The organism is Polaromonas sp. CT11-55, from assembly GCF_047303325.1.
GTDB lineage: Bacteria > Pseudomonadota > Gammaproteobacteria > Burkholderiales > Burkholderiaceae_C > Polaromonas.
The window spans coordinates 1-55,314 of sequence record NZ_JBKBEX010000027.1; the positions used below are offsets into that span (position 1 = coordinate 1).

Consider the following 55,314-nt stretch of genomic DNA (forward strand, 5'->3'; position numbering starts at 1 on the left):
CTCCCAACCCGCCCCACCTTCCCGCTTTCCCCGCGCCGCCCGCCTGGCCGGCTACCTGGCGCGCCACCAGCTCTACCTGCTGTGGTCCGTGGTCGGCCTGCTGGCCCTGCTGCTGGCGATCAGCTTTTCCTCGCCGCTGCGCCACCCGGCCCGCAAGCTGACCCAGGAAGACATCAACGCGGCCGTGCTCAAGACCCTGGAGACCACGGTGCTGCCCTCGCCCGGCACCAAGGCTTACGACACCATCATCCCCTCGGTGGTGCGCATCACCGGCCTGGGCAAGGACAAGGACGGCAAGGAAGACGCCGAGCGCAGCGTGGGCACCGGCGTGGTCATTGTCGACAAGGGCATCATCCTGACCAACCTGCACGTGGTGCAGAACGCCCAGACCATCAAGGTCACCTTTGCCGACGGGCTGGAGTCCACCGCCAGCATCACCGGCGTGCAGCCCGAGAACGACCTGGCCGTGCTGCAGGCCCACAAAATCCCCGACGACCTGATCGCCGCCACCATGCGCTCCACCGCCGACCTGGCGCCCGGCGACCAGGTCATGGCCGTGGGCTACCCCTTCGGCATAGGGCCCTCTGCCTCGCAAGGCGTGGTCTCCGGCCTCAAGCGCAACTTCCGTTCGCCCGAAGGCAAGCAGATGATGAGCAACCTGATCCAGTTCGACGCCGCCGCCAACCCCGGCAACTCCGGCGGCCCGCTGGTCACCATGGACGGCGAGGTGGTAGGCATCGTCACCGCCATCTTCAACCCCAACCAGCAGCGCACCTTTGTCGGTATAGGCTTTGCGGTGCCGATTGAAAACGCCGCCTCGGCCGCCGGCATGCCGCCGTTCTGACGACGGCTTCACCGACTGACCTGACCTCACCCCTCCCAAGGACTGACGCATGGACCACCTGACCCCTGAAAACGCCAACCACGACACCGCCCAGCTCATGGAGCAGATTCTTTACGAGGTCAAGCGCGTGGTCGTCGGGCAGGACCGCTTCCTCGAGCGCGTCATGGTCGCCATCCTGGCCCAGGGGCATCTGCTGGTCGAGGGTGTGCCGGGCCTGGCCAAGACCCTGACCATCAAGACCCTGGCCAACACCGTGCAGGGCCAATTCAAGCGCATACAGTTCACGCCCGACCTGGTGCCCGCCGACCTGGTGGGCACCCGCATCTACAACCAGAAAACCGGCGAGTTCAGCACCTCGCTGGGCCCGGTCTTCACCAACCTGCTGCTGGCCGACGAAATCAACCGCGCGCCCGCCAAGGTGCAAAGCGCGCTGCTCGAAGTCATGCAGGAGCGCCAGGTCACGATTGCCGGCACCACCCACAAGGTGCCCGAGCCCTTCCTGGTCATGGCCACGCAAAACCCGATAGAAACCGAAGGCACCTACCCGCTGCCCGAGGCCCAGGTGGACCGCTTCATGATGAAGGTGCTGGTCGACTACCCCACCGACGAAGAAGAATTTGTCATCGTCCAGCGCGTCACCGGCCCCGCCGTGGCCGTGAGCGCCGTCGCCACCACCGAGCAGCTCGCCGCCCTGCAGGCCGAATGCCGCCGCATTTATGTGGACCCCTCACTCGTGCAGTACGCGGTGCGCCTGGTCTCGGCCACGCGCACGCCCGTCAAGCATGGGCTCAAAGACTTGCAGCGCTTTATCACCTTCGGCGCCAGCCCGCGCGCCACCATCAACCTGACCGAAGGCGCGCGCGCCCTGGCCCTGCTGCGCGGCCGCAGCTATGCCCTGCCCGAGGACATGACGGACCTGGTGCCCGATGTGTTCCGGCACCGGCTGGTGTTGTCGTATGAGGCGCTGTCGGAAGGCTTGTCCGCCGACGGCCTGATTGCAAAAATCATGGCAAAAATCCCTCCTCCAGCAAAACCGTTGGAACATGAAAAACTCGCCGCCTGAACCCGCCCACGCGCGCCCCCCCTCCGTTCGGGCTGAGCCTGTCGAAGCCCACCCTTCGACAAGCTCAGGGCGAACGGGGAGTGCAGGCGCCGACCAGCTGCTGCGCCGGCTCGAGTGGACCGTGCTGCGCCGCCTCGACGGCCTGCTGCAGGGCGACTACCGCACCCTGCTGCGCGGCACCGGCATGGACCTGGCCGACCTGCGCGAATACCAGCACCATGACGACGTGCGCCACATCGACTGGAACGTCACCGCGCGGCTCGAACAACCCCATGTGCGCGTCTTCACCGAAGACCGCGAGATGAGCGCCTGGTTTCTGCTGGACCTGAGCCCCTCCATGGACTTCGGCTCCAGCGAGCAGCGCAAGCGCAATGTCTCGGCCGAATTTGTCGCCGTGCTGGCCCGCATGCTCACCCGCCACGGCAACCGCGTGGGCGCCATGCTGTATGGATCGGGCGTCGACGCCGTGCTCCCCGCGCGCGGCGGCCGCCACCATGTGCTGCATTTGCTGCACACCCTGCAAACCCGCCCTGAAATCACCGAACTGCGCACCACGCGCCTGCACGAACTGCTCGAATCCGCCGCCAACCTGCTGCGCCGGCGCTCCACCGTATTCGTCGTGTCCGACTTCATCAGCGAACCCGGCTGGGAAAAACCCCTGGCCCAGCTGGCCCGCCGCCACGAAGTCGTGGCCGTGCGCCTGCTGGACCCGCTGGAGCTGGACCTGCCCGACCTGGGCCTGATCCCGATACGCGACGCCGAAACCGGCGAACAACTGCTGGTCGACACCCATGACGCGGGTTTCCGAAAACGCTTTGCGCGCATAGCGGCCCAGCGCGAGGCCGAGTTAAGGCAAGCCCTGGCGCGCGCCGGCGTCGACGCGCTGGAGCTGTCCACCGACGACAACCTGGTCGACGCCATCATGCGCTTCACCGAACTGCGCAAGCGCCGCAGCCGCACTACCGGCGCGGGAGGCAATGCATTGCCCGCCCACCTCAAGCGCGCTGCCTGAAGCCGACCCAAGGACATCCCATCATGAACTTCAGCGGGTTCACTTCCTTTTTGGCCAAACTGCCTTGGCCGAACTTTTTGTGGCCGGAATTTCTGTGGCTGCTGCTCGTGATTCCGCTGCTGGTGCTGGTCTATATCTGGCTGCTGCGCCGCAAGAAAAAAATCGCGCTGCGTTATGCCAGCCTCTCCATCGTGCGCGAAGCCATGGGCCGCGGCCAGGGCTTCAGGCGCCATGTGCCGCCGCTGCTCTTCCTGCTCTCCATCGCCGCCATGCTGGTCGCGGCATCGCGCCCCTTTGCTGTCATCAGCCTGCCCTCGCAGCGCGAAACCATCATCCTGGCCATGGACGTCTCGGGCAGCATGCGCGCCGCCGACGTGTTACCGAACCGCCTGGTCGCCGCGCAAAACGCCGCCAAGGCTTTCCTGGCCGATCTGCCGCGTAATGTGCGCGTGGGCATAGTCGCTTTTGCCGGCACGGCCTCTGTGGTGCAACAACCCACGCTCAGCCGCGAAGATCTGGTCGTCGCGATCGACAAATTCCAGTTGCAGCGCGGCACCGCCATCGGCAACGGCATCGTCGTCTCGCTGGCCGAACTGTTTCCCGATGCCGGCATTGATTTAGCCTCCATGCAATACGGCCGCGAAAAACCGCGCGGCACCTCCATAGACCAGGCCCTGAACCCCGACAAAAACGCCGCCGCCAAAAAAGAATTTGTCCCCGTCGCCCCCGGCTCCTACACCTCAGGCGCCATCATCCTGCTGACCGACGGCCAGCGCACCACCGGCGTCGACTCACTGGACGCAGCCAAAGCCGCCGCCGACCGCGGCGTGCGTGTCTACACCGTGGGGGTGGGCACGGTTGACGGCGAGACGATTGGCTTTGAAGGCTGGTCCATGCGCGTCAAGCTGGACGAGGAAACTCTCAAAGGCATCGCGCGCACCACGCAGGCGGAGTACTTCTACGCCGGCACCGCGGCTGACTTGAAGAAGGTCTATGAGACGCTGAGTTCGCGGTTGGCGATTGAGAAGAAAGAGACTGAGATTTCCGGTTTGCTGGCGCTGGTGGCAGCTGCGCTGGCGCTGGTGTCGGCTAGCTTGTCGCTGCTTTGGTTTAACCGGATTCTTTGAGGGCTGTGCCGGCGCTTCAGGTGATCCTCACCTTCCGCTGCATCCATCTCGCAGCTGCTGGTGAAGGGATTAGGCCTTGGAATCAATGAACAAAGACAGCGAGACAGAAGAAAGCCCCATCCGCAGCGTTCTGCGCAGCAGCATGGCGTGGCTGTTCCTGGTTTTCTGCCTCGGCTTTTTGATACGGGAGGCCTACCTGCGCTACACCGGAGAAAGGTCTTCGCTGGAGCCGCTCTACTGGTACCTGTTCGTCGAACACCGTGCGATCTCGATGCCCATCGTCGTCCTGGTCCTAATCACCGCACTGCTTGTCGAGCACATCCGGGCCAACCGCAATCCAGGGACCAGACTGGGGCTCCTTTCAAAGATCGTGGCGCTTTGTGCCATCGCGCTGGCGGGGTATATTTCCATCAACGGCATCTGACGGGTCGCGCGACCCGGTCAGCGACTTGCTTGTTCCAAACCCTCTCCACAGGTAGATCCCATGCCAATCTCCGGTCGCGATTACATGAAACAGCGAGCGATCCGGTTCCAGCAGTTGCGTGCGAAATTGCTCGCTCGTTACTTCATCCCCGGCATGGCTTTGGAGCTTGCGTTCATTGTTGCAGTGGTGATGGATGCGCCCCTGTGGCTTCAACTTTCAGTCTTCGGTGTGGCCTTTGCGTTTCTGTCCATCGGCGGAGCACAGTACAAGTGTCCCGTGTGCCGTCGAACGCCAGGTGAAGGCGACGGCCCGGACTGCAACCCAAGATCTTGCGGCCATTGCGGAACCATACTGCGGTGGCCCGATACGGCTTGAGCGCATGAAGAACCGCCTTTCCTTCTGGATCTACCTGGCGGGGCTGTTGCCGCTGGCCATTTGGGGCCCACCGGCTCGTGCGCTGCTGGGTGACTGGACGTCGTTTGCCGCAGCTATCGCCTACCTGGCGGCGCTCCGACTTGTTGGTGCGTTCGCCGCCCGGTGGCTGGAATCACGCAAATACAAAGCGATCGAACAGCACAATCGCCGTGTCGAAAGTCGAAGAGCAAAGAATCGGTGAGAAGAATGGCATGTCGTTTCGAAATGAATTTCCCATGAACATCCTGCGGTGGATCACAAGGCTGGCCCTGCTTTCGGCAATCACCCTCATCTCAACCCTTGCTTCGGCGGACTCCTGGCGCTATCCCGCCACCATCAGCAGCAAGACGGACACTTATGGCGATGTTTCCGTTCGACGCATCATTGACGCTAGAAAGGACCAGCAGTATCCCGACTTTGTTGTCGAGGTTTCACGGGGAAAAGATCTGCTGGCGCGATTTCCGGGCGTCTATTTTGAGCAAATCTTTCCAGCGCCCGACGGATCTTTCTTCGTTGCACTGTCAAACAACGGGCTCCCCGGAACGGCGGTGCTTATTTTTGACCGCGAAGGAAATCTTCGCCTGGAAGCAAAACACGATGTGGCCCTCTTCGACTACTGCGGCTACTCAGTCACACGGCAGAGGCTGTGGTTCGACGCTGAAACGCCCGCCGTCAAGTTCGTGAAGCATAAAGACGTCGATTCCTACCGGGTCACGCTGAGGAATTGCCACGGCAAGGAGGTTGACCTGCTGGCAACCGTGCAGGAAGCCTACAAAAGAACGGTCGAACGGAGAGCCGCGGGTATTCGCTGACCGCGGATGCACAAGCGGTGCTAAAGGCCCACGTCTCAACATGACAGCAATCACTCACAAAGGAATCCATGAACCAGGACAGTAAGCCTGTAGAGGATAGCTTCGGGAGCGTTCTGCGCAGCGGTCTGACGTGGTTCTTTCTCGTTTCCAGCCTCGGCCTTATGGCGTGGGAGATCTACCTGCGCTACACCGAAGGGAGCTCTTCGCTGTATCCGGTCTATGGGTATTTTTTCGTCGAACATCGTGCGATCTCGATGCCAGTCATCGTCGTGGCCATGATCACCGCGCTGCTTGTCGACCATATTCGAGGAAAACGCGATCCGGGGCGAAAATTGACCCTCCTCTCGAAGGTTGTCGCGCTTTTTGCCATCGCACTGGCTGGGTATATTTCCATCCAGGGCATCTGACGGGTCGCACTGCCCCTTCAGCAAGCCATCCTGATGCAAGCGGTGTAGCCGGCGTATGGGATGAGACACCCGACGTCAAGGCCTTCTCTTCAATCTGCGGAAATCTGCGTAATCTGCGGATTCATTTGAATTAATGTATGATGCACATCATGCGAAACGCAAAACACCCCAAAATCAACGCCAGAACCGCCGCCAAGGAGGCCTCACACGAGCGCATCGTCTCCGTGGCCGCGCGGGCGATACGCCGCAGCGGCTATGGCGGCACGGGCGTGGCCGACATCATGAAAGAGGCTGGCCTGACCCATGGCGGGTTTTACGCCCACTTCGCCTCGCGCGAGGCCATGCTGGCCGAAGCCGCGACCCGGGCCTGTGCCGAGGCTGCCGCCCTGGTGGCGGGTGTGGCGGCCGCCACGCCGCCCGATGAGGCTTTGGCGACCATGGTGAGTGCTTACCTTTCGCCCGAACATGTGGCCCAGGTGGAAATGGGCTGCCCACTGGCCGCGCTGGGCTCCGAGACGCCGCGCCAGGCGCCCGAGGTGCGCCGCGCCACCACACGCCACATCAAGGAAATGATTGACCTGGTCGCGCGCCAGTCGCCCGATTGGGGCCAACCCGGCGCCCATGAGCGCGCGCTGGTGACGGTGTCCACCATGGTCGGCACCCTGCTGCTGGCCCGCGCGGTCGACGAACCCGCTCTGGCGGACAGCCTGCGCGAGGCTGCGATCAAGCAGCTGACGCCCGCCCCCGTTTGATTCCCCCTGAAGTACGTCCTCTTTTTTTTCATCCTTATATATGACAACCATCATGTCAAACACGCTTCACGCCCCTAAAGGAACCCCATGAACACCCACAACAAGATTGCCCTGGTAACGGGCGCCTCCTCGGGCATAGGCGAAGCGACCGCGCTGCGGCTAGTGAAAGCCGGCTACAAGGTCTACGGCACCAGCCGGCGCGGCGCGCAGGCGGGCCAGGCCAAACCGTTTGAGATGCTGGCCCTGGATGTGACCCAGGATGAATCGGCTGAGGCCGCGGTACGGACGCTGATCGCGCGCGAAGGCCGCATAGACCTGCTGGTCAACAACGCGGGGTTTGGGGTCGCGCCGGCCGGGGCGGAAGAAAGCTCCATCGCGCAGGCCCAGGCGATTTTTGACACCAATTTTTTCGGGCTGGTTCGCATGACCCGGGCCGTGCTGCCGCATATGCGGCGCCAGGGCAGCGGGCGCATTATCAACATGGGCTCGGTGTTTGGTTTTTTGCCCATGCCCTATATGGCGCTGTATGCCGCGACCAAACATGCGGTGGAAGGCTATTCCGAATCGCTGGACCATGAGCTGCGCACCCGCGGCATACGCGTCTCGGTGATAGAGCCGGCAAACACCAACACCCAGTTCGACGCCAATCTGCTGGAGCCCGACGAAAAACTCGAGGCCTACCGCGAGGCCCGCGCGGCCGTGACGCAAAAGATGAGCGAATTTGTCGAGCAAGGCGACAAGCCTTCCGTGGTCGCCGACACCGTGCTGAAGGCCGCCCTTGCGGTGAATCCCAAGCTGCGCTACACCGCCGGCCCGCGCGCGGGTGGCCTGCAATGGCTGCGCCGCTTTATGCCTGCCGGGCTGGTCGATACCGGCATACGCAAGAACCTGCAGCTGGATGCGCGGGCGCTGTCGCCGTCTCGCGCCACCGTGCTTGAAAAGTAATTACCAAGGAAAAGAATGAAAGCACTGACCTTCCAACGCTATGGCAAATCGCCTGATATCGGTTTCGCCGAAGTTCCCCGCCCAACGCTCAAGCCCGACGAACTACTGGTTCAAGTCCACGCTGCGGGCGTGAACCCGATCGACAACATGATCCCGACCGGGCTCTTCAAAGCTGTGGTGAAGTTCCAGCTGCCCGCCACGCTGGGCAGCGACCTGGCCGGTGTGGTGACGGAGGTCGGTAGCCGCGTGACCCGCTTCAAGCCGGGTGATGCCGTTTTCGCGAGCATCTTCGACACGGGCAAGGGCGCTATCGCCGAGTTCGCGGTGGTACCCGAAAGCGTGGCCGCGCTGAAACCGGACAACCTGGACTTTGTGCAGGCGGCGTCAATCCCGATGGTCGGGCTCACCTCGTGGCAGGCGCTGAAGGAACGCGTGAATCTCCGCGCCGGTCAGAAAGTCTTCATCCCCGCCGGCTCCGGTGGCATAGGCACGTTTGCGATCCAGCTGGCCAAGCAGCTGGGCGCCAAGGTGGGCACGACCACCAGCACGGGCAATGTGGACTTCGTGCGCGGCCTGGGCGCGGACGAGGTGGTCGACTACAAAAAGCAGGAATTCGAGAACGTGCTGCGCGGCTACGACGCGGTGCTGGGCACCGTCAGGGGTGATGCGCTGGAGAAAGCCGTCGGCATCCTCAAGCCGCGGGGCACCATGGTCTCCCTGGTCGGGCCGCTGGACGCGGCATTCGCCCGCGCCCGGGGGCTGAACTTCGTCCTGACCTTTGTGTTCGGGATGATGAGCCGCAAGATCAAGCGCCTCGCGAAAAAGCAGGACGTCACCTATTCATTTCTCTTTGCGCACCCCGATGGCGGCCAGCTCGCCCAAATCGGTGAACTCCTGAAGGCGGAGCGCATCCGGCCGGTGATCGACAAGGTGTTTCCCTTCGAGCAGGCCAAGGAGGCGCTGGTCTACCTGGCCCAGGGGCGCGCCAAAGGCAAGGTGGTCGTCAAGCTTCGCTGAGTTTTTTGTTCGTGCCGGTTCGGGTGGAAGCCGGCAGCCGGATTGTGTGTTCCCCACTTGTTATTTTTTTCTGGAGAAGTTTATGAAGATCAAAGATTCCGTCGTCCTCGTCACCGGTGCCAATCGCGGCATAGGCCTGGCTTTTGCGCGCGAGCTGCTGGCGCGCGGCGCGCGCAAGGTGTATGCGGCGGCGCGCGACCCGGCCACCATCACCCTGCCCGGTGTGCAGGCGCTGAAGCTCGACGTGACCAAACCTGAAGAGGTGGCGGCCGCCGCGGCACTGGCATCGGATGTGACGCTGGTGATCAACAATGCCGGCGTAGGCAAGCCCGGCGGTTTCCTGGCGGCCGACAGCGAGGAGACCTCCCACCGCATGCTGGAGACCAACTTCTTTGGTGTGCTGCGCATGAGCAAGGCTTTTGCGCCCGTGCTCAAGGCCAACGGCGGCGGCGGTTTGCTCAATGTGCTGTCGATTGTTTCGTGGGTCAACGGCGGTGAGCTCGCGGCCTATGCGGCCAGCAAGTCCGCAGCCTGGTCGCTCACCAATTCGCTGCGCCATGAACTCGCCGCGCAAAAGACCCAGGTGCTGGGCCTGCACATGGGTTATGTGGACACCGATTTGATTCGTGATTTCGACGTGCCCAAGAGCAGCCCCGAGGACATCGTCAAGCGCGCGCTGGACGGCCTGGAGGCCGGCGCCGATGAGGTGCTGGGCGATGAAATGACCCAGCAGGTCAAGCGCGGGCTGACGGCGCCCCGGCCCAGCTACCTGCCGCAGGCGGCCTGACGCTGGGGCAGCGCGGGGTCAGCCGGCCTGGCACTCTTTTGCGAAAGAGGTTATGGCCCGCGTAAAGGCCTCGGGCACCTCCAGCGGCGCAAATTCGCCGCTGCCGCGCAGTACCTCGCCCTTGAGGTGTTTTGCGCCCATGGCCTTGAGGCTCGGGAGGTAGTCTTCGGGCGAACGGCCGTCGGCGTCGCCGCGCAGATAAAGCATGGGCGTTTCGATCGCCTTGTGCCGGCTGTTGTGCCTGGCATCGGCCTGCAGCGCGCGGTACCAGTCGAAGCCCGCCTTGAGCGCCTCGGGGCGCTCATAGGCGCGCGCGAAGGCAGCGCGGTAGTCGTCGGTCACCGCCTCTTTTTTACCGGCCAGGAAGTTGGTGAAGAAATCAAAGTAGGCGCGCTGGTGGCCCGCGACCAGCAGCTCGGGCAATTCGGGCAGGGCATGGAAGGCGAAGTGCCAGATGCGCGGGTCGGCCAGCACGGTGTCCCAAGGGTCTATGGCGGGGACCACGGTATTCATGACCACGGCACCCGCGATGCGCTGGCCGTGGTCGCGCGCCGCCGCATAGGCGATCATGCCGCCCACGTCGAGGCCAGCCACGACCATGGCGCGCGCGCCGGCGCGTTCCGCCGCACCAATCAGGATATCGGCCAGCACGGCTTTTTCGGCCGAGGGCGGCGCGCCGCGTGAATCGCCTATGGCCGGCAAGTCAAAGGCCAGCACCCAATGCCCGGCGGCGGCGAGTGTGTCGACCACGGGGGCATAGAGTTGTTTGTCATGGGGCCAGCCGTGCAGCAGCACGATGGCGGGCCGGGCGGGGTCGCCGGCCGTGAGCAGGCCCAAAGTCAGGCCCTCATGCTCCAGGATGTCGGTTCGCATGCGGCGTCAAGGCCCGCCCGCACGAAGCGCCTGTGCGGCGCCTCATGGAAGAGCGGCCCTGCCTGTCAGCGATGTTGCTTTACTTTTTCGGGCTGACTTCGTGCCCGATCACACCGCCGACCGCGGCGCCGCCCACGGTGCCCAGGGCACTGCCGCCGGTCAGGGCCGCACCGGCCACACCGCCGACGCCTGCGCCTATGGCGGTATTCCTGTCCTGTGTCGTCATGCCGCTGCAGCCCGTGAGGGCAGCCAGTGCAACCGTTGCCGCGCCGAGTACGCTTTGTTTGAGGGTGATCATTTTCAATCTCCTTGAGAAGTTGATGAGAGTGGTTTCATGCTAGAACGCGGCGGCTTCGCGGCTGTAGGACGATGGCCCGTATCCCTGAGAACCGCGTCCGATCATCAGCAGGGCGAATTTCCACGCCGCCCGACAGACTGACGCCAGGGGTAGGGATATGAGGCGCCAGGATGTAAGACACTCCCCCTAGAATCTCTTGCAGCTTTTGATCAACGCTGGCGTTCTTGGGGAAACTTGTGCGAATCTCTGTCTTTATCATCGCGTGCCTGTTCTCCGCTGCGGCAAGAGCCGACTGGCCCCTGACTTTTGTCCGCGTGACCTGCATACCTGAAGCTAGGTACTTCTATTTTGAATACAAACCTGTCAGCGGGCCGGCGGCGCTCACTGACGCGCAGTTCGATGACAGAAAGCTCGCAGCGCGAATGCGCGCCTGGCAACGCCACGGGTATTTTGATCCACGCAAGCTGGACCGGAACTGCAGCCTGCCTGAATCGACCTACAGCTTACGGACATCGCAGGAAGATGCCCGTGAAAGCGGCGAGTGCGGTGGCGCCCCTTCGATCAAGCTGAATCTCTTGAGAAACGGAAGCCCGGTATTGCAGGATGTCGTCTTGGGCGATGCCTGCCTTGGCGGAGCCAGCGTCGCCAGTGTGGAGATCACGGATGGCCTGGACGGATGGGGTTCGCGCAAGATGACCCTGTGCGTCACGCCGGCACCCGGTGAAACGCCCCACTGCAAGTACTTGAGCGAAGACTACAAGCAGATCACACAGGCAGTTCCCATCACTTCCGAGGCCATAGAGCGCTATGCCAAGGAACGCTAGACCCGCGCGCCCATGTCGGGGTCAATGAATCCACTCACCATGACGGGAAGATATGCGGATTTACATCGTTCAAATTCTGGCCAGTTTCGGCCTCGCGCTTTTTGCACCGGCCAAAGCGCAGGGCCTTTCAACACCGTTCACCGGAACATGGTCCATCGACCTCAGGACACCGGCTGAAAAGAAAGACAAAGTCGAGTGCGGCACGGCGGTTTTTAAACTGTCGCAAACAGGCGCCAAAATCGTTGGGGATCACTCCATGGCAACGCCTGGCTGCGGACGCATGAATGAGGGAGGCGAAGGCACCGTCAAAGGCCTTGTGGTTGGCGGTACTGCTGTACTCACAGTGACAAGCGCAAGAAATGGCCAGATCGTGTTCGGATCGGCGAAGGTCCGCGGCGATTCCTTGCATTGGCAAGTGAGTGAAGAAATCAAGGCGGGTGAGCCGGAGGGAGACTCCGGTTTGATTCTTCAGAGTGGAGTTTTACGTAGAGAACGTTTGTGAGAACCCCACGCAAATTGACGAGTCAACTGCCGCAAATAGCTAGCGCCTGAGCTGGACGTCGAGAACGCCGGCCGGCTGCTGGCCCAGCTCCCGCCTGGCACAGAATGGTGCATGCCATCTTCCTGTGGGAAACTGGCCGGGGCAGGAAGGGAACACACGAGGCTTGCCCCATGCGGCCCAATGACCGGCTGGCCCCATTGCAAGCGCCGGTAAGATGAGGGATTGGGCCAGAATCAGCCATTGCGATCCTCAGGAGCTGTCATTGAAAGTTCAAGGTCAATGCCATTGCGGCGCGATTGAGTACGAAGCGCAAGTCCAGCCGGGCACCATCACGGTCTGCCATTGCACCGACTGCCAGACGCAGTCCGGCTCGGTATTTCGGGCCAACATCCCCGCGCCCGCGAGTACCTTCCGGCTGGTGAAGGGCACACCCCGGACCTACATCAAGACGGCGGCCAGCGGCTCCAAGCGCATTCTCGCGTTTTGCGAGGTCTGCGGCAGTCCCCTGTATGCCTGCGCCGCGGAGAACCCGCAGGCCTACTCGCTGCGCATCGGCACGCTGAAACAGCGGCATGAATTGGGCGCCCCGCAGCGGCAAATCTGGACGCAGCGTTGTCTTTCATGGGTGACGTTTCCGGCGGAACTGGAAGCTTTTGACGGCCAGCCGTGATGGGGGAAGTCTCCAGGCAACCCATGTCTTTTGAGCTGCAGTCCATTGTGAGTCGCGGCGGAATCAACCACGGCAGCACACATTTCAATGCAGCATCAACAGGTCGTTCAGCATGGCACGCATGATTCCACCCCTGGTCCTCGAGATGGTCGAGGAAGCCTCCAGCTCCGCCGGTTCCGACATTTCCCCCTTCTGGCAATCAGACAGCGAGGGCACGCCGGAAGAAGGCATGTACCAGCTGGCGTCCGAGCTGGACGTCGAAAACGCCGACCAGCTGCTGGCCCAGCTCCCGCCCGGCTACAGGATGGTGTATTCCATCTTCTTATGGGAGGCTAGCCGCGCCGGCGAGGGATTCAAGACGGGTACCGACAACTCGGGGCTGGCGCTGGTGCAGGCTGCGGCGAAAGCTTATGCCGAAGCGGGCATGCCCGAAGAAGCCACGGCGCTGGAGCGCATGCTCGCGCAGTATGTTCAAACACCGCTGGACTACGGCAGCATCGAGGCCGCGTATGAGGCCGTGGACAACCCCTGGAAGGACGACTGGGAGCGGATTCCCTTTTTGGTCAGGCATCTTTGCGAACACGCGGATCGTTATTTTTATATTGAGGCTTGAACGGTGGCTTGCCACCGATCATCGTCAACACGGGGAAGCGCGCATGACATCAGCAGAAATTTTTCGACGGCGCAGACGCATCGTGGGCTGGCTAGCGCTACCCTGGCTTGCTCTCGGGCTGGCCGGCGCTCTGTTTGCCGCCTTTGCAGGGGAAGAGCATGCCGCGAAAGAAATGATTGTTGCCGCAGCTTTTGCATTGATGACGGTCGGCGCCCTTATTGCAGTCGCGTTATATCGTTGCCCCGCATGCAACAAGGTTCCGAATGAAGAGAGCATTATCTTTAATCCAACAACATGCCCTGAATGCGGAGTGCGGCTAAAGTGAGCCGTTGTCTGGCAAGTTGGCCAACACCGGCGAGTTGAGGCCTCCCCGCTTCGCCGCCGCCGTTGTATCCGCACCGTTTATCTCTACGTTAGACCTTATGCCACTCTCCGGTCGCGACTACATGAAACAGCGGGCAATCGGCTTCCAGCAGCTCCGCGCAAGAGTGATCCGCACTTACTTCGTACCGGGTATGGCTTTCCTGCTTGCGTTCATTGTTGCTTCAGTGATGGATGCGCCTGCCTGGTTGCAATTCTCGATCTCCGGTGTGGGTTTTGTGCTTTTGTGCATTGGCGACTACAAATACAAATGCCCCGTTTGCAAGCGAACACCCGCTGAAGGCGATGGGCCGGATTTCAACCCGAAGTCTTGCGGCCGTTGCGGAGCAATCCTGCTGTGGCGCGAGGATTCGGGGGCAAAAGACAATCAACCCGTTTGACGGCGAACATCAAAAAGATGGATTTGCCTTGTGGTAACTTCACTCGACCTGAACCAGCCGTGCTCAACCCATGAATGAAGATCCTGTCTACGACCCGGACTCCGCGCCGTACGAGCCAAGCGATGAAGAGATCGCCCAGATGCGCGCGGCCTCGCCTGCGGAAGCAGCCGCGGTAGACGCGTTGATCCTTCGGGAGTGCTCGGATCGCTGGCAGAAGGTTGCCAAGATCGTCGGAGATCTGATAAAGGAATTCGACCAGTCTTATCCTCACCTGCCATTCGCCTATATTCAGGCACGCATGGATGAACTGGAGGACATGGGCAAAGTAGAGATCGTCGGCCACGTATGGTCAATGCGCTACTCCGAGATCCGGCTTGCACCGTCTCCCTCGGACGCGACCTGAACCATGGGCCGCACAGAATTCGTCTTCGCGTTGGCTGGCATCGCCATAGGCCTGCTGGTTGCTCCGGCCGGGCTTCCGGTATTTTTTGAGAAGATGTTTTTTGCAGGTGTACTTGTGCTCATGGTGCTCGGCTTTGTATCCATCCACGGTGCTCTTCATCGTTTGAGGACTGCTCATCCCAAGATATACAGCGAGATTGGAGCGATAAGTGAAGACTTGTCGTGGGGGATTGGCGATGCCTTCCACAGGTTCATGAAATTCATCCGCAGTTCTCACCATTGGGAGCTTGATGACAATTTGCTGAGTACAGCCGTGGTTGTTGGGTGGGCGATCTGGCGCCTGAGCTTTGCTCTGGCCGGATTCATCCTGGTCTTTGCAGTGAGGAGCCTCACTGGATGAGCGCGTCACTGCAAAGCCGGCGCCAGGCCGTCGGTAATTACCTTGGGAATAGCGGGCGATGAATCCATCCACCACAGGCAACAAGTCAAAGATTTCGCGGCTGGCTTTTCTGCTTCGATTTGTGCTTGCATACGCAGCGCTTTCGGTGCTATGGATCACGGCAAACGTGAGTCAAATCTTGGCCGCTCGAGACAACGCCTACCTGGCCTTGTTCCTTGTGCTTGTGCTTGTGATGCTCATCCTGCTCTTGCCAACGGTCTATTTTTTCTTCTCGCGTGCCATTCTTCCCAGGTTGCGCGATATAGGCCTGTATGGCCCGTTCTGCACAGGCATAGCCTTGCTATGGTTCGTACCGCCGCTGAATCCGCTGCTCATCCTCGCTTTACTCCTCGTGCCTGGCAACTTCATTCCAGGCGAGTACGCCGAGCCCTGATCACTGCTGCGGGAACCTGCAAAGTATGAAACTCAATGCCTGGAATGAAAGAATGTCCCAATTGCGCATCAGGCAAAGATGTTCGCGAGAAAGCGCTGTTAGTCGACAAACTTAATGCAGACCGGTATTTTTATGTTGAGGATTGACTGTAGGCTCGAGTCACGAACAGTCCCCTCATACAAGCCCCTCCATTGAGCGAACCTTTCGAAAACTCACACACCCCCCGGCGTAAAACCTTATGGCACGTTCACGCAACGACTACGTCAAAAAACGGGCCATCCGCTTTCAGAAATTGCGTGCCAGGCTGCTTGCCTGCTACCTTGTGCCCGGCATGGTTGCCTTGCTTGCGGCAATTGTTTCCGTTGTCATGGCCGCCTCTGCATGGCTGCAGCTTGCGATGTTCGGTATTGCCTTCACGCTTTTAGCCATTGGTGAAACAAAGTACCGATGCCCCGTCTGCAACCGCACTCCACCTGGAAATTTCAATCCGAAGTCTTGTGGCTATTGCAAAACCGTCCTGCGGTGGCGGAGATGATCGAGTGGTACAGGTCCCTCGCGGCCCTGCTGTGTAAGCCTCGTCCTACATCCAAAGATGACATCCATGGATGTCTTTTGACATAGCGGCGAATATGCTGGCGCATGGCTCCCAAAGACAAGCGTGAAAAAGGCAGCACCGCGCTCGACCAGATTCGCGCTTCGCTCAGGAATTTTTTGCGAGTCAGGGACTTGCAGGAAAAGCTGGCCCCGCACGGCACGGAAGAACCCGGCCGGCCGCTCGCGAGTGATGAGCTGAAGCACTGGCGGGATTCACTCGGCGAGGACAGCCGCACACGGTCGCGGGCCAAGCCACGTGGCGGCAAGAAGGATTAAATCCCGCCGGGCCTCAAGCCCACTCCGACACGCACAGCGCGCAGCCCCGAGGTTGGTAGCCAATCTTCTAGCTGGGGCGAACCTTTTGGGCTCTTTTGATGGAAGGCCCGACCAACAGCAATAACAGGATCGGCGGGAAGATACACACGGCGAGAATCCGCGCGAAACTCACGTTGCTGAACCAACAGCGCAATGCCACAGCCATCCAGCCTATCGCGCCCATCAGGACAAACACAATCGTGATCTTGAAGAAAAAGAACGCGAAAAGAAGCCCTAGGCCCAGCGCCAGCACAGCAACACCGACGTACACATCGGTATCCTTGCGCTCGACGGGTCCCCGTCGTTCAGACGCGCTCAAGCCCACTCCGATAGCCTCCCCGACACCAGCCTGAACCGCCGCCCGCAGCGCGAGGCCAGCGCCTCATCATGCGTGACCAGCACAAAGGTCGTGCCGAAATCACGCGCAAGTTTCAGCATCAGTTCAAACACACCGTCGGCCGTGGAACGGTCCAGGTTGCCGGTGGGTTCGTCGGCCAGCACGCAGGCTGGTTGTGTGACCAGGGCGCGCGCAATCGCCACGCGTTGGCGTTCGCCGCCTGAGAGTTCGGCGGGGCGGTGGTGGATTCGGTCCTTGAGGCCGACTGCCGCCAGCATCTCGGTGGCGATGCGCGACGACTCGGCGGGCGCCTGGCGGCGTATCCACAGGGGCATGGCGACGTTGTCGAGGGCGCTGAATTCGGGCAGCAGGTGGTGGAACTGGTAGACAAAACCTAAATGCTGGTTGCGCAAGTCGCCTTGCTGCTGGGGCGACAAGGCCGACAGCACTTTTCCTTTGAGCTCCACCTGGCCGCTGGTGGGTGCGTCCAGGCCGCCCATCAGGTGCAGCAGCGTGCTTTTGCCGGAGCCCGAGGCGCCGACGATGGCGAGCGTTTCGCCGGCGTGGACTTGCAGGTCTACGCCGTGCAGGACCGTGAGGTCTATGCGGCCTTCGTGGAAGCGTTTGGTGAGGGCTTGGGCTTTCAAGACGACTTCGCCCTGGGTTTGCGGCCGCTGGCCCTCACCCCTGCCCTCTCCCGAGGGGAGAGGGAGTGAATCCCCGAGGAGTGAAGAAGCGGAAGCTGGGCTCATGGTTTGGTCATTCATAGCGGAGAGCCTCCGCCGGGTTCACGCGGCTGGCGCGCCAGCTCGGGTAGATGGTGGCCAAAAAGGACAGCAGCAGGGAGATGACAACGATGGGCATGATGTCGGCGTATTGCGGTTCGCTGGGCATGCGGCTGATCAGGTAGATGTCTTTGGGCAAAAAGCTGGCGTTGAGCGCGCGTTCGATCGCCGGCACGATGACGTCGATGTTGAAGGCAATGCCCAGGCCCAGCAGCAGGCCCGAGAGCGTGCCGATCACGCCGACCAGCGCGCCCTGCACCATGAAGATTTTCATGATGCTTTTCGGGCTGGAGCCCAGGGTGCGCAAAATCGCGATGTCGGCGCGCTTGTCGGTGACCGTCATGACCAGGGTGCTGACCAGATTGAAGGCGGCCACCGCGACGATGAGCGTGAGGATGATGAACATCATGCGTTTTTCGAGCTGCACGGCGGCGAACCAGGTCTTGTTCTGGCGCGTCCAGTCGCGTATCAGCAGGTCGCCGCTCAGCGTGCGCGACAGCTCCAGCGCCACTTCGCGCGCCTGGTGCAAGTCCTTCAGGCGTATGCGTATGCCGGTCGGGCCTTCGAGGCGGAAGATTTTTGCGGCGTCGTCCTGGTGCATCATGACCAGGGCCGAGTCGTATTCATAGTGGCCGGAGTCAAAAGTGCCGACCACCGTCATCTGCTTCAAGCGCGGCACCACGCCGGCCGGGGTGACCTGGCCGCTGGGCGCGATCAGGGTGACGGTGTCGCCCTCGCGCACGCCCATGGCGCGGGCCAGCTCGCCGCCCAGCACCACGCCGAACTGGCCGGGCACCAGTTTGGCCAGCGTGGGCGCCGAGGTGACGGCGAGGTCGGTGACCTGGCCTTCAAGGGCGGGGTCTATGCCGCGCACCAGCGTGCCCTTCATGTCTTCACCGCGCGCAAGCAGGGCCTGGGCCGCGACAAAAGTGGCGGCGCCCGTGACCTGGGGGTTGGCCTTGATTTCGGCGAGGGTTTTGGCCGGATCGGGCAGCGCGACGCCGCCCGGGGCGAAGACCTCGATATGGGAGATCACGCCCAGCATGCGGTCGCGCACTTCCTTCTGGAAGCCGTTCATCACGCTGAGCACAATGATGAGGGCGGCGACGCCGAGCGCGATACCCAGCATGGAGACACCCGAGATAAAAGAGATAAAACCGTTGCGCCGGGTGGCGCGGCCGGCGCGGGTGTAGCGCCAGCCGAGAATCAGCTCATAGGGGATTTGCATACTCATCAAGCGGGTGCCCGCGCGGCGGCGGCTGCGTTTTTTTGGAGGACCCATTGTGGCATCCCGGACAATAGCCCCATGTCAGCCAATTCCTCCACCCCTTTCACCGGGCCGCAACTGCTGCTGCCCTTCGCGGCCTGCGGCGCGGAGGCCTGGCTGCCGGCGATGAAAGCACTGCCGGCCGACAGCACACGCAACATGGCCCAGCTGCTCAAGGGCATGAAGTCAGTGCACACTGATGAGGCCGATACCCACACGCTGTCGCCGCCGCATGAACGGGCTTTGGCCCGGGCGCTGGGCATCGCGGATTCGGGCACGCCTGACGGCCTGATTCCCTGGGCGGCGCGCGATGCGGCGCTGCACCTGCCCGGCAGCACGGGCAAGGCCTGGGCCTGGATCACGCCCTGCCACTGGGCCATGGGCCGCGAGCATGCAACGCTGACGGACCCGGCCGCGCTGGGCCTGCAAGAGGACGAATCGCACGCCCTGCTGGCGGCAATGCAGCCTTATTTTGAGGGTGACGGCATCACGCTGCACTATGTGCCGGCCCTGGGGCCGGCGCGCTGGCTGGCCGAAGGCGAGCTGTTTCGCAGCCTGCCCACCGCCTCGCTGGACCGCGTGCTGGGCCGCAATGTGGACCCGTGGCTGCCCAAACAAAACAAGGACGATTCCGGCGGCACGGCGCGCAAGATCAAGCTGCTGCAAAACGAGATGCAGATGCTGCTTTACACCCATGCGCTCAATGACGAGCGCGCGGCGCGGCGCGAGTTGCCGGTGAATTCGTTCTGGCCCAGCGGCACGGGTGCGCTGATTGCGGGCTACACGGCTGGCGAAGCGCCAATACCGGCCATGCCGCGCAGCCTGGCGCAAGCCGTGTTTGCCGACGACTGGGCGGCCTATGCCCAGGCCTGGGCCGCGCTCGATGCGAACGAAATCGCCGCCCTGCTGGCGCGCCAGCGCGCGGGCGAGACCGTGCGGCTGACGCTGTGCGGTGAGCGCGGCGCGACCACCTTTGAGACGGCGCACCAAGGCCTCTTTGCCAAAATCGCGGCCAGCCTGGCCCCCACCCCTTTGCTAGCGTTGCTGGAACGGCTGTAAACCTCAGCGCCCCGGCACCTCCTCATATATAGAGAGTTTTAAACCCCCTCATGAAAATCCAGGTACGAGAAGTCCCGCCGCGCAGCGTCTGGGCGCTGCAGCAGGCCGGCATACACCCGCTGCTGGCGCAGCTTTATGCGGCGCGGGGCGTGCATTCGGCCGACGAACTTGACGACGGCCTGGGCCGGTTGCTGCCGCCTTCGTCGCTGCGCGGCGCGCTGGAGGCGGCCAGACTGCTGGCCGACGTGATGGCCGCCGGCAAAAAGATTTGTGTGGTGGCCGATTACGACTGCGATGGCGCGACTGCCTGCGCCGTGGCGCTGCGCGGCCTCGGGCTGCTGGGCGCGCGGGATGTGGGCTACCTGGTGCCCGACCGCGTGACCGACGGCTACGGCCTGACGCCGCCGATTGCCGAGCGCGTGAAAGCCGGCGGCGCCGACTTGCTGGTCACGGTGGACAACGGCATTGCCAGCATGGAGGGCGTGGCGCGCGCGCGTGAGCTCGGCATGCGGGTGCTGGTGACCGACCACCACCTGCCGGCGCTGAAAGACGGCCTGGTGGTGCTGCCCGAGGCCGACGTGATCGTGAACCCCAACCAGCCAGGCTGCACATTTGAAAGCAAGTCGATTGCCGGCGTGGGCGTGATGTTTTATGTGCTGCTGGCGCTGCGGGCCGAGCTGCGCGCGCGTGGCGTGTTTGATGCGGCCAATCAACCCAAGCTGGATGCCTTGCTGCCTTTGGTGGCACTGGGTACCGTCGCCGACGTGGTGAAGCTGGACGCCAATAACCGCCGGCTGGTGGCGCAAGGCTTGAAGCGCATACGCGCCGGCCATTTGCCGGCCGGGTTGGCCGGTTTGTTCAGCGCGGCGGGCCGCCAGGCGGCCGCGGCCACCACCTTTGACTTTGCCTTTGCGCTGGGCCCGCGCATCAATGCGGCGGGCCGCCTCAGCGACATGACGCTGGGCATTGAATGCCTGCTGACCGACGACGCGGCGCGCGGCGAAGAGCTCGCCAAGACGCTGGACGGCATCAACCGCGAACGCCGCGACATCGAGGCCGGCATGCGCGAGCAGGCGCAGCTGGCGGCCGACGCGATGATCGACGAAGACGAGGAGCCGCCGCCGGCGATCGCGATTTTCGACCCGGAGTTCCATGAGGGTGTGGTCGGCATCGTCGCTTCACGCGTGAAGGACAAGCTGCACAGGCCGACCTTTGTGTTTGCCGCCAGCCAGGCGCCGGGCAAGGAGCATGAGCTCAAGGGCTCGGGCCGCTCGATTCCGGGTTTCCATTTGCGCGATGCGCTGGACCTGGTGACCAAGCGCCACCCGGGCGTGCTGCTGCGTTTTGGCGGCCATGCGATGGCGGCCGGCTGCACCATCGCCGAGGAAAATTTCGAGCTCTTCGAGCAGGCGCTGCAGCAGGTGGCGCATGAATGGCTGGACGCGGCCACGCTGACGCGCCGCATGGACACCGACGGCCCGCTGGCGCCCGAATACCGGCGCGCCGACCTGGTCGACACACTGCACAAGGAAGTCTGGGGCCAGGGTTTTGCCGCGCCCACCTTTAGCGAGGTGGTGGAAGTGGTGTCGCAGCGCCTGGTCGGCGAAAAACACCTGGCGCTCAAGCTCAAGCACCAGGGCCAGCCGGTGGACGGCATCTGGTTCGGCCATACCGAGACGCTGCCGGCCCGGGTCAAGCTGGCCTTCCGGCTGGACGCCGACGAATGGCAGGGCGTGAAGCGCGTGCGCTTTCTGGTCGAGGGCGCGGAAATCTGAGTGTTGCCGGTGAGGCACCTCCTCCCCGCCCTCCCCGCCTTCCCTTGGCGAGGGAAGGCGCAGGGGGACCTCACTGCAGTTCGAACTCGCCGCCGCGCTCTATCGCGCGCTGGTAGGCGGGCCTGGCGTGTATGCGCGCGAGGAAGTCCATTAAACGCGGCCGGCTTTCGTTGAGCCCGCCGCGCGCGGCGGCGGCTTCCAGCGGGAAGCTCATTTGGATGTCGGCGCCGCTGAACTCCTTGCCGGCAAACCAGCCGCCCTGGGGCAATGACATTTCAAGAAAGTCCAGGTGCTGCCTGAGCTGCGGTTCGATAAAGGTCTTCTTGACCTTGCCGGCGATGCCGCGCGCAATCGGCTTCACAAAAAACGGCATGGGCGAATTCTCGATCTTGTCGAAGACCAGCTTGAGCAAGAGCGGCGGCATGGCCGAGCCTTCGGCGTAGTGCAGCCAGTAGGTGTAGCGCAGGTGCTCGGGCGTGCCGGCCGGGGGCGCCAGCCGCCCGGCGCCGTAACGGCCCACCAGGTAATCGATGATGGCGCCCGATTCGGCCAGTGTGAGTTCACCGTCAGTGATGACCGGCGATTTACCGAGCGGGTGCACCGCACGCAGCGAAGGCGGGGCGAGCATGGTTTTGGGGTCGCGCTGGTAGCGCTGGATCTCATAGGGCAGGCCCAGCTCCTCCATGAGCCAGAGGATGCGTTGCGAGCGGGAGTTGTTCAGGTGGTGCAGGGTGATCAAGGGGCGGCTCCGTTGGACATCAGCGATGGACGCATGGTAGGCCATGCCGCACCGCCCTGAAGCCGCCACAGCCGCCACGGCGCGCACCGCGGCCGGCCGCCTTCGCACCCCGCAGGGGCGACCGGGGCACCAGAAACAGGCATTTTGTACACAATCTTCTAAAAAATCGCATACAAAGCTGGCACAGGCCTTGCACACAAGGCCGGCATGAACGCCCTTGCCAGCCCCGCGCCCGCCGCCATTGAAGCCATCGCGCTGACCAAACGCTATGCGCAGCAGGACAGGCCAGCGGTGGACGGCATCCACCTGCGCATTGCCGGCGGCAGCTACTGCTGCCTGCTGGGACCTTCGGGCTGCGGCAAAAGCACGACGCTGCGCATGATGGCGGGCCATGAGTCGGTCACCAGCGGCGACATCCTGCTGGAAAACCGCAACATCACCGACCTGCCGGCCGCCGGCCGGGGCACGGCCATGATGTTCCAGAGCTTCGCGCTGTTCCCGCACCTGTCGGCGCTGGACAACGTGGCCTTCAGCCTCAAGATGAAAGGGGTGGACAAGGCGGCGCGGCGGCGCCAGGCCCAGGAGCTGCTGGAGCGGGTGGCCATGGGCCACCTGGCCGAACGCAAGCCGGCCGAACTCTCGGGCGGACAGCAACAGCGTGTGGCGCTGGCGCGCGCGCTGATCACCCAGCCGCGCGTGCTGCTGCTGGATGAGCCGTTGTCGGCGCTGGACCCGTTTTTGCGCATCCAGATGCGCGCCGAGCTGCGCCGCTGGCAAAAAGAGCTGGGCCTGACCTTTATCCACGTCACCCATTCGCAGGAAGAAGCGATGGCGCTGGCCGACACCATGGTGGTGATGAACCACGGCCGCATCGAGCAGCAGGGCTCGCCCCACGAGATCTACAACCGCCCCGCCAGCGAATTCGTGGCGCGCTTCATGGGCGGGCACAACGTGCTGGACACGCCGGCGGGCCGCATAGGCGTGCGCACCGACCACATGCGCATCACGCCGGCCGGCGAGGCCGCGCCCGACGCGCCGCACAACCGGCGCGCCGTGGTCACCGACGTCGAATACCAGGGCACTTATGTGCTGCTGGGCCTGCAGAACCCGGGCGTGTCGCTGAGCGCCAGCAGCACGGCCGAGCTGTCGGTGATGCTGCCCGAAGCGGCTTTCGCGGCCCGGCCCTATGCACCCGGCGACGCGGTGCAGCTGTCGTGGGCGCCCGAGGCGGCGCACACGCTGCGCGCCGCGGCTCCGGCCTGACACCGCCCTTGTTTTGTCCACCGTTTTCCAACCGTCCCTTCGCAAGAAGATTTCCACCCCAGCACAGGAGTTTCACCATGTCCGACGCCCTTCCTGACCCAAAAGACCCGCAAACCATCGCCGACGGCGCCCCCGCGGGCGGCCTGCCGCGCCGCGCCCTGCTCAAGGGCACGGCGGGCATCCTGGCCACGGGGATGTTCCCGGCCGTGCATGCGCAGGAAAAAATCGTGTTGCGCTACCTGGGCACCGCGGTGAACCAGGACAAGGCGATCGCCGAAAAATTCAAGGCCGACACCGGCATCACCATCCAGTACGTGGCCGTCACCACCGACGACGTGACCAAACGCGCGGTGACCGCGCCCAACAGCTTCGACCTGATAGACACCGAGTACTTCTCGCTCAAGAAGATCGTGCCCACCGGCAACTTGAAGGGCATAGACACCAAAAAGATCAAGAACGCCGACAAGATCACCACGCTGTTCACCACCGGCACCGTGGCCGGCAAGGCCGTGGGCGACCAGGGCACGGCGCCCAAGAAGGTGATCTACCTGGAGGGCGAAAAGAGCAAGGTCTTCGCCAAGAGCCCGACGCAGTTCATGTCGCTGATCCCCACGGTGTACAACGCCGACACGCTGGGCATACGCCCCGACCTCATCAAGCGCCCCATCAATTCCTGGGCCGAGCTGCTGAACCCCGAGTTCAAGGGCAAGGCCGCGATCCTGAACATCCCTTCCATCGGCATCATGGACGCGGCCATGGTGGTGGAAGCCAAGGGCATCTACAAATACCCGGACAAGGGCAACATGACCAAAAAGGAGATCGACCTCACGATCGCCACGCTGATCGAGGCCAAGAAGGCCGGCCAGTTCCGCGCGCTGTGGAAGGACTTCAACGAATCGGTCAACCTGATGGCTTCGGGCGAGGTGGTGATCCAGTCGATGTGGAGCCCCGCCGTGACGGCCGTGCGCACCAAGGGCATCGCCTGCAACTTCCAGCCGCTCAAGGAAGGCTACCGCGCCTGGGCCGCCGGCTTCGGCCTGCCCGCCACGCTCTCGGGCAAGAAGCTGGACGGCGCCTATGAATTCATCAACTGGTTCCTCGACGGCTGGGCCGGCGCCTACCTGAACCGCCAGGGCTATTACAGCGCCGTGCTGGAAACCGCCAAGGCCAAGATGGAAGCCTATGAGTGGGCCTACTGGATGGAAGGCAAGCCCGCCTCGCAGGACATCAAGAGCCCCACCGGCGACGTGCTGGCCAAGGCCGGCGCGGTGCGCGACGGCGGCAGCTACGAGGCGCGCATGGGCGGCATCGCCTGCTGGAATGCGGTCATGGATGAGAACAACTACATGGTCCAGAAATGGAATGAGTTCGTCGCGGCCTAGATGTAGGCACACCCCTGTTGCCGCTCACTTCGTGTAGCGGCCTCTCCCCTTGCAGGGGACGCCCGCTGCGGCCCGGCGAAGCCGTGGATTTGGCACACCCCCGTGGTCGCTCACTTCGTGTAGCGGCCTCCCCCCTTGCAGGGGACGACAGCTGCGGCCCGGCAAAGCCGGTTCCGCGCTGTCTGCGAACAGGCTTGCGTTTGGAATTGGATTTTTAACTTCGGGTCGTCATGAGTACACCGGCAATCACTGCACATTCCGCTCCGGCCAAGGCGCCGGGGCGCAGCCTTGCCGCCTGGTGGCAGGCGCTGCCGCTGGCGTCGGTGTTTGTGCTGTTCTTCCTGATTCCCCTGGCGCTGGTGCTGACGGTGAGCTTCTGGGACTTCAATGAGTACGAGTTGCTGCCCGGCTTCACGCTGAAGAATTACTTCGCCATTTTTGAGGGCTGCGGCAGCGGCGCGGACCTGTGCGTGACCTTCAAGACCTATCTGTCGACCTTCAAGTTCAGCGTCTTGGTCTGGCTGATCACGCTGGTGACCGGTTTCACCGTGTCCTACTTCCTGGCCTTCCATGTGCGTTCGCAGGGCGCGCAGACGCTGCTCTTCGTGCTGTGCACCATCCCGTTCTGGACGTCGAACGTGATCCGCATGATCTCCTGGGTGCCGCTGCTGGGCCGCAACGGCCTGGTCAACCAGAGCCTGCTGGGCATGGGCGTGGTGAACCAGCCGCTCGAGTGGCTGCTGTTCTCGGACTTTTCGGTGGTGCTGGCTTTTGTGCACCTGTACACCATGTTCATGATCGTGCCCATCTTCAACTCCATGATGCGCATAGACCGCAGCCTGATCGAGGCGGCCAATGACAGCGGCGCCTCAGCCTGGCAGACGCTGTGGAACGTCATCGTGCCGCTGTCGCGCACCGGCATCATCATCGGCTCCATCTTTGTGCTCACCATCGTGATGGGCGACTTCGTGACGATAGGCGTGATGGGCGGCCAGCAGATCGCCTCCATCGGCAAGGTCATCCAGGTGCAGACGTCTTACCTGCAGTTCCCGCTGGCGGCGGCCAATGCGGTGATCCTGCTGGCCGTGGTGCTGATGATCATCTGGGCCTTGACGCGGCTGGTCGATATCCGCAAGGAGCTCTGAATGCGCAATGACAGGCACAGCCCCGGTTTCTGGTTCCTCGCCGCGTTTTTTGCGCTGTTCGTGCTGTTTCTCTACGGGCCGATGTTCATCATCGTGCTGCTGAGTTTCCAGGGCCCGGAAGGCGGGCTCACCTTTCCGCTGCGCGGCGTCTCGCTGCACTGGTTCCACAAGCTGGCCGAGGGGCTGGGCGTGGTGGACATAGGCGCGGCGCTCAAGCGCTCGCTGGGCCTGGGCCTGGCGGTGACGGCTTTCACGGTGCTGTTCTCGGTGCTCGCGGGCCTGGCTTTCCGCAAAAAGCTCGCGGGCGGCAACACCCTGTTCTTTGTGGTGGTGGCCAGCCTGATCATGCCCTCCATCATCGTGTCGCTGGGCATAGGCCTGGAGTTCCGCCTGCTGGACGGCGGCATCAAGAAGCTGCTGGAGCTGCTGGGCATGGACAGCGCGCTGGAGGGCTACGGCACGGCGCTGGGCCTCTTTACCTCGGCGCTGGGCGCGCACCTGACCTGGACGCTGCCCTTCGGCCTGCTCATCATGTTCGCGGTGTTCAACCGCTTCAACCCGGCCTACGAGGAAGCCGCGCGCGACCTGGGCGCCACGCCGTGGCAGGGCTTTCGCCACGTGGTGCTGCCGCTGATCGCGCCCTCGGTGGTGGGCATAGGCATGTTCGGCTTCACCCTGAGCTGGGACGAAATCGCCCGCACCTCGCAGGCCATAGGCGACGTGAATACACTGCCGCTGGAACTGCAGGGCCTGACGACCACCGTCACCACGCCGGCCATCTACGCGCTGGGCACCGTCACCACCGTGGTGTCGCTGGGGGTGGTGGCCCTGGCCGTGGGCCTGGCCTGGTGGCTGGGCAAGCGGCAGAAAAAAGGACAGCGATGACAGCGACGAACACGGCGGCGCCCGCCGCGCCCCCGACCGATACCGAGATGTATGAGCGCGTGGTCTCGGCCATCCTGGACCACCGCCTGCCGCCGGGCACCAAACTCGGGGAAGACAAGCTGGCCGGTGCCTTCGGCGTGTCGCGCACGCGCATACGCCCGGTGTTGCTGCGCCTGGCCAATGAGCAGGTGGTCACGCTGGTGCCCAACCGCGGCGCCACCGTGGCCCAGCCTACCGAACAGGAGGCGCGCGAGGTCTTCGAGGTGCGCCGGCTGATAGAGCCCACGCTGGTGGAGCTGTTCATCGCCAAGGCCGACGAGGCCGACATGCGCCAGCTCAAGCGCTGCATCGACGACGAGGAAGCCGCGCGGCTGGCCGGCGACATGCACCGCGCGATCCGGCTGTCGGGCGACTTCCACCTGCAGATCGCCGAACGCGCCGGCCACCAGACGCTGGGGCGCATCCTGCGCGAGCTGACCTCGCGCACCTCGCTGATCCTGATGACTTACGGCACGGCCCTGGGGGACATGCGCGAAGACCGCCGTGACGGCGCCGCCGCCTGCCGCTGCCGCGAACACCGCGTGCTGCTGGACGCCATACGCCTGCGCGACGCGCGGGAAGCGGCGCGCCACATGCGCGAGCACCTGACGCGCCTGGAGTCGCAGCTGCAGTTCACGCCACCGGCGGGCGAGGCGCCCGACCTGTCCAGCCTCTTTTCAGGCACGGTGTAGGGCGCACCCGCATGCGCAGACTTTTGGTCATTAACCCGAATACCTCGGCCTCGGTCAGCGAACTGCTGCAAACCCATGTGCAGGCGGCCGCCGGGCTGCATGTGCAGGTCAGCACCGTCACCGCGCGTTTCGGCGCGCCCTATATTTCGGACGAGGCCAGCTACGCGGTGGCCGCGCATGCCGCGCTGGACGCCTGGGCGGCCGCGCTCGCGGTGCCCGGCGCGGCACCCGACGCGGTGCTGATCGGCTGCTTTGGCGACCCCGGCCTGCTGGCGCTGCGCGAAAGCAGCCCGGTGCCGGTCACCGGCCTGGCCGAGGCGGCTTTCATCGAGGCGGCGCGCCACGGCCGCTTTGCCATCGTCACCGGGGGCGAGCGCTGGGGCCCCATGCTGCAGCGCCTGGCCCAGGTGCTGGGCCACGCGCCTTCGCTGGCCGGCATCCATACCGTCGCACCGACCGGCGCGCAGCTGGCCGCCGACCCGGCCGCCGCGCGCACCCTGCTGGCCCAGGCCTGCCGCGACGCGGTGCGCCAGCTGGGCGCGCAGGCGGTGATTCTGGGCGGCGCGGGCCTGGCCGGCATGGCCGCGGCGCTGCAGCCCGGGCTGGGCGTGCCGCTCATCGACAGCGTGCTGGCCGGCGCGCACTGGGCCTTGCGCAGCCATGCACCGCCGCCGCAGCGCGGCAAGCCGGGCTTTGACGTACCCTGGGAAAACCTTTCGCCGGAGCTGACGGCCCTGGGCTTGTAAAAAGCCCCCCTTCCCCCTCTGGGGAAGGCGCAGGATTGCCCAGCAGGTGCACAGCCGCGAAAGGATATGTGAGCGCGCACTGCACTGCAGAAGCAGAAGGCCTAAAATGGCCCTGTGACCCCCCAAAACATCCTGAATGCCGACCTGCATTGCCACTCTGTGGTATCGGACGGCACGCTGACGCCGGAAGCGTTGGCGGAACGGGCCAAGGCCAACGGGGTGGAACTCTGGGCCCTGACCGACCACGACGAAATCGGCGGCCAGCAGCGCGCCGCGGCGGCCGCCAAGGCCCAGGGCATGCACTACCTGACGGGCACCGAGGTCTCGGTCACCTTCGCCGGGCAGACGGTGCACATCGTGGGCCTGGGTTTTGACGCCGACAACCCCGACATCATGCAAGGCCTGCGCAACACGCGCGGCGGGCGCGAGCAGCGCGCCATGGAAATGTCGGACTCGCTGGCCAAGGTCGGCATCAAGGGCGCTTATGAAGGCGCGCTGAAGTTCGTCGGCAACCCCGAGCTGATCTCGCGCACGCACTTCGCGCGCTTTCTGGTCGAAAGCGGCGTGTGCCGCGAAACCAATGAAGTCTTTCGCAAATACCTGACCGAAGGCAAGCCCGGCTATGTGCCGCACCGCTGGGCTACGCTGCGCGACGCGGTGACCTGGATCACCCAGGCCCAGGGCGTCGCGGTGATCGCCCACCCGGGCCGCTACAAGTTCACCCCCAACGAGGAATACGCCTTGTTCACCGAGTTCAAGTCCCACGGCGGGCGCGGCGTGGAGGTCGTCACCGGCAGCCACACGCCCCAGGAATACCTCAAGTACGCAGAAACGGCGAAAGAATTCGGCCTGGCCGCCTCGCGCGGCAGCGACTTTCACAGCCCCGACGAGAGCCACACCGACCTGGGCACCCTGCCCTTCCTGCCCGGCGAACTGACGCCGGTCTGGGAACTGCTGGCGGACCGCATCCAGTGATGGCGGGCCCCGCGAGCAATACCTCCCGCGCCCCGGCCGGCATCGCACTCCTGGTGGCCGCCGTCGCCTGTTTCGCGGTGCTGGACACCACCACCAAGATTATTTCCACCAGCGTGCCGCTGCTGATGGCGCTGTGGTTCCGTTATGCCTTCCAGGCCGTGGCCACCACCCTGGCGGTGCTGCCCTCGCGCGGGCTGTCGGTGCTGCGCACCGCGCACCCGAAATTCCAGCTGCTGCGCGGCCTGCTGCTGCTGCTCACCAGCCTTTTTGCGTTCTACAGCCTCAGGCACATGCCGGTGGGCGAGTTCACCGCCATCGTGATGATCACGCCGCTGGTCATCACCCTGCTGGCCTCGCTGACCCTGGGAGAGCGCGTGTCCTGGCTGCGCTGGGCGCTGGTGGTGGGCGGCTTTGCCGGTACCCTCATCATCATCCGGCCCGACGGTGACGACTTCAACTGGGCCATGCTGCTGCCGCTGGGCCTGGTGATCTGCAATGCCTGGTTCCAGATCCTGACCAGCCGGCTGGCGCGCACCGAAGACCCTTTCACCATGCATTTCTACACCGGCTGGGTGGGCACGCTGGCCGCCTCGCTGGCCCTGCCCTTTGTCTGGACCGCGCTGGACTCCTGGACGCTGTGGGCCAGCCTGGCGCTGATGGGCTTGATGGGCACGGTCGGCCATTTCATGATGATCCTGGCCTACGGCCGCGCGCCGGTGTCCACGCTCACGCCCTTCCTCTATGCGCAGATCGGCTTTGCGATGCTGGGCGGCTGGATTGCGTTCTCGCATGTGCCGGACCGCTGGTCCATGCTGGGCATGGTGATGATCGCCGTTTGCGGCGCGACGGGCGCCTGGCTCGCGGTGCGCCAGAGCCGCGTGCTGATAGAACCCGTCGAATCCTGAATCCGGAGGCGAAAGAAGCGCACCATGGCCCAGTTTTTTGAAGTCCACCCCGAGAACCCGCATACCCGGCTGCTCAAGCAGGCGGTGGCCCTGCTGGAGCGCGGCGGCATCGCGGCCGTGCCTACCGATTCGAGTTATGCGCTGGTCTGCCACCTTGACGACAAGGCTGCGGCCGACAGCCTGCGCCGCATACGCGGGGTGGACGACAAGCACCACCTGACCCTGCTGTGCCGCGACCTCAGCGAACTGGCCAATTACGCGCGCGTGGACAACAAGCAGTTCCGCCTGCTGAAAGCCGCGACGCCGGGGCCCTACACCTTCATCCTTGAAGCCAGCAAGGAAGTGCCGCGCCGCGTGAGCCATCCTTCGCGCAAGACCATAGGCCTGCGCGTGCCCGAGCACAAGGTGCTGCAGGCACTGCTGGAGCTGCACGGCGCGCCGCTGCTGGCCACCACCCTGATCCCGCGCGGCGGCGGCGAGCCGCTCAACGACGCGCACGAGATACGCGGCCTGCTCGAGCATGAACTGGCCGCCGTGATAGACGCCGGCGCCTGCCACCAGGAAGCCACCACGGTGATAGACCTCACGCCCATGGGCGAAGGCGGTGAGCCCGTCGTGGTGCGCCAGGGCCGCGGCGAGCTGGCTGCACTGGGCCTTTAACGCGCCAGGCTCCCCTTTTCAAGCAGGGGCCGCGGAACCGGCTTTGCCGGGCCGCAGGCGCAGCGCCCCCCGAGGGGCTGGAGCCCGCGGCTCCAAGCCTGCCTGCGCAGGCTTGGACGGGCGACAGAGGCGAAGCGTCTCGCGAGCCGCGGCCTGCAAGGCCTCGCGCATTACACGGAGCCGAAGGCGAAGTGAAAAGCGTGGGGGCACAATGCGACAATCCGGAAATGGATATCGCCAACCTGATTCAAACCGTCGCCATCTACGCGCTGCCGGTGCTGTTCGCCATCACGGTGCATGAGGCCGCGCATGGCTATGTCGCGCGTCACTTTGGTGACAACACGGCTTACATGATGGGCCGCGTGACCCTGAACCCCGTCAAGCACATAGACCCTGTGGGCACCATCCTGATGCCCTTGCTGCTGTACTTCGCGACCTCGGGCACCTTTCTGTTCGGTTATGCCAAGCCGGTTCCCGTCAATTTCGGCAACCTGCGCAAGCCCAAACGCGACATGATCTGGGTCGCCCTCGCGGGTCCCGCCGCCAATTTCATCCAGGTGATCATGTGGGCCGTGCTGTACGCGCTGCTCGTCGGGGCCGGCATGGGCGAGCCTTTCTTCCTCGTGATGTGCCAGGCCGGCGTGCTCGTGAACCTCGTGATGTGGGCTTTCAACCTGTTTCCATTCCCGCCGCTGGACGGCGGGCGCATCCTGGTTGGCCTGCTGCCCTGGAAGCAGGCGCAGTTTGTCGCGCGCCTCGAACCCTGGGGCTTTTTCATCGTCATGGGGCTTGTCATCCTCGGCGTCGTCAGTGCCTACTGGCTCTGGCCTCTGGTCGTGCTGGGTTACGGCCTGCTGGACCTGTTCAACCTCACCATTTCCCTGCCCCCAAGACTGCTATGACCTCCCCGTCCCCCACCCGCTTCCTGACCGGTATCACCACCACCGGCACGCCCCACCTGGGCAATTTTGTCGGTTCCATCCGGCCCTCGGTGCAAGCCAGTTTTCGCGACGATGTGCGCAGCTTTTATTTCCTGGCCGACTACCACGCGCTGATCAAATGCGACGAGCCGGCGCGCATCCAGCAATCCACGCTGGAAATCGCCGCGAGCTGGCTGGCCGCCGGGCTTGACCCGGAGCGTGTGACCTTCTACCGCCAGTCCGACATCCCCGAGATCCCCGAGCTGACCTGGCTGCTGACCTGCGTGACCGGCAAGGGCGTGCTCAACCGCGCCCATGCCTACAAGGCCGCGGTCGACAAGAACGAGGCGGCCGGCAACGACCCGGACGCCGACGTGACCGCGGGGCTCTTCATGTACCCGGTGCTCATGGGCGCGGACATCCTGCTGTTCAAGACGCACAAGGTGCCGGTGGGGCGCGATCAGGCCCAGCACCTGGAAATGGCGCGCGACATGGCCCAGCGCTACAACCACCTCTACGGCGAGCACCTGGTGCTGCCCGAGGCGGTGATCGAGGACTCGGTCGCCCTGCTGCCCGGCCTGGACGGGCGCAAGATGAGCAAGAGCTACGACAACACCATCCCGCTGTTCACGCCGCGCGAGCAGATGCGCAAGCTGATCGCCGGCATCGTCACCGACTCGCGCGCGCCGGGCGAGCCCAAGGAGGCCGAGGGCTCGGCGCTGTTCCAGATCTACCAGGCTTTTGCCAGCGCCGAGGAGACCGAAGCGTTACGCAAGGCTTACGCCGAGGGCATCGCCTGGGGTGACGCCAAGCAGATGCTGTTCGAGCGCATAGACCGCGAGATCGCCCCCATGCGCGAGCGCTACCACGCGCTGATGGCCGACCCGGGCCGGATAGAGGCCATCCTGCAGGCCGGCGCGCGCAAGGCCCGCGCCGAGGCCACGCCCTTCATGGCCGAGCTGCGGCGCGCCGTGGGCCTGCGCAAGCTGGATAGCCTCCCGGCCGCCGCCGGCAAGGCCAAGGCGGCCAAAAGCGCCACGCCGGCTTTCAAGCAGTACCGCGAAAAGGACGGCCTCTTTTATTTCAAGCTGCAGGATGCCGACGCCCGGCTGCTGCTGCAAAGCCGGGGTTTCGAGTCGCCCCGCGAGGCCGCGCTGGCCATTGCCGCACTGCAAAAAGACGGCCTGGAGGCGCTGCCGGGACAGGCCCAGGCCTTGCCAGGCGTCACCGAGGACGAGTTGACGGCGGTTTTGCGGTTTTTCGCCGACTGAGCTTGTTGTTGTTTTTTTGGAGCAGCGTTCTGAAAAAATACCGCAATTGCCTGTTTATTTATGCCCCAAAGTTGACATACAGCAGTTATGCTCACTGGCTAATAGGAACAATTCTTCACATTTGACTTAATGAGTATTTTCGTAATAGATGACCATCCGCTCATGCGGGAAGCGGTTGTCATGTTGATCCGCCGCCTGAGCAGCAAGGCCACCGTGACCGAGCTGGACCGGCTCGCCGCCGTCATGCCCGCCGTGCAGGAGCAAGGCATTCCCGAACTCATCTGCCTGGACTTGCGCCTGCCCGACACCAACGGTGTCTCCGGCGTGCGCGAGCTCAAGCAGCAATTTCCCAGCGTGCCGCTGGTGGTGCTGTCGGCCGCCCCGGCCCAGGACTACGAGGACCTCTCCATCGAGGCGGGCGCGGATGCCTACATCCAAAAGTCCGCCGGCGCCACGGAGATCTCCAACGTGCTGCGCGTCTTCCTCAGCGAAGACCTGGACCCGGAACCCAGCACCCCGACCGAAAAACTCTCCAAGCGGCAAAAACAGCTGCTGGTGATGCTGGACAAGGGCATGAGCAACCGCGACATCGCCGAAGAACTGCAGATCAGCGAGCACACGGTGAAAGTGCACCTGTGGCGCCTGTTCCGCCGCCTCAACGTCAAGAGCCGCTCGCAGGCGAGCCACCTGGCCAGAACCCAGGGCCTGCTCTAAACAAAAAGGACACGCAAGCGTGTCCTTTTTTCTTCATGCACCCGGTATTGGGTATTGGTATCCGGCTGTTCGGTATTCCTTCCCCACCCCTTGTGGATGCGCCGAGGAGCGCAGGGCCAGACGGATCAGGGCAAAAACTTGTTTGAGCCGCAGGCGAGTTGTTTTTGACCCCGGCTGGACCGAGCACCACAGGCTGCCCGTAGCGAAGCGAAGGGACGCAGACACCAGGGTCGCCTTTTCTTTTGCTTACTTTGCTTTTGGCGAAGCAAAAGAAAAGTAAGTTGCCGCCGGGCAACCCCCGGCCAGCAAGCCTTAGCAGCGAGCGCACGGCAAGAACAAGCAAGGCTTCGACAAGCTCAGCCCGAACGGTGAGACAGCAGCGCGCCGCCGGCGCAAGACCCGCCCCTACCCCCGAAGCTCAACCCAAAAAACACTCCCCCGCCCAGCCCGGGAAGCCAACCCCACCGGATGCCCCAGCGCCGCGCTGAGGCGAGACACAATGGCCAGCCCCAGGCCGAAGCCCTCTTCGGTGCCTTGCAGCGGGATCCGGTAGAACTCCTGGAAGATCGCCTGCTGGTGCTCCCTGGCAATGCCCACGCCGGTGTCCCAGATCTCGATGCGGGGCACGCCGCCGCGCCGCCGCACGGCTATCAGCACGCCGCCGCGGTGGGTGTTGCGCAAAGCGTTGGACAGCAGGTTGCCGACCAGGCGCTGCAGCAGCACCGGGTCGGACCTGACCTTGCCTGGCGCCGCGCGCATCCTGAGCCGCAGGCCGCGTTCGCGCGCGAAGGGGGCGTACTGCGCCTCCAGGTCCTGCAGCAGCCCGGCCAGTTCCACGTCCTGCAGGTTGACCCTGAGCGGGTCGGTTTCCAGCCCGGCCAGGTCGAACAGGGAGTTGAACAGGTCGTTGACGGCTTTGGTGGAGCGCACGATCTTGGGCGTGATCTGTTCGACGAACTCGGGCTCGGCCGCCAGCCAGCCGGCGTACAGGTCCAGGGCATGCACCGGCTGGCGCAGGTCGTGGGCGGCGCTGGCGATGAAGCGGTTCTTGATTTCCACCGCCTCCAGGGCCGCCCGGCTCTGCTCGGTCAGGGACTTGATCAGCATGGAGTTGTCGTACTGCAGCTCGAGGTTGATGCGCTGCACCTCGTGAAAGCGCTGGCCCGAGATGCGGATCACGGCCCAGTAAATGAGCACCAGCGCCAGCATGCCGTAGGTATTGAAGCTGGAGGGCAGCCCGCGCTCCATGACCAGCTGATAGAGCAGCGCGGCCACGACCGAAATTCCCAGGCCGTTCACATAATTCTTGAAGCAAGGCAGCCAGGACGAAAACGTGCCCACCGCGAAACCGGCCATGCCCACCAGCACGACCATGCAGAGGAACTGGTCGTACACCGGCGCGCGCAGGAAGTACACAAACATGGACGCACCCCAGACCAGGGCGCTGGCCGACCAGGTCCAGCCGTACTTGGCCATGAAGGCGCGCAGGGGCGGGCCGCTGACGCCGGCCAAGGTGCGCTGGTAGATGTTGATGACGCCGTAGCGCACCACGGTCACGGCCGCCGCGGCCGCGGCCCACAGACCCAGGGCCGGCGTGTCGACGCGGTGATAAAGAATGACCACCATGACCACGATCAGCACCAGCGCGGAATGCAATGCCGGACGGGCATAACGCATGAAGGTGTGGATCAGCCGCATCTCCACCCACTCCTCGCGCGAGAGGTCGGCGACGCTCTGGGCCGGCCGTATCGTTGGGGGGGAGTCCATGGAGCCGAGTTTAGGGCCAGTTCACACGCCCCGGTGGCCGCCGCGGGCGCACGCGCCGGGGCCATGGCGCGAATGTTGCGCGGGGCTGACGAAATCGGGTGCCCGGTTAGGGCCTGCTAACGCTATTGATGCAAATGCGAATGGGGTGAAAACGGTGCCAATCAAGGCGCGCGACGACGCCCAGACTGGGCGTCTGGGCTAGGAGCGCAACGCCGAGTGGCGCCGTTTTCACCCCATTCCCTGCGGGTTGCGATCAAAAAGGCCCTGCGCGGCGTTGCAAAGCCTTGACGGGGTCTACCCCGCCTGCGTTTTGCGCCTTGCTCAAGGCCTTTTTGACTCGCAACGCATCTTGCATAAATAGCATTAACAGGCCCTAGCGCCAATTGCGTACACTGGACGCTTCCCCGGAGGGCGACACCCGTGCATGGACGCCGGACACCCGCGGCGGCATCCATGCACAGGCACCAAAAAAATGCAGGACCCGCAGATGCAACGCAACGCGCACGCCGAGCTCGCCCCCGTGAGCCCGGCGAAAGGCACGGCAGGCCCGGGCGGCATGCTCGCCATGCCGGCCCTGGACGACCCGGCCAATCCCTTCCGGCTGGCGCTGCTGGCCGTGCTGCTGGCCTTTGTCTATGCCATTCTGTCCACGCCGGCCGCCTACACCTCGCGCCCCGACACGCTGGCCGCCATCATCTGGCCCGCGCCGGCGGTGGGCGCGGCCCTGCTGTGGAACCTGCCCTACCGGCGCTGGCCGGTGTTCCTGGTCGCGATATTCCTGTCCATGATGCTGGTCGGCGACGCCGACCCGCTGTCCGTGGGCGCCGACGCGGCCTTCGCGCTGCTCAATGTGTTCGAGGTGGCGCTGTATGCCTTCCTGGGGCAGCGCCTGGTTTGCGAAAAAGGCGACATCGACAGTACCCGCAAGCTCGCGCGCTTCATGTTCCTGCTGCCGCTGCTGGCCACCAGCCTGGTGGCGGCCCTGGGCGCCACCATAGGCGCGGTGACCAAGCACACCGAGTGGCTGGAGGAATGGCGCGTCCTGCTGGTCGGCAACGGCCTGGCCGTGCTGGTGCTGCTGCCGGCCCTGCTGGCCTGGTGCTCGCGCCAGGCCAGCGCCGACGCTTCGCCCGGCGACAAGCCGGTGGCCGTCGCGACCGCCGTGCTCGCCGCGGCCTTGATGGCCGCCGCGGCCCTGCTGCCGCGCTTTCCGGAGGAAGTGCTGCGCGCCCTGCTGTCGCTGGTGCTGGTCTGGGCGGCCATCGCCGGCGGCCTGCGCTCGGCCTCGCTGGGCGTGCTGGCGGCGGCCGGCGTGGGCATAGGCCTGGCCGTGGCGGGCTACGGGCCCTACAGCCCGGCCCGCGGCGGCGAGGAAGGCACCTGGGAGCTGCAGGTGGACCTGGCGGGCATGGCGGTGCTGTCCTTCTTTGTCGGCATCGCGGTCAGCGAGCGGCAAAAACTCAACCTGCGCCTGGAGCGCGCCCGGCGCTTTGAAACCATGGGCTTTCTGACCGGCGGCATCGCGCACGATTTCAACAACATCCTGGGTGCGGTCGGCGGTTATGCCGAGCTGGCGGTGGAGCGCGAAAAAGCCGGCCTGCCGGTGCGCGCCCCGCTGGGCGAGGTGGCGGCTGCCGTGGCGCGCGGCAAGGACCTGACGGAGCAAATCCTGCTGGCCGGGCGGCGCGGCGCGCGCACGCGCCAGGCCAGCGACCTGCGCGACCTGGTCTCCGAAGCGGTGGCGCTGGCTAGCCCCTTGCTGCCGCCCGGCGTGCGGCTGACGGTCCGCGTGCCGCTGGCGCCGGTGCCGGTGCGGGTGCACCGCGGCCAGTTGACCCGCGCCATCCTGAACCTGCTGCGCAACGCCTCGCAGGCGGCGGCGGGCCGGGTCGAGCTGCGCCTGACGGCATCGGCCGGCCAGTTGCCGGCAGGTTATGCGCGCGAGGCGGACACCGGCGTCGGCGACATGCTGGAGCGGGACTGCGCCTGGCTGGATGTGCTGGACGACGGCAGCGGCGTCGCGCCGGCGCATGTGCACCAGCTGTTCGACCCCTTCTTTTCCTCGCGCTCCTCGCAGGGCGGCAAGGGCCATGGCAAAGGCCATGGCACCGGGCTGGGCCTGGCCATCGTCGCGGGCGTGGCCGCCGATCACGCCGGCGGTGTGGCGGTCTGGACCGGCCGCGGCGAGCGCACGCGCTTTTGCCTGATGCTGCCGCTGCTGGCCGAACAGGACGCGGCGCAGTTGCCCCTGGTCGCGCCGCCACCGCCGCTGGGCCAGGGCGAAACGGTGCTGGTCGTCGCGCAGGATGCCCAGGCGCGCGAGCGCACCGAAGACGCGCTGGCCGCGCTGGGTTTTGAGCCGGCCGGCTACGACCCGGCCGCCCTCGCCGGCGGGCCGCAAGGACTGCAGGGACTGGAGGAACATGCCGAGCTGCTGGTGTGGCTGGATTCGCCGGCCGCAAGTGACAACCTGCAGGCCGCGCTGCGCCAGCCCACCGGCCTGCCGCTACTGCGCTGCGGCAGCACAGGGGATACGGGCGGCGAAGCCCTCATCACGCAGGAAGCCGGCGTGGTTACCATAAGCGGGCCCTTTGACGGCGCGGCACTGCGCCAGGCCGTCAAAATGGCGACCGGACGCTCCGATGCCCCGCCCGCCCGGCGTGACGGCGATGTTGACGAAGAAGAAGGCAAAGAAGGCAATCTCCAGCCATGACGCAGCCCAAACAACCCCTGGCCATCCTGGTCGTCGACGATGACGACGCCCTGCGCAAGCTCCTGATCGACTACCTGACGGGCCACGGCCTTTCGGTGACGGGCGTGGGCACGGCGACGGAAGCGGTGCAGGCCGTCGCCAGGCAGGACTACAGCCTGGTGCTGCTGGACCTGAACCTGCCCGACGGCGACGGTATAGACCTGGCGCGCAAATGGCGCGCCGAGGCCAACATCGCCATCATCTGCCTGACGGGCAGGCTTGAAGAAGCCGACCGCGTCATGGGCCTGGAGCTGGGTGCCGACGACTACATCACCAAGCCGTTTTCGCTGCGCGAGGTGCTGGCCCGCATACGTGCGGTGACGCGCCGCGCCGGCGGCGCGGCCGCGGCGGGCGAGCCGGCCGGCGAGCGCCCCAGTCACAGCGGCGTGCAGGTGCCCGTCACGCGCGGCAAGCACCCGCGCGCCTACCGCTTCGCAGCCTGGGGCCTGAACCTCAACACGCGCCGCCTGACCTCGCCCGAGGGCAAGCCGGTGTCGCTGACCAATGCCGAGTTCAACCTGCTGGCGGTGTTCCTCGGCACGCCCGGGCGCATCATCTCGCGCGAGCAGTTGCTGGAGCGCACGCGCGCCTTCGACGACATCTATGACCGCGCCATCGACGTGCAGATACTGCGGCTGCGCCGCAAGCTTGAGGCCGACGCGAAAAATCCCAAGCTGCTGTGCACCGAGCGCGGCGTGGGCTACTTTCTCAATGCCGAGGTGGAAGCGCTGTGGGAATGAGCCTGCCGGTTCTTTCTCCTTTCTTCTTCATGGCATTTTTTGCGACCCCTTGTGAATTTTTATGACCACTGACCTGATCACCGAACTCGGCAAACAGCCCATCGCCGGGCCGCAGCCCACCGGCAACGAAGTGCGCGAGGAGCCCGCCTTCGAGCTGCTGGAGGCCGAGGTCGCCAAGCTGGCCAGCCCGGTGCACAGCGTGACCATGGACTGGAACAAGGTCAACCAGTGGTCCGTCGAGCTGTTGTCGACCAAGGGCAAGGACCTGCTGGTGGCCTGCTACCTGGCCGGCGGCCTGCTGGAGACGCGTGGCCTCTACGGCCTGGCCGACGGCCTCAAGGTGCTGGCCGACATGCTGCAAAGCTATTGGGATACGCTGTACCCGGGGCTCAAGCGCATGCGCGGCCGGCGCAACGCGCTGCAGTGGCTGATAGACCGCGTACAGCAGCGCGCCACCGAAACCGACTGGGGCGCGCTGCCGCCGCAGGAGGCCGAACTCGTGTCACGCCTGACGGCCAGCCTGCAGGCCATGGACACGTTGCTGGCCGACAAGGACAGCGAGGCGCCCTCCATGCGCGCGCTGCTGACCCTGGTCGGCAGCCTGACCGTGATCGAGGAAAAACCCGCCGAAGAGCCCGCTCCCGTGGAGGCCGCTGCCGCGCCCTCACCTTCGCCTGCGGCGGCCGCCGGCCCCCCACCGGCCACGCTGCTACTGGACTCGGCCGACAACGTCGAGCGCGCACTCGAGGAAGCCTGCTCGCGCCTGGGCAGCCTGGCCGAATGGTTTCTCGCCAACGACAGCAGCAATCCCCTGTCTTACCGCCTGAACCGCACGGCGGCCTGGTCGACGCTCGAGGCCCTGCCGCCGGCCGACGGCGGCCAGACCCGCATCGCGCCGCCGATTTCGCAGGTGAGCGACGCGCTGGCCCGGCTGAAAGACAGCCAGTCGGACGCCGAACTCGTGGCCTTTGCCGAAGCCCAGCTGGCGGCCTTCCCCTTCTGGCTGGACCTCAACGGCGTCTGCGCCGCGGCGCTCGGGCGCATGGGCAGCGGCTATGCGGCCGCGCGCCAGGAAGTTTGCAACGAGACGGCACGCCTGCTCGCGCGGCTGCCGGGCCTTGAAAAACTCACTTTCTCCAGCGGCATGCCTTTTGCCGCGAGCGACACTCTGGACTGGCTGGCCACACTGCTGCCCGGCGTGACGGCCGGCGGCGGACCGGCGGCCGGCGGCCGCGCGAGCGATGCGGTCACGGCCGCCATCGGCAATGCGCGCGCGCTGGCGGCCAACGACGACCTCGCGAGCGCCGCGGCCTGCCTGCAAGAGCAGCTCGCGCTGCAGCCCACGGCGCGCGACCAGTTGCTGCTGCAGATCCGTTTGTGCGAACTGCTGCTGCAACACCGCCCGGGCGCGGCCCTCAAGGCTTTCGCGCAAGCCGTGGTGGAAGCCATAGACCGCCACCAGCTAGGCGCCTGGGACCCGGCCATGGCACTGGACGGCCTGCAGGTCGCCTACGGCGTGATGGCGCGCAACGAGGAAGACCGGGACGCGGCCGATGCGCTGCTGGCGCGCATTGTGGCCTTGGATGCGGCGACGGCGGTGAAGCTGGTGACCTGAGCGTCGCTCTACAGAAAATTCATATCCGCAGATTACGCAGATTTACACAGATGAAAACAGCCGCGGTGCAAGGTCATGTGACCAGCAAATGGAAACCGGCGTGAAGTCCCTCGTACAAATTCCTTGCCTTTAATCTGCGGAAATCTGCGTAATCTGCGGATAGATTTCTCCGGCAACTCTTAGCGCGCCGGAGCAACCGGTGGCGTTGTTCCCGCCGGCGCGCCCTGCTGCAACTGCGCCGCGGCCAGCTCCTTGAACAAGGCCTGGGTGTCCTGCGGCTTGTGCGGCGTCATGCGGGTGTCCCAGCACACGCCGATCTGCTTGGGCAGCGAGACCTCGATGGCCGGCACGGCGGTGGCGTTGGAGAGTTTGGCCTGGATGCCGCGTTCCTCGCGCGCGAACTGCGCGTCCTGCAGGCGCTGCTTCTCGGCCGTCTTGTCTTTTTCCTGGCGCTCGAGCTGCTCGAGCTGCTGCGCCGCCTTGAGGATGGCATCCTGGCCCTCGAAGTTGTAGCGCAAGCCGACCTGGCGCACGCCCAGCGCGTCCAGCCGCGCGCGCGCCGCCGGGAACTCGTCGACGTTGAACTGGCGCGCGCCGTCGCGGAAGTCCTGCAGGAAGCGCACGACGCCGCTGGAGCCGGGATACTTCTTGGTGAGCACCACGTCCTCGATCTTGATCTGCAGCGTGACGTCGCCGCACTGGCGGTCGCCCAGCGGGAAGCTGTCGCTCACCGGGAAGTTGTAGTTGTTGAGCACGCGCGCGCCGGAGGCGCACTGGATGGCCAGCACCGTCACAAAGGGCTTAGCCTTGGCGCCGGGGTTGACGCTGGTGGGCTGCGCGGTGATGGTGAGCTGCTGGGCCTGGGCCTTGAGGGCTTCGACCTTCTGCTTGATGTCGGCCAGCGCGCGGTCTATCTGGGCCATGGCCTGCTGCGCCTGCAGCTGCTCCTTCTGCCCCGCGAGCTTGTCGGTCTGCTCCTGCTGTTCGGCGCGCTGCTGCGTCACCAGCTGCTCCACGCGCTTGCCCGCCGCGTCGTTCAGCATGGGCAGGAACTGGCGCGTGAAGGGCACGCTGTAGCCCAGGGTCTGCACGATGGCGAAGCGGTTGGCGTCGCGCTGCAAAAAGGGCTTGGCCGGGCCGTCGGCGAAGGCCCATACGGTGCCCTTGGCGCCGTAGAGCTGGTCCACCATGGCCGTCATGTTGGGCGCGGTCTGCAGCGGCCAGTCCACCTTGGAGGCCCATTCGGCCTGCAGGCTGCAGGAGGCCTGCTCCTCGGTGTAGGCCAGCACGAAACGCAGCGGCCCGCCCATGAGCTGCCAGACGATTTCATCGCTGGGGCTGTTGTAGCCCACCTGCCTGCGCAGCTGGACCAGGCTGTCGGCCGTGGACTGCAGGGCCGAGGCCTTGACGGCCGGGTCGGTGGAAAAGCCATGGAAATCCACCGCCGCCTGGTAGGCCTTGGCCGGCCCCACCACCACGTCGGTGGCCACGGCGTTGAGGTCCTTGAAGAACTTCTGCAGCGTGGCCGCCGCGTCCAGGTTGTTCTTGATGGTGTCCTGGCCGAGCTTGGGCGCGCCGCCCAGGACTTCCTTCATGGCCTTGCCGCCCACGTTGTTGATGGCGCCCACCACATTGAGCGCCTCGCCCGCGGTGCCGGAGCGCGCGGCCTGCCGGCGCAGCTCGGCCAGCTCGCGCGACAGGCGCAGCCAGCTCGGCAGCTGGGCGGCGGGCTGGTCGCCGAACTCCTCGTTGAGCCTGTCCATCACGCGGAAGTAGGGGCTGCGCGCGCTGGTGATCAGGCCCATGGCGGCGCGCCATTCGGCTTCGCCCGACAGCGTGCGTTCGGTACCCGAAAAACCGGTGGCGAACTTCTGCCAGGCCTGGATGCGGTTCTCCTTGTACCAGGCCTCGAAGGCGCTGCGCTGCGCGAGGAACTTGGGGCCGTCGTCTATGCTTTTTTCCATCTCCGCGAGGAAGCTGTCGATTTCCTTCTTGCCCGGGTTGGTGAAGGCCGCAGGCACCACCGGTAGCGCCAGCCCGGCCGCGGGCGTGCGGGCCGGGCTGGTGCCCACCCAGAAATCCTGCACCGTCACAGGCTTGTGCAGCGGGTTGGTGTCAGGCAGGTCGGCCAGCCAGCTCAGGTTGGGGTCGTGAAAGGCCAGGCGATTGAGCAGCTGCTGCTCAAAACGCAGGCGCACCGGCACATAGGGGTCGGTGGGCGCCGACCAGGCGATGTTGGAGATATAGAGGTCGTTCAGGCGCGTGTAGAGCTCGGGGGTGTAGCGCGAGATGTGCTGGCGCTGCGGCATGGCGAGCAGCGCCTGGCGGTCGGCACCACGCTCGTGCGCCTGCAGCAGGTTGATGTAGCGCACCAGGTTGCGCATCATGCGCGCGAACTCGTGGTTCGGGTCGTCCTTCAGGATGCGCTCGGAGTCTTCCTGGTAGTTGGCGTCGGTGGTCGGCAGGATGTAGCGGCGGAAATTACCGGTGTAGCTGCTCTTGAGGCGCTCCTCAAGATCGTCCATGTTGGTGGTCTCCACCATCCATTGGCTTTTCCAGCTTTCGTTACGGCGCTCGACCAGGGAGATGGTGTCGCTCAAGCGCTCCAGCGTGGTCGTGTCCTCGTCCAGGTTGCCGGTAAAACGTATGCTCAGGCGGTCTTTTTCCTGCAGCAGCGAGAGCGTCTGCATGTTGTCCAGGAAACCGATGGTGATAAAGATCGCCGCCGCGACGCTGAGCAGCACCCAGGCCAGCATGCCGAGGTTTTGCGTAGCGGTGCGCCAGGGGTTGCGCAGCGAGGCCGGCAACGAAATGCCGCGGTCCTGCGGCAGCACCCGCCCGAAAAAATCATGCAGGAACAGCCCCGCGTTGGCGCTGGGATGCGGCGGCACCGGCGGCAGCACCTGGCCCAGCAGGCTGGAGACGGCGCCGCCCTGCTGCAGGCCGCTGCTGAAGAACAGGCCGCGCAAGAAGGGCGTCTCAAGGTACGCGCTGTCGCCGAAGCAGGCGCGCAGGAAGACTTCCAGGCCGGGCTTGAGCTGGGCCAGCTCGTTGGGAAACAGCAGCAGCTCGGGCGCGACCGGAGTGCCGCGCGCCACCAGCACGGTGCGCAGCACCTGCAGCCGCTCATGGATGTTGCCGAAGGCCTTGTCGAGGAACTGGTTCTCGCCGGGCTCGCCGGCGTCCGGCTCGGCCAGGTAGCCCATGGCCTGCTCCAGCGATTTTTCGCTGAGCTGGCGGGCCCACTCTTCCATGCCGTAAATGCGGTCGCACTGCGTGACCATCACATAGACCGGGAAACGCTTGCCGAACAGGCGTATGAGCTGCTCGATGCGCTCGCGCACCACGCGGCCTTCTTCCAGCAGCGCGTCCTTGTCGGGATGGGACAGGCGCTCGGTGCTGATGGCCAGCACCAGGCCATTGAGCCCCTCCTTGCCGCGGTACTTGGCCAGCAGGTCCAGGCCCAGTTCCCATTCGCTGCGGTCCTGCTCGAGGTCGGCCGCCTCGACGTAGCGCCCGGCGCAATCGATGACCACGGCGCGGTCGAAATACCACCAGTCGTAGTTCGAGGTCTGCTCGATGCGCGCACTCTGGCTGACCTTCTGGATCGACGAGGACAGGCGCGTGCGCGTCAGCGCCGTGGTCTTGCCGGTGCCCGAGCGGCCCACCACCATGTACCAGGGCAGCACGTAAAGCGGGTTGCCGAAGCGCTTGAGGCTGGAGGCGCGCAGCGTGGCGGCGGCGGTCTTCCATTTGCGGATCAGCACCGCGCGCGGCGAAGCCTGCTTGGCCACCTTGTCCTGGCCGGCCGATGACAGCTGCGCCATGCGGCTGCGCGAGCGGTAGACCTGCACCAGGCGGATGATGAAGCGCACCAGCAGGTACAGCCCCAGCACCCCAAAAAACACCGCCACGGCCGCCCACAGCGGCCACTCCATGTAAAGGGCCAGGCCCCAGCTCAGCAGCGCCAGCACCGCGAGGGCCAGCAGCCAGAGGACGATGCTACCCAGCGCCTTCATTTGATCTGCGCCATGATGGAGCTGGCCGTCTGCCAGATGATCAGGTGATAGATGCCGTAGAGCACGGCCAGCACGGCCAGCGGCGCCAACAGCACGCTGAGCGTGAGCGAGGAGACGCGCCAGCGCCAACGACCCTCACCCGGCTGCCTGCCGCCCTTGCGCCCGGCGCTGGCATAGGCCTGCGGAAACAGCACCTTGCCCGAATCGCCGTACAGGCCGTCGCCTTGCACCAGTTGCGCCAGGCTGGCCTGCTTGATGTCTTCCAGGGTCTTGGGATTGCGGTCATGGCCGTAGCGCCCGGCAAAACCCATGGCCAGGCAAAAGAAATACACCTCGCGCACCGCCAGCTGCTGCGGGCCCAGGGCCTCGAGGCGGGTGAAAAATTCAACCCCGGCGCTGGACACGTTGAAATAGCGTTTTTGCAGCAGCAGGCGCTTCCATTCCTCGGCGCCCGGCCAGGCGGCGGCCAGCAGGAGTTCGTCGGCCCATGCGGCCACGGCGAACATGCCGCTCATCGTATCGGCCTCGGCGATGCCGGCTTCCTGGGCCTTGCGGCGGGCGTCGGAAAGCAGGCTGTCGAGCTGCTCCTTGACCGATGCCGCGCTTGCCGAGGGCTGGCCCTGGAAGTGGCGCACATAGGCCATGAAGGGGATGAAACAGTCAACAAGGCGCACGCGTTATCTCCGCAACACAACAATTTCGGCCTTGAGGTCGGCCGGCGCATCCATCCAGTACAGCGCGACGGAGCCCTCGCGTTCCACCATCTCCCACTGCTGGCTCATCTGCTCGATGCGGAAGTAGTAGGAATATGAGCGGCGCGGCAGGCCCTGCGGCGCAGCCGCCATGTGGATCAGCTCCAGCCCCGGCAGCGCGTGCGCGATCAGGCCCGGCATCTCGTCGGTGGCGGCCAGGCGCGCGTCGCGCTGCACCGCGTCCACCACCCATTCCATGTCTTTTTCGGTGCGTATCACCAGGTAGAAGCGGTTGCGCTGGCCGAAGAAGTTGCGCGGCAGCTGGCCCACGTGGTAGTCGCCCTGGGGCTGCAGGATGGCCAGGAACTCCGGCCCCACGGTGATTTCGTTGAGCAGGTGGCTCACCATGGTGCGCACGCGGTCGAAACACTTGCCGAGGTCGGCGTGGTCGTAGGGCGGCAGGCCCGGCGTGCCGTCCTCGGCCTCGCCCAGCATGTTGAAACGCTCGGAAAACGAGCTCAGCTCGCCGATCAGCTGGCGCATGGCGCCGTAGGCCAGCCAGGGGTGGACCTGGCGCGTCTCGGTCAGGTGGAACAGGTAGGGGCTGGCCCGATTCAGCGAGCGCAGGGCCAGCAGGAACACCATGTAGCTCGCGTCGAACTCGGCCTTTTGCATCTCGCGCGGGCTTTTGTACTCCTGCAGTTGGCGGGCGCGCCCGGTCAGCTCGTCGCGTATGTCCTTGACCAGGCGCAGCAGCACGTTGGAGCCGGCAATCGCGTAGCAGGGCGGGATGAAGCTTTCGGACAGCTTGATGGCGTCACCGTCGCGCACCAGGCGCGCGATGGGGATCAGGCTGTAGTCCTGCAGCTTGTCGATCTCGCCCTCGAAAAACACCTTGACCACATGCAGCAGCGTGCGCACCTGGGCCGCCGGGCCGTCGGAATACAGGTCGGCGACCTCGGGCGGGTTGGCCAGCGTGGCGTAGCGCGTGGCGGCGGCGCCGGCGGCCGTCAGGTCGGCCGCGATGGTCACATTGTTTTCAGTGGCGCTGAGTTTTTTCAGGCCCAGGTAGACCGTGAAGGGCTTGTCGCCCTCCACCCAGTCCACATCGAAGGGCCTGGCCTTGATGACTGCATTGCCCGGGTATTCAATATAGGTGCGGTCCTGGAACAGCAGGCGCGCGGCCTGCACCTCCACCGTGCGGTTGCCGGCCGCCGCGGCGACCAGCTCGAGTTCGCCCACGCCCCAGAAATGCGGCAGGCCCGACTCCTGCATGGGCTTGTGCTGGAACTGGTTGTGCAGGTCAGCCATCTGGAAATGCTGGGACTGCAGGAACATGCCCTGGTGCCAGTAAATGCCTTGTTTTTCTTCCATGTGCTGCCTGCTGTCCTTATTTGTCCAGTTTCTTCACCGCGCTGTTGACGTTCGCCGCATCCTGGAGCGTCTCCGGCGTCAGCTTGATCTCCCGGCCCCCGCCGTCAAGCGGAACCGCCTCGCCGGCTTTTTTCCCCAATTCCCGGTTCAGGCGCTCGGCATTGAGCAGCTCGTCCGGGCCGAAGTTCAGGCGCAGTGCCAGGGTCGCGGGCGCGGCCTTGTAGGTTGTGCTGACCATTCCCTCGCTCTCGACCGTCAGCGGCACCTCGAACAGGCGCGCGCTGCGGGCCGCATCCATCTGGTAATAACCGGCCGCGATGCCCACGAACTTGGCCTTCTGCGCCCGGTCCAGCTGCAGGATGCTGTGCTGGCCCGGCGTCACGACGTAGCGCGCGAAATGCACAAACCCCTCGCCACCCTTGCCGGTTTCCAGGGATTTTCCCACCAGCGCCGCGTCCGCGATCAATTTATAGAAGGCTGCGGAGTCTTCCATCTGGTAAACACCGAGTACCAGCGTATGCGCTTCGCCACTGTATTCATTGAGCCGGTTGTCGGCCTCGACTTCCACCAGGATGGCGTTGCGCGCGAAACTCCAGGCGATTTCGGCCACGGCTTCCTTGCGCGTGTTGCCGCCCATCATGGAGTTGGCCGCGGCGCAGCCGCCCAGCGCCGCCAGCGCGGCCGCGGCCAGGCAGGCCCCGGCCACCCGCCATGCCCACACCTCATGAAACCTTTGTTCAACCAAGTTTTGCCTGCTCGTAATTAAAGGTAATTTTGGTGAATTCATTCGGGAATGAAGATAATAAGCCATGCAAATTGGAGCGGCAATTTACCCGGGGCTTATCTGCATCGCGCTGGCGCTGCCGGTATTGCCCGCCCTGGGCCAGGACATTGCGCCCGTTCCCGCGGCCGATACCGAGCCCCCACCGCCGCCCGTTGTGGCGCCCGTGCTGTACGCCTACGCCACGCTGGCAAGCACCCGCAGCGTCGAGCAAAGCTGCTGGCAGGTGCTGATTCCCGAACGCGAATACCTGGTGCGCCAGAACAACGCCAAGCCCTGGCTGTTGCGCAACGCCGTACCTTTGATAGGCGCGGCCATGGGCGGCTTCACGGGCGGCTTCCTGCTCAAGCGCCATGCCACGGCCGCCGTCTACAAACGCTGGGCCGTGCCGGTCATCGTCGGCAGCGCCGGCGCCGGCTTTGTGCTGGGCCCTGGCGGCGTGACCGGTGCCGTCGTGGGGGGCGCCATCGGCGACAAGCTCGGCAAGCACAAACCCGCCATCACCGCCGTCAGCATGATCGGCGGCGCGCTGGCCGGCAAGGCGTTGTGGGACATGGTGTTCCCGCCCGCCGTGCCGCCCGAACCTCCCAATGGGCCCGATGACGACATCCCGGTGGAGGTCTTTCTGCGCGACCAGCAGTGCGGCGCGCGGCTGCAGACCGCGCACAACCAGTCGGTCTACCGCGTCGGCTACCGCTTCAACGACGAGGAGCGCGTCGCCGAACTGCCCTACGACCCGGGCGAAGCCCTGCTGGTCAGCGCCAGCGGCGAGGTCACGGGCCCGGCGCGCAAGCGGATCGACTGAACGCGGCTCTGAGCCCGGAACCCGCTGGTTCACACCAGCCTCAGGAGGGTGGCTTCCGCATCCGTTTCCTCGGCATAGGGCATAAAAAGAATCGAGTCAGGGCAGCCCTTGACCTTGACGAAGTAGGACGTGTTGTCATCAACCTGGTTGCGCACCGCCCATGCGGCGTATTCATTCCCGGCGACTTCCAGCTTCATGCCCTCTTGCGCGAACTCCAGCGTGGTTTTTTCCGGCAGCATGGTTTTGGGGCCCACGGCCTGGAATTGGATCTCGGCGCCGCCGCCCGTCACGCCGAACACCACACCGGACCAGGCGCCGGCCACCGGGCCTATCTCGAACCACTGGCCCAGGCGTTCGTTGCCCAGCACGTCGAGCCGGAATTCGGCCTGCGCCGCCTTGGGCGGCACATTGGCCTTGGCCACGATCTTCGCGGGCCAGCTTGCGCCCGACTCGGGCAGCACTTCGGCCTGCGCCATCAGCGGCGGCAGCGCGGCCTGCTCCGGGGGGAGCGAGTTCCAGAGCGTGAGCATGGGAAAGCCGCCGCGCGCGCTGCGCAGCGCCGAGGCCATCAGCGACAGGCCGTAGCGCACCGAGGGTTTTTTGATCTCATCCGCATCGACCAGCACCAGCCAGGCGTCGGCCTTGGCCTCGAGCAAGGCCTCCAGCGCGACGCGCCAGGCCATTTTGTCGGGCTGATCAACCCAGAAATGCCCCTTGCACTGCAGGCCGTAACGTTTAAGCACCGCGGTCACGGCGGCCACACGGGGCTGGTCTTCCTTGAGGGCGGTGATCCAGACGGTTTTCATTTTCTTTTTTTCCTTTGCTTGGGAAGCTTCAGCCCATGATCATGACAACCGCCTGGCTGGGCGCCAGCACCGAGCCGACCGTATTGCCCGCATTCTGTTTGGTGGGGTCGCCAAGCTTGACGGCCGGGTTGCCCTCGAGCTTGACCTTCAGGCTGCCGAGGATGAACTCGGTCTCACCCATCATCTTTCCCGACACCACACCGCCGGCCACGCCCGCCTGGTCGCCGTTGCTCATCGGGATCTTTGAAGCCTTGGTCAGCGCCGGCATGCCGCCTATCAAGAGCTTCATGGTGCAGGGGTTGCCCATCATGGGCATGGCGATGTTCGGGTAGGGAATGGGAACCGGCGGCGCGGGCGGCGCCGGTGTCTTGCAGACGTCGGGCATGGCCATGCACTGGCCGTTCTGTTTGGTGACTGCGAACATGTTTGTCGTCCTTTTCTGCCGGCTCAGCCGAGGTCGATTTTTTCAGCGTCTATCTTGACCTGGCCTTCGGCGACCACGCTGGCGTGGCGCGACTTCAGGTGAAAACGCTCGGCCACCTGCAGGCGCATGCGGCCGGCGCGGGACTCGTCGAGGTTTTCCGTCCAGCGGAAACTGTTGGTCGCCTTCTGCACCAGGCGGCCTACGGTGGAAGTGACGGCCTGCGCGACCGTGCGCACGCTACCCAGGCTCGCGCTGAACTCGCCGACGGTTGATGCCAGGCGGTTGAACCTCAACTCCCCTTGCGCCGCCGTCATGTCAAGCTGCGGCGCCTTCACGGACACGCTACGCGAGGCCTCCAGGCCAATGTCGCTGGCGACGAAGGCCAGCGCGCCCGCATCGGCGCGTATGCGCGCGCCACCCGGCAGCGCCAGCACGCCGTGCTGCGCATCGGCGCGCGAGAGCACGGCCAGGATGTAGGGCACGCTGGTCAGGCCCACGGCAACGCCCTGGCACACCAGCACGGTGTCGCCGCATTCGGGCTCGACCAGGCAGCTCTCGGCGCGCAGCGCCCGGTCGGCACCGGCGGCGCCGGGGGCCGTGCCCAGAAAAAACCATTTGTCGGCCCGGCCGGTCACGACGGCGGACACCAGGCCGGGGACGGCTTGCGGCAGGGGGGAAGCGGAAGGCAAAGAAGCATTCAACATGGCGTTCTCTTTCTCAAAAAAGTTCAGGCGGCTTGCCAGCGCTCGGCGCGCAAAAGTTTCTCATCGGTCTCACGTGCGCCGCTGCGGTTGGCGCCGTCCCAGCGCGTGCCCTTGTCGAGCATTGCGTGCAGGTTGGCGTGGCTCATATCCGCGCGGCTGAAGTCGGCGTTGGACAGGTCGGCATGTGACAGGTCGCAATACACCAGGCCCGCGTTGGCAAAGCTGGCGTCGGCGGCCTTGATGCGCTGCATCACCGACATGTGCCAGCGCGAGCCGTCGCAGCGCGCGCCGCTGAAGTCGGCGTCGCTGGCGTCGGCCATCTCAAAAACTGCGGCGCTCAGGTTGGCACCCGCCAGGCTGGCCCCCATCAAGGCCGTGTATTTGCCCTGCACGCCGGCCAGCTGGGCTTTTTGCAGCTGGGCACCCATCAAGCTGGTCCGGTCCAGCGCCAGTCCCGAGAAATCGGCGGCCTGGAGATTGCAGCCGTTGAGGATGGCCATGGTCAGGTCGCACCCGGTAAAGCGCTGGCCCTCCAGGTTGCAGTCCTTCAAATAAGCCTGCACTAGTTGTGCCCGCTCCAAACGCACGCTGCGCAGGTCGGTGGCCATCGCCACCCAGCGCGTGAGGTCGGCGCCGGTAAAGTCGGTGCCGGCCAGCGTGCAGCCATCGCACGAGGCCTTGAAAAACTTCGCGCCGGCAAATTGCGCGGCGCTGAGGTTGGCGGCATCCAGCGACGCGTGGCTGAAATCGGCGCCCTTTGCCTTGGCGCCGCTCATGTCGGTCTTGGCCCAGCTCGCGTGCGTGGCATTGGCCGCCTCCAGGTTGGCGCCCACCAGCGCGGTGTCCTGCATCTGGGTGGCCGACAAGTCGGCGCCCGCCAGGTTCGCCCCTGTGAGGTCGCAGCCTTGCCAGGCGCTGCCGGCGAACTTGCTTCCCGGCAGCCTGGCGTTTGCCAGGCGCACCTTTTCCAAATGGCAGCCCGTGAAGTCCACACCCGACAAATCGGCGCCCGACAGGTCGGCACCGGCCAGATGGCGAGTTTGGGCCAGCTGGGCCAGCGCGTCTTTTACATCCATGGTGTTTCCCCTGGTGCAGCCATTCAAACCACCGGCTTTCTGACCTGGAGAATGGTCTGGTCGATGTTGGAGCCTTCCAGGCTGGCGATGGTCGGCGTGGTGTCATAAAAGTCCACGCCGTACAGATTGGCCTTGCGCAAAAGCGTACGTTCGGTGGTGGCCTTGCGCAGCGAGCCCTTGTGCAGGTTCACGCCGGTGAAGTCGGCGCCGCTCAGGTCGGCCTTGTCAAAGCGCGCGCCTTTGGCCGATGCGCGGCCGAAGTTGGCGCCCGCCGCCTTGATGCCGCTGAAGTCGGCGTTGTCGAGCACGGCGCCGCCCAGCGCCGCGCCGGCCAGCATGGCGCCGCCCCAGGCCGCGCGCTCAAGCTGCGCACCCGGCAGTTGCGCGCCCGCGAACTGGCTGCCGCCGTCGGCACGCGAGGCGCGCAGGCTGGCGCCGGCAAAGTTCGCGCCGCTCGCGTCAGCCCGCTGGAAGTCGGCGTTGTCGCCGTTAGCGCCGGCAAAGCTCGCCTTGCCCACTTTGGCGCCGGCAAAAGCGGCGCCCGTCAAGGTGGCGCGGGCAAAGTCCGCGCCGGCCAGGTCGCCGTCGGCAAAACTGGTGCGCAAAGCCGTGCAGCCCGCGGCTTTCAGGTCGGCCATTTTGGCGCCATCAAAGACCGCGTCGCTGAGTCTGGCGCCAGCCACGCTGGCCGCGGAAAAGTCGGCTCCGGTGAAATCGGCCTGCGACAGGTCGCTGGCGTCCAGGCGGGCCTGCTTGAACACCGCCTGGCCCGCGCCGGCACCGGCGAGCTTGGCGCCCTGCAGATCCGCCTCGCTGAAGTCGCCGCCTTGCAGCAGGGCCTGGCTGAAGTCGGCGCCGGCCAGCTTGCTGCCCGCGAAACGGGTGCCTTCCAGCAAGGCGCCCGAAAAATCGGCGCCGGCGAGGTCCAACGCCGAAAGGTCGAGCCCGCAAAGGTCGTGCGAAGTAAACCCCTTGCCGGCCGCATGGCGCGCAACAACTTCCTCCCGCGTGAGTTTTTGCGCCGCGGCAGCCGCCGCCTCGGGCATTTTCGGCATCTCGGGCAGGGAGGGCAGCTTCACCGGCGCCGATGCGGACTTGACCGCCGCACCCGCGGCGGCGAGCGCCGCAAACACCGGGCCGGTACTCGCAGGCTCATGAATGCTGCCGGCGCCTGGCGCGGCAAGCTCCGGCCGGGCATCGAGCTGCTTTTGCACGTCCTGCTCGGTGATGCCGCTCTTGCGCATGGCATCCCGTGTCTGCGCTTCAAGGTCCTTGACGGCACTTTCCAGCTCCGCAATATCTCCCGAAGGAGGCGCCGAAGGCGGCGGCGTCGCGGCCGCAATGTCGGCGTCGGTGATGTTGTGCTGTTTCATCAGCTCACGCACCTCGCCCTGCAGGTCCTGGGCCATCTTCTCGACCTCGGCCAGCGAAGGGGCCGGCCCTTCCACCGCGGGCTTCAGATGGGGGGCCATGTCGGCTTCGGTGATGCCGTGCTGCTGCATCAGGTCGCGCACCTGGCGCTCCAGCGCCATGGCCTCTTCCCTGACCTGCACCAGCGCCGGGTCCATCGCGGGCATGGCCACGGCAGGCACGGCCACGGCCCCAAGGGCCGGCATGGCGGCGGCCGCTGCCGCTGCAGGCGCGGCCGCTTGCGGCGCTTCGGCAGGCGGCGCAAGTTCCGCGGCGACCGCGGCCTGGGGGGCCAGTTGCTTCAGGAACATGTCGTGGTAGTGCGCCAGCGGCAGCGGCGCGCAGCGCATGTCTTCCCAATCGGCCAGCAAGTGCAGCACATCGTCGGCGTCCTCATCGGCCACGGTGGCCAGCGCGCGGAACAGCACGATGCCGCAGCCCTGCCCCGGAAACAGCCAGACGGTTTCGGCGCGCGCCGTGACTTCGACGAATTCCTCCCCGCCGGCCGCGCGCCGGTTGATGAAGCAGCGCGCGCGGACCTGCGGCAGGGCCGAGCTGAGCACGGCGCGTTGCGGGTGCATGTTGTGGAGCACGATTTTTTCATCGCCGCGGAAGAAGCCGGCGATACGCTGGTCGAGCGGCGCCACGTTGAAGTAGGCAGGCTGGGTGTCGTCGGGCAGATGCGGCCAGGTTTTTGCGAGCCAGGCGTCGTTGAAACTGCCGAGCTGCCGTTTGCGCAGCGGCGAGTCAGGCGACAGCGACCAGAAACCGGCGGCTGGCGCTTCGTCACCGGGGCGCAGCACCAGCTTGGCCATGTGCTCCACATTCGGCAAGGGCAGGCCCTCGCTGCCGTCGGCGTTCTTCAGTTTGACCAAACCCTTGCCCAAAGGATTGTCCAGGGAAGCCGGGCCGCCAAACGCCGTCTGCGGGCTGATCGCCATCTGCGTGAACGGTTTCGGCGTGCTGGCGATTCCCAGCGCGTTGAAATGCCGGTCACCGCTGACACGCAGCGTTTTGGACAGGCTGCCGACCTGCACGCTGACGGCCACCTCGGGCGCAGCCGTGCCCGAAGGCGCATGCGCGGCGCCGAACACCAGGAACTCGCCGGCCGGCTTGGGCAGGCCTTCGTCCATGATGGCGTCGCTGCCTATCGCTTCAGCCGCGACCTGCCACATCTGGGCTTCGGGCAGCAGCGCCGCGCCCGGCGTTTCGTCGAGCGCGAAGAAGGCCATCATGCCCACCGAGAGCTGGTTCTGGCGCGCAAAGCGGATGCCGCGATGCAGCAGGCCCAGCGAGTCTGGTTTGAAAACTTTCATGGCTGTGCGCTCAACCCAGCTGGATCAAGGCGCCGGTGATCGCCACCCGCGCTGGGGTGACATACAGGCTGGCGCCAGGCGAGGAAAGCGCGCATCCGTTGGCGCCCATGGAGAGCGTGGAGCCGCTGGCGCTGGCCTTCAGCTGCGCGGGCGTCAAATCCAGCGAGACAGCCGGGGAACCTGTCAAAGTCGCGCCGCCCACCACCTTGAGTTCCAGTTTTGCGGCGCCCGACGTGGCGGTCATCCCGGCGGCCGCAAGCTTGACGCTGCCACCAGCAGGCTGCGTCAGGCTGATCTCGCCGGCCGGATTCAAGGTGGCCAGTGTGCCTGCTGCCGATGTCAGGTCCAGCGAGGTAGGAAGTGTTGTGATGTTGGTCGTCAGATTGATGCCGGAACCCTTGACTTCAATTGCCGCGCCAACGGTATTGGAGGGAAAGGTAGGCCCAATCCCGCCCGCGGGATTGGGATTCGGAAGACCTGCATTGATGGTGACACTGTCGGTAGACAGATACACCCGGCCCTGCGAGGTTTGCGTGAACGGTATCGCCGTGAGTTCGATGCCCTGGTTGTTGAGCTTCATCTGGCTGGTGTAAGCCGCTTTCGGCTTGGTCAATTCAGCCAGCGAGGTCGCCAGGCCGGACAGCACCCTGTTGACCGCGATGGTGGTCCCGACACCGGACGCAATCCCCAGGCCGCGCGCCGCCCAGTGGCCCGCGCTGGTGTCGTTAAAGGCGAGTTTTCCCTTGTCGTCCATCTTCGAGGCGCGGTTCATGGCCACACCCGCGGCCACGGCGCTGGCCAGGTTAAAACCCACGGTGAGCGCCAGGGCCGTCTTGATGGTGGTCTTTGCCGAAGCCACGGCCGCCGACAGCAAGGCCGCCTGCCCGCCGGAAATTTCCACACCCTCGTTGCCCTGCAGGCGCGCCACGTCCTTCAGGGAAATGCTTTCCGAATCGTCCAGGCTGATGCTGCGGCCGAATTTCCAGGACATGTCCGCGCCATAGGACATCGCCGTGCTGGTGCCCACGGTGATCTTGTTGGCGATCGAGGCCGCCACCGAGTTGTCCACTGACAGCCCGATGGTGTTGTTAAAGCCCAGCTTGATCGCATTGCTGGTGCCCATGGTGATGCTCTCGGAGCTGCCGCCGGTGGACGCAAAAATACCCGGATATTCCTTGGCGCCGC

Annotated in this window: 59 protein-coding genes (1 of these 59 only partly in view); 42 read left to right on the top strand and 17 right to left on the bottom strand. The window is 65.1% G+C overall.

What is annotated here, in order from left to right; translation table 11 throughout:
- The 13 genes from ACEN8I_RS19915 to ACEN8I_RS19975 all read left to right on the top strand — a co-directional run.
- On the top strand, nt 1-844 hold an 844-nt coding region (locus ACEN8I_RS19915; RefSeq protein ID WP_413330366.1), incomplete at its 5' end, for a S1C family serine protease.
- A 49-nt stretch (nt 845-893) separates the two neighbouring features.
- The gene (locus tag ACEN8I_RS19920; RefSeq protein WP_413330367.1) at nt 894-1,907 is read left to right on the top strand and encodes an AAA family ATPase; all 1,014 of its coding nucleotides are present in this window, start codon (nt 894-896) and stop codon (nt 1,905-1,907) included.
- Nucleotides 1,888-2,919: a DUF58 domain-containing protein gene (locus tag ACEN8I_RS19925; RefSeq protein WP_413330368.1), complete on the top strand. Its 1,032-nt coding sequence runs from the start codon at nt 1,888-1,890 to the stop codon at nt 2,917-2,919. The genes ACEN8I_RS19920 and ACEN8I_RS19925 overlap by 20 nt, the downstream gene beginning before the upstream one ends.
- 23 nt (nt 2,920-2,942) lie before the next feature.
- Complete coding sequence (locus ACEN8I_RS19930) at nt 2,943-4,046, top strand: VWA domain-containing protein (RefSeq protein WP_413330369.1); 1,104 nt, start codon at nt 2,943-2,945, stop codon at nt 4,044-4,046.
- An 85-nt stretch (nt 4,047-4,131) separates the two neighbouring features.
- Nucleotides 4,132-4,470: a hypothetical protein gene (locus ACEN8I_RS19935; RefSeq protein ID WP_413330370.1), complete on the top strand. Its 339-nt coding sequence runs from the start codon at nt 4,132-4,134 to the stop codon at nt 4,468-4,470.
- 60 nt (nt 4,471-4,530) lie between these two features.
- The gene (locus ACEN8I_RS19940; protein WP_413330371.1) at nt 4,531-4,845 is read left to right on the top strand and encodes a hypothetical protein; all 315 of its coding nucleotides are present in this window, start codon (nt 4,531-4,533) and stop codon (nt 4,843-4,845) included.
- A gap of 4 nt (nt 4,846-4,849) precedes the next feature.
- Nucleotides 4,850-5,086 carry a hypothetical protein gene (locus tag ACEN8I_RS19945; protein WP_413330372.1) on the top strand — a complete coding sequence of 79 codons (237 nt, stop codon included), beginning with the start codon at nt 4,850-4,852 and terminating at the stop codon, nt 5,084-5,086.
- The gene (locus ACEN8I_RS19950; RefSeq protein ID WP_413330373.1) at nt 5,055-5,696 is read left to right on the top strand and encodes a hypothetical protein; all 642 of its coding nucleotides are present in this window, start codon (nt 5,055-5,057) and stop codon (nt 5,694-5,696) included. The genes ACEN8I_RS19945 and ACEN8I_RS19950 overlap by 32 nt, the downstream gene beginning before the upstream one ends.
- A gap of 68 nt (nt 5,697-5,764) precedes the next feature.
- On the top strand, nt 5,765-6,103 hold the full coding sequence (locus ACEN8I_RS19955) for a hypothetical protein (protein WP_413330374.1): 339 nt from the start codon (nt 5,765-5,767) through the stop codon (nt 6,101-6,103).
- Nucleotides 6,104-6,240: 137 nt separating this feature from the next.
- Complete coding sequence (locus ACEN8I_RS19960; protein WP_413330375.1) at nt 6,241-6,855, top strand: TetR/AcrR family transcriptional regulator; 615 nt, start codon at nt 6,241-6,243, stop codon at nt 6,853-6,855.
- A gap of 87 nt (nt 6,856-6,942) precedes the next feature.
- Nucleotides 6,943-7,800 carry an oxidoreductase gene (locus ACEN8I_RS19965; RefSeq protein WP_413330376.1) on the top strand — a complete coding sequence of 286 codons (858 nt, stop codon included), beginning with the start codon at nt 6,943-6,945 and terminating at the stop codon, nt 7,798-7,800.
- Nucleotides 7,801-7,815: 15 nt separating this feature from the next.
- On the top strand, nt 7,816-8,817 hold the full coding sequence (locus ACEN8I_RS19970; protein WP_413330377.1) for an NADP-dependent oxidoreductase: 1,002 nt from the start codon (nt 7,816-7,818) through the stop codon (nt 8,815-8,817).
- Between the two features lie 82 nt (nt 8,818-8,899).
- On the top strand, nt 8,900-9,604 hold the full coding sequence (locus ACEN8I_RS19975) for an SDR family oxidoreductase (RefSeq protein WP_413330378.1): 705 nt from the start codon (nt 8,900-8,902) through the stop codon (nt 9,602-9,604).
- A gap of 18 nt (nt 9,605-9,622) precedes the next feature.
- On the opposite strand, the gene ACEN8I_RS19980 is transcribed toward ACEN8I_RS19975, so the two are convergent.
- Entirely contained in the window at nt 9,623-10,477 is an 855-nt protein-coding gene (locus ACEN8I_RS19980) for an alpha/beta fold hydrolase (protein ID WP_413330379.1), read from the bottom strand.
- 79 nt (nt 10,478-10,556) lie between these two features.
- On the bottom strand, nt 10,557-10,775 hold the full coding sequence (locus ACEN8I_RS19985) for a glycine zipper 2TM domain-containing protein (protein ID WP_413330380.1): 219 nt from the start codon (nt 10,773-10,775) through the stop codon (nt 10,557-10,559).
- A gap of 236 nt (nt 10,776-11,011) precedes the next feature.
- On the opposite strand from ACEN8I_RS19985, the gene ACEN8I_RS19990 reads away from it, so the two are divergent.
- The 11 genes from ACEN8I_RS19990 (at nt 11,012) to ACEN8I_RS20040 (ending at nt 16,250) form a co-directional block, all read left to right on the top strand.
- Nucleotides 11,012-11,599, top strand: coding sequence for a hypothetical protein (locus tag ACEN8I_RS19990; protein WP_413330381.1), 588 nt, complete (start codon nt 11,012-11,014; stop codon nt 11,597-11,599).
- A 52-nt stretch (nt 11,600-11,651) separates the two neighbouring features.
- Entirely contained in the window at nt 11,652-12,101 is a 450-nt protein-coding gene (locus ACEN8I_RS19995) for a hypothetical protein (protein ID WP_413330382.1), read from the top strand.
- Nucleotides 12,102-12,363: 262 nt separating this feature from the next.
- Complete coding sequence (locus ACEN8I_RS20000; RefSeq protein WP_413330383.1) at nt 12,364-12,771, top strand: GFA family protein; 408 nt, start codon at nt 12,364-12,366, stop codon at nt 12,769-12,771.
- A 121-nt stretch (nt 12,772-12,892) separates the two neighbouring features.
- A complete protein-coding gene (locus tag ACEN8I_RS20005; protein WP_413330384.1) occupies nt 12,893-13,384 on the top strand; it encodes a hypothetical protein in 492 nt (163 codons plus the stop codon).
- A 43-nt stretch (nt 13,385-13,427) separates the two neighbouring features.
- Entirely contained in the window at nt 13,428-13,709 is a 282-nt protein-coding gene (locus ACEN8I_RS20010) for a hypothetical protein (protein ID WP_413330385.1), read from the top strand.
- A 97-nt stretch (nt 13,710-13,806) separates the two neighbouring features.
- Nucleotides 13,807-14,145, top strand: coding sequence for a hypothetical protein (locus ACEN8I_RS20015; protein ID WP_413330386.1), 339 nt, complete (start codon nt 13,807-13,809; stop codon nt 14,143-14,145).
- A 70-nt stretch (nt 14,146-14,215) separates the two neighbouring features.
- The gene (locus tag ACEN8I_RS20020; RefSeq protein WP_413330387.1) at nt 14,216-14,548 is read left to right on the top strand and encodes a DUF3658 domain-containing protein; all 333 of its coding nucleotides are present in this window, start codon (nt 14,216-14,218) and stop codon (nt 14,546-14,548) included.
- A gap of 3 nt (nt 14,549-14,551) precedes the next feature.
- Nucleotides 14,552-14,947, top strand: coding sequence for a hypothetical protein (locus ACEN8I_RS20025; protein WP_413330388.1), 396 nt, complete (start codon nt 14,552-14,554; stop codon nt 14,945-14,947).
- Nucleotides 14,948-15,005: 58 nt separating this feature from the next.
- The gene (locus ACEN8I_RS20030; protein WP_413330389.1) at nt 15,006-15,380 is read left to right on the top strand and encodes a hypothetical protein; all 375 of its coding nucleotides are present in this window, start codon (nt 15,006-15,008) and stop codon (nt 15,378-15,380) included.
- 238 nt (nt 15,381-15,618) lie between these two features.
- Nucleotides 15,619-15,915, top strand: a complete 297-nt coding sequence (locus tag ACEN8I_RS20035; RefSeq protein WP_413330390.1) for a hypothetical protein — start codon at nt 15,619-15,621, stop codon at nt 15,913-15,915.
- 104 nt (nt 15,916-16,019) lie between these two features.
- Complete coding sequence (locus ACEN8I_RS20040) at nt 16,020-16,250, top strand: hypothetical protein (RefSeq protein WP_413330391.1); 231 nt, start codon at nt 16,020-16,022, stop codon at nt 16,248-16,250.
- Between the two features lie 67 nt (nt 16,251-16,317).
- Here ACEN8I_RS20040 and ACEN8I_RS20045 read toward each other — a convergent pair whose 3' ends face one another.
- From ACEN8I_RS20045 to ACEN8I_RS20055, 3 genes are read right to left on the bottom strand one after another with little or no spacing between them, the layout of a single operon-like run.
- Nucleotides 16,318-16,608 (bottom strand): hypothetical protein, encoded by a 291-nt coding sequence (locus ACEN8I_RS20045; protein ID WP_413330392.1) that lies wholly within the window; start codon nt 16,606-16,608, stop codon nt 16,318-16,320.
- Nucleotides 16,605-17,378, bottom strand: a complete 774-nt coding sequence (gene lolD / locus ACEN8I_RS20050; RefSeq protein WP_413330393.1) for a lipoprotein-releasing ABC transporter ATP-binding protein LolD — start codon at nt 17,376-17,378, stop codon at nt 16,605-16,607. The genes ACEN8I_RS20045 and lolD overlap by 4 nt, the downstream gene beginning before the upstream one ends.
- A gap of 7 nt (nt 17,379-17,385) precedes the next feature.
- Nucleotides 17,386-18,639, bottom strand: a complete 1,254-nt coding sequence (locus ACEN8I_RS20055) for a lipoprotein-releasing ABC transporter permease subunit (RefSeq protein ID WP_413330438.1) — start codon at nt 18,637-18,639, stop codon at nt 17,386-17,388.
- 78 nt (nt 18,640-18,717) lie between these two features.
- Between ACEN8I_RS20055 and ACEN8I_RS20060 the strand changes: the two genes are divergently transcribed.
- Together ACEN8I_RS20060 and recJ are read left to right on the top strand one after the other, a co-directional pair.
- Nucleotides 18,718-19,737 (top strand): hypothetical protein, encoded by a 1,020-nt coding sequence (locus ACEN8I_RS20060; protein WP_413330394.1) that lies wholly within the window; start codon nt 18,718-18,720, stop codon nt 19,735-19,737.
- A gap of 50 nt (nt 19,738-19,787) precedes the next feature.
- The gene (recJ, locus tag ACEN8I_RS20065) at nt 19,788-21,512 is read left to right on the top strand and encodes a single-stranded-DNA-specific exonuclease RecJ (RefSeq protein WP_413330395.1); all 1,725 of its coding nucleotides are present in this window, start codon (nt 19,788-19,790) and stop codon (nt 21,510-21,512) included.
- Nucleotides 21,513-21,582: 70 nt separating this feature from the next.
- Here recJ and ACEN8I_RS20070 read toward each other — a convergent pair whose 3' ends face one another.
- Entirely contained in the window at nt 21,583-22,251 is a 669-nt protein-coding gene (locus ACEN8I_RS20070; protein WP_413330396.1) for a glutathione S-transferase, read from the bottom strand.
- 207 nt (nt 22,252-22,458) lie between these two features.
- On the opposite strand from ACEN8I_RS20070, the gene ACEN8I_RS20075 reads away from it, so the two are divergent.
- The 12 genes from ACEN8I_RS20075 (at nt 22,459) to ACEN8I_RS20130 (ending at nt 33,848) form a co-directional block, all read left to right on the top strand.
- Nucleotides 22,459-23,514, top strand: a complete 1,056-nt coding sequence (locus tag ACEN8I_RS20075) for an ABC transporter ATP-binding protein (protein ID WP_413330397.1) — start codon at nt 22,459-22,461, stop codon at nt 23,512-23,514.
- Between the two features lie 77 nt (nt 23,515-23,591).
- Nucleotides 23,592-24,896, top strand: a complete 1,305-nt coding sequence (locus ACEN8I_RS20080; RefSeq protein ID WP_413330398.1) for an ABC transporter substrate-binding protein — start codon at nt 23,592-23,594, stop codon at nt 24,894-24,896.
- A gap of 230 nt (nt 24,897-25,126) precedes the next feature.
- Nucleotides 25,127-26,041 (top strand): ABC transporter permease, encoded by a 915-nt coding sequence (locus ACEN8I_RS20085; RefSeq protein WP_413330399.1) that lies wholly within the window; start codon nt 25,127-25,129, stop codon nt 26,039-26,041.
- Nucleotides 26,042-26,926, top strand: coding sequence for an ABC transporter permease (locus ACEN8I_RS20090; protein WP_413330400.1), 885 nt, complete (start codon nt 26,042-26,044; stop codon nt 26,924-26,926).
- Nucleotides 26,923-27,657: a GntR family transcriptional regulator gene (locus tag ACEN8I_RS20095; protein ID WP_413330401.1), complete on the top strand. Its 735-nt coding sequence runs from the start codon at nt 26,923-26,925 to the stop codon at nt 27,655-27,657. The genes ACEN8I_RS20090 and ACEN8I_RS20095 overlap by 4 nt, the downstream gene beginning before the upstream one ends.
- Nucleotides 27,658-27,668: 11 nt before the next feature.
- Nucleotides 27,669-28,403, top strand: coding sequence for an aspartate/glutamate racemase family protein (locus ACEN8I_RS20100; RefSeq protein WP_413330402.1), 735 nt, complete (start codon nt 27,669-27,671; stop codon nt 28,401-28,403).
- Nucleotides 28,404-28,517: 114 nt separating this feature from the next.
- Nucleotides 28,518-29,378 (top strand): 3',5'-nucleoside bisphosphate phosphatase, encoded by an 861-nt coding sequence (locus ACEN8I_RS20105; protein ID WP_413330403.1) that lies wholly within the window; start codon nt 28,518-28,520, stop codon nt 29,376-29,378.
- On the top strand, nt 29,378-30,283 hold the full coding sequence (locus ACEN8I_RS20110) for a DMT family transporter (RefSeq protein WP_413330404.1): 906 nt from the start codon (nt 29,378-29,380) through the stop codon (nt 30,281-30,283). Before ACEN8I_RS20105 ends, ACEN8I_RS20110 begins: the two co-directional genes overlap by 1 nt.
- A gap of 24 nt (nt 30,284-30,307) precedes the next feature.
- A complete protein-coding gene (locus ACEN8I_RS20115; RefSeq protein ID WP_007863293.1) occupies nt 30,308-30,943 on the top strand; it encodes an L-threonylcarbamoyladenylate synthase in 636 nt (211 codons plus the stop codon).
- A 227-nt stretch (nt 30,944-31,170) separates the two neighbouring features.
- Nucleotides 31,171-31,845 (top strand): site-2 protease family protein, encoded by a 675-nt coding sequence (locus tag ACEN8I_RS20120; RefSeq protein ID WP_413330405.1) that lies wholly within the window; start codon nt 31,171-31,173, stop codon nt 31,843-31,845.
- The gene (locus ACEN8I_RS20125) at nt 31,842-33,134 is read left to right on the top strand and encodes a tryptophan--tRNA ligase (RefSeq protein WP_413330406.1); all 1,293 of its coding nucleotides are present in this window, start codon (nt 31,842-31,844) and stop codon (nt 33,132-33,134) included. The genes ACEN8I_RS20120 and ACEN8I_RS20125 overlap by 4 nt, the downstream gene beginning before the upstream one ends.
- Nucleotides 33,135-33,263: 129 nt before the next feature.
- Nucleotides 33,264-33,848, top strand: coding sequence for a LuxR C-terminal-related transcriptional regulator (locus ACEN8I_RS20130; RefSeq protein WP_413330407.1), 585 nt, complete (start codon nt 33,264-33,266; stop codon nt 33,846-33,848).
- Between the two features lie 405 nt (nt 33,849-34,253).
- Here ACEN8I_RS20130 and ACEN8I_RS20135 read toward each other — a convergent pair whose 3' ends face one another.
- Nucleotides 34,254-35,615, bottom strand: coding sequence for a sensor histidine kinase (locus ACEN8I_RS20135; RefSeq protein WP_413330408.1), 1,362 nt, complete (start codon nt 35,613-35,615; stop codon nt 34,254-34,256).
- Between the two features lie 487 nt (nt 35,616-36,102).
- On the opposite strand from ACEN8I_RS20135, the gene ACEN8I_RS20140 reads away from it, so the two are divergent.
- The 3 genes from ACEN8I_RS20140 (at nt 36,103) to tssA (ending at nt 40,722) form a co-directional block, all read left to right on the top strand.
- A complete protein-coding gene (locus tag ACEN8I_RS20140) occupies nt 36,103-38,328 on the top strand; it encodes an MASE1 domain-containing protein (protein WP_413330409.1) in 2,226 nt (741 codons plus the stop codon).
- Nucleotides 38,325-39,107 (top strand): response regulator, encoded by a 783-nt coding sequence (locus ACEN8I_RS20145; protein WP_007863276.1) that lies wholly within the window; start codon nt 38,325-38,327, stop codon nt 39,105-39,107. Before ACEN8I_RS20140 ends, ACEN8I_RS20145 begins: the two co-directional genes overlap by 4 nt.
- Before the next feature lie 61 nt (nt 39,108-39,168).
- A complete protein-coding gene (tssA, locus tag ACEN8I_RS20150) occupies nt 39,169-40,722 on the top strand; it encodes a type VI secretion system protein TssA (protein ID WP_413330410.1) in 1,554 nt (517 codons plus the stop codon).
- A gap of 179 nt (nt 40,723-40,901) precedes the next feature.
- On the opposite strand, the gene ACEN8I_RS20155 is transcribed toward tssA, so the two are convergent.
- Genes ACEN8I_RS20155 through tssJ form a run of 4 tightly spaced genes read right to left on the bottom strand, consistent with a single transcriptional unit; the run spans nt 40,902 to nt 47,552 of the window.
- A complete protein-coding gene (locus ACEN8I_RS20155; protein WP_413330411.1) occupies nt 40,902-44,741 on the bottom strand; it encodes a type VI secretion protein IcmF/TssM N-terminal domain-containing protein in 3,840 nt (1,279 codons plus the stop codon).
- Nucleotides 44,738-45,415, bottom strand: a complete 678-nt coding sequence (locus ACEN8I_RS20160; protein WP_413330412.1) for a DotU family type IV/VI secretion system protein — start codon at nt 45,413-45,415, stop codon at nt 44,738-44,740. Before ACEN8I_RS20160 ends, ACEN8I_RS20155 begins: the two co-directional genes overlap by 4 nt.
- Nucleotides 45,416-45,418: 3 nt before the next feature.
- Entirely contained in the window at nt 45,419-46,807 is a 1,389-nt protein-coding gene (tssK, locus tag ACEN8I_RS20165) for a type VI secretion system baseplate subunit TssK (RefSeq protein WP_413330413.1), read from the bottom strand.
- 16 nt (nt 46,808-46,823) lie between these two features.
- Complete coding sequence (gene tssJ, locus ACEN8I_RS20170) at nt 46,824-47,552, bottom strand: type VI secretion system lipoprotein TssJ (RefSeq protein WP_413330414.1); 729 nt, start codon at nt 47,550-47,552, stop codon at nt 46,824-46,826.
- 64 nt (nt 47,553-47,616) lie between these two features.
- Here tssJ and ACEN8I_RS20175 point away from each other — a divergent pair, with 64 nt between their 5' ends.
- A complete protein-coding gene (locus tag ACEN8I_RS20175) occupies nt 47,617-48,393 on the top strand; it encodes a hypothetical protein (protein WP_413330415.1) in 777 nt (258 codons plus the stop codon).
- A gap of 29 nt (nt 48,394-48,422) precedes the next feature.
- Here ACEN8I_RS20175 and ACEN8I_RS20180 read toward each other — a convergent pair whose 3' ends face one another.
- The 6 genes in view from ACEN8I_RS20180 to ACEN8I_RS20205 are tightly spaced (at most 28 nt apart) and all read right to left on the bottom strand, a layout consistent with a single transcriptional unit that may run on beyond the window.
- Complete coding sequence (locus ACEN8I_RS20180; protein WP_413330416.1) at nt 48,423-49,199, bottom strand: hypothetical protein; 777 nt, start codon at nt 49,197-49,199, stop codon at nt 48,423-48,425.
- A gap of 28 nt (nt 49,200-49,227) precedes the next feature.
- Nucleotides 49,228-49,623, bottom strand: coding sequence for a DUF4150 domain-containing protein (locus ACEN8I_RS20185; protein WP_413330417.1), 396 nt, complete (start codon nt 49,621-49,623; stop codon nt 49,228-49,230).
- 23 nt (nt 49,624-49,646) lie between these two features.
- Nucleotides 49,647-50,327, bottom strand: coding sequence for a DUF3540 domain-containing protein (locus tag ACEN8I_RS20190; protein ID WP_413330418.1), 681 nt, complete (start codon nt 50,325-50,327; stop codon nt 49,647-49,649).
- A 23-nt stretch (nt 50,328-50,350) separates the two neighbouring features.
- Complete coding sequence (locus tag ACEN8I_RS20195; RefSeq protein WP_413330419.1) at nt 50,351-51,403, bottom strand: pentapeptide repeat-containing protein; 1,053 nt, start codon at nt 51,401-51,403, stop codon at nt 50,351-50,353.
- A 23-nt stretch (nt 51,404-51,426) separates the two neighbouring features.
- Complete coding sequence (locus ACEN8I_RS20200) at nt 51,427-54,129, bottom strand: DUF2169 domain-containing protein (RefSeq protein ID WP_413330420.1); 2,703 nt, start codon at nt 54,127-54,129, stop codon at nt 51,427-51,429.
- Nucleotides 54,130-54,139: 10 nt separating this feature from the next.
- A protein-coding gene (locus tag ACEN8I_RS20205) for a type VI secretion system Vgr family protein (protein ID WP_413330421.1) crosses the window boundary here: on the bottom strand, nt 54,140-55,314 show its end. Its footprint extends 1,738 nt past the window's final position; only the last 1,175 of its 2,913 coding nucleotides appear in the window; its start codon lies beyond the right edge, outside the window; its stop codon occupies nt 54,140-54,142.

Coding starts and splice junctions, on each gene's coding strand:
- ACEN8I_RS19920 (WP_413330367.1), top strand. CDS start 894: ATGGACCACCTGACCCCTGAAAACGCCAACCACGACACCGCCCAGCTC.
- ACEN8I_RS19925 (WP_413330368.1), top strand. CDS start 1,888: ATGAAAAACTCGCCGCCTGAACCCGCCCACGCGCGCCCCCCCTCCGTT.
- ACEN8I_RS19930 (WP_413330369.1), top strand. CDS start 2,943: ATGAACTTCAGCGGGTTCACTTCCTTTTTGGCCAAACTGCCTTGGCCG.
- ACEN8I_RS19935 (WP_413330370.1), top strand. CDS start 4,132: ATGAACAAAGACAGCGAGACAGAAGAAAGCCCCATCCGCAGCGTTCTG.
- ACEN8I_RS19940 (WP_413330371.1), top strand. CDS start 4,531: ATGCCAATCTCCGGTCGCGATTACATGAAACAGCGAGCGATCCGGTTC.
- ACEN8I_RS19945 (WP_413330372.1), top strand. CDS start 4,850: ATGAAGAACCGCCTTTCCTTCTGGATCTACCTGGCGGGGCTGTTGCCG.
- ACEN8I_RS19955 (WP_413330374.1), top strand. CDS start 5,765: ATGAACCAGGACAGTAAGCCTGTAGAGGATAGCTTCGGGAGCGTTCTG.
- ACEN8I_RS19960 (WP_413330375.1), top strand. CDS start 6,241: ATGATGCACATCATGCGAAACGCAAAACACCCCAAAATCAACGCCAGA.
- ACEN8I_RS19965 (WP_413330376.1), top strand. CDS start 6,943: ATGAACACCCACAACAAGATTGCCCTGGTAACGGGCGCCTCCTCGGGC.
- ACEN8I_RS19970 (WP_413330377.1), top strand. CDS start 7,816: ATGAAAGCACTGACCTTCCAACGCTATGGCAAATCGCCTGATATCGGT.
- ACEN8I_RS19975 (WP_413330378.1), top strand. CDS start 8,900: ATGAAGATCAAAGATTCCGTCGTCCTCGTCACCGGTGCCAATCGCGGC.
- ACEN8I_RS19980 (WP_413330379.1), bottom strand. CDS start 10,477: ATGCGAACCGACATCCTGGAGCATGAGGGCCTGACTTTGGGCCTGCTC.
- ACEN8I_RS19985 (WP_413330380.1), bottom strand. CDS start 10,775: ATGATCACCCTCAAACAAAGCGTACTCGGCGCGGCAACGGTTGCACTG.
- ACEN8I_RS19995 (WP_413330382.1), top strand. CDS start 11,652: ATGCGGATTTACATCGTTCAAATTCTGGCCAGTTTCGGCCTCGCGCTT.
- ACEN8I_RS20005 (WP_413330384.1), top strand. CDS start 12,893: ATGATTCCACCCCTGGTCCTCGAGATGGTCGAGGAAGCCTCCAGCTCC.
- ACEN8I_RS20010 (WP_413330385.1), top strand. CDS start 13,428: ATGACATCAGCAGAAATTTTTCGACGGCGCAGACGCATCGTGGGCTGG.
- ACEN8I_RS20015 (WP_413330386.1), top strand. CDS start 13,807: ATGCCACTCTCCGGTCGCGACTACATGAAACAGCGGGCAATCGGCTTC.
- ACEN8I_RS20020 (WP_413330387.1), top strand. CDS start 14,216: ATGAATGAAGATCCTGTCTACGACCCGGACTCCGCGCCGTACGAGCCA.
- ACEN8I_RS20025 (WP_413330388.1), top strand. CDS start 14,552: ATGGGCCGCACAGAATTCGTCTTCGCGTTGGCTGGCATCGCCATAGGC.
- ACEN8I_RS20030 (WP_413330389.1), top strand. CDS start 15,006: ATGAATCCATCCACCACAGGCAACAAGTCAAAGATTTCGCGGCTGGCT.
- ACEN8I_RS20035 (WP_413330390.1), top strand. CDS start 15,619: ATGGCACGTTCACGCAACGACTACGTCAAAAAACGGGCCATCCGCTTT.
- ACEN8I_RS20040 (WP_413330391.1), top strand. CDS start 16,020: ATGGCTCCCAAAGACAAGCGTGAAAAAGGCAGCACCGCGCTCGACCAG.
- lolD (WP_413330393.1), bottom strand. CDS start 17,378: ATGAGCCCAGCTTCCGCTTCTTCACTCCTCGGGGATTCACTCCCTCTC.
- ACEN8I_RS20055 (WP_413330438.1), bottom strand. CDS start 18,639: ATGCAAATCCCCTATGAGCTGATTCTCGGCTGGCGCTACACCCGCGCC.
- ACEN8I_RS20060 (WP_413330394.1), top strand. CDS start 18,718: ATGTCAGCCAATTCCTCCACCCCTTTCACCGGGCCGCAACTGCTGCTG.
- recJ (WP_413330395.1), top strand. CDS start 19,788: ATGAAAATCCAGGTACGAGAAGTCCCGCCGCGCAGCGTCTGGGCGCTG.
- ACEN8I_RS20075 (WP_413330397.1), top strand. CDS start 22,459: ATGAACGCCCTTGCCAGCCCCGCGCCCGCCGCCATTGAAGCCATCGCG.
- ACEN8I_RS20080 (WP_413330398.1), top strand. CDS start 23,592: ATGTCCGACGCCCTTCCTGACCCAAAAGACCCGCAAACCATCGCCGAC.
- ACEN8I_RS20085 (WP_413330399.1), top strand. CDS start 25,127: ATGAGTACACCGGCAATCACTGCACATTCCGCTCCGGCCAAGGCGCCG.
- ACEN8I_RS20090 (WP_413330400.1), top strand. CDS start 26,042: ATGCGCAATGACAGGCACAGCCCCGGTTTCTGGTTCCTCGCCGCGTTT.
- ACEN8I_RS20095 (WP_413330401.1), top strand. CDS start 26,923: ATGACAGCGACGAACACGGCGGCGCCCGCCGCGCCCCCGACCGATACC.
- ACEN8I_RS20100 (WP_413330402.1), top strand. CDS start 27,669: ATGCGCAGACTTTTGGTCATTAACCCGAATACCTCGGCCTCGGTCAGC.
- ACEN8I_RS20110 (WP_413330404.1), top strand. CDS start 29,378: ATGGCGGGCCCCGCGAGCAATACCTCCCGCGCCCCGGCCGGCATCGCA.
- ACEN8I_RS20115 (WP_007863293.1), top strand. CDS start 30,308: ATGGCCCAGTTTTTTGAAGTCCACCCCGAGAACCCGCATACCCGGCTG.
- ACEN8I_RS20120 (WP_413330405.1), top strand. CDS start 31,171: ATGGATATCGCCAACCTGATTCAAACCGTCGCCATCTACGCGCTGCCG.
- ACEN8I_RS20125 (WP_413330406.1), top strand. CDS start 31,842: ATGACCTCCCCGTCCCCCACCCGCTTCCTGACCGGTATCACCACCACC.
- ACEN8I_RS20130 (WP_413330407.1), top strand. CDS start 33,264: ATGAGTATTTTCGTAATAGATGACCATCCGCTCATGCGGGAAGCGGTT.
- ACEN8I_RS20135 (WP_413330408.1), bottom strand. CDS start 35,615: ATGGACTCCCCCCCAACGATACGGCCGGCCCAGAGCGTCGCCGACCTC.
- ACEN8I_RS20140 (WP_413330409.1), top strand. CDS start 36,103: ATGCAACGCAACGCGCACGCCGAGCTCGCCCCCGTGAGCCCGGCGAAA.
- ACEN8I_RS20145 (WP_007863276.1), top strand. CDS start 38,325: ATGACGCAGCCCAAACAACCCCTGGCCATCCTGGTCGTCGACGATGAC.
- tssA (WP_413330410.1), top strand. CDS start 39,169: ATGACCACTGACCTGATCACCGAACTCGGCAAACAGCCCATCGCCGGG.
- ACEN8I_RS20155 (WP_413330411.1), bottom strand. CDS start 44,741: ATGAAGGCGCTGGGTAGCATCGTCCTCTGGCTGCTGGCCCTCGCGGTG.
- tssK (WP_413330413.1), bottom strand. CDS start 46,807: ATGGAAGAAAAACAAGGCATTTACTGGCACCAGGGCATGTTCCTGCAG.
- ACEN8I_RS20175 (WP_413330415.1), top strand. CDS start 47,617: ATGCAAATTGGAGCGGCAATTTACCCGGGGCTTATCTGCATCGCGCTG.
- ACEN8I_RS20180 (WP_413330416.1), bottom strand. CDS start 49,199: ATGAAAACCGTCTGGATCACCGCCCTCAAGGAAGACCAGCCCCGTGTG.
- ACEN8I_RS20185 (WP_413330417.1), bottom strand. CDS start 49,623: ATGTTCGCAGTCACCAAACAGAACGGCCAGTGCATGGCCATGCCCGAC.
- ACEN8I_RS20190 (WP_413330418.1), bottom strand. CDS start 50,327: ATGTTGAATGCTTCTTTGCCTTCCGCTTCCCCCCTGCCGCAAGCCGTC.
- ACEN8I_RS20195 (WP_413330419.1), bottom strand. CDS start 51,403: ATGGATGTAAAAGACGCGCTGGCCCAGCTGGCCCAAACTCGCCATCTG.
- ACEN8I_RS20200 (WP_413330420.1), bottom strand. CDS start 54,129: ATGAAAGTTTTCAAACCAGACTCGCTGGGCCTGCTGCATCGCGGCATC.